Source organism: Streptomyces gelaticus (assembly GCF_014649535.1).
GTDB classification, from domain to species: domain Bacteria; phylum Actinomycetota; class Actinomycetes; order Streptomycetales; family Streptomycetaceae; genus Streptomyces; species Streptomyces gelaticus.
Window position 1 is genome coordinate 17,702 of the sequence record NZ_BMTF01000025.1, and the last position, 57,671, is coordinate 75,372.

Below are 57,671 nucleotides of genomic sequence, written 5' to 3' on the forward strand. Positions count from 1 at the left end.
CTGGTTCGTGCCCAGCGGTCTGACGGAGCGGCTGTCCGCTTTCAGGCTCAGGCTGGCCCTGCTGAAGTTCAGGGTGCCGGGCGCCACGGCGCGTACGTACCGGGCGAACCGGCCGGGTGCCACGCCGGGTGAGCTGCTCGGGGCGCTCGCCACCGATCTGCTGCTGCGGGTCCCGCTGAACCGGGTGGCCGACGCCCGCGCGGGCGCCCGGGGAAGCACCCATCTCTACGAGTTCGGCTGGCCGTCCCCGGTGCTGCGGCTGGGTGCCTGTCACGCGCTGGAGATCGGCTTCGTCTTCGACACGCTGGACAAGCCCGACGCGGTGGCGCTGGCCGGTGCGGACGCCCCGCAGGAGCTGGCCGACGCGATGCACGCGGCATGGGTGGCGTTCGCCGGGTCCGGCGACCCCGGCTGGCCGGCCTGGGACGCCTCGCGTCCGGTGATGGGCTTCGGCCCCGGGAAGCCGGCCGTGCTGCGGGCCCCGCGCGACGAGGAGCTGCGCGGCTGGGCTCCGTACCGCAAGAGCCCCTGACGGCGGCCCCCGGCCCGCGGGCCGGGGGTCCTCCGGGAGGTCAGTCCTTGTTCTGGGCCGCCCAGAACTCGTCGAACGTGAGCAGCCCGTCGCCGTTGCCGTCGTGCGAGTTGATGACGGCCTGGGCCACCGGCTCGGTGACGTAGGGGTCGCCGAGCTGAGCCATCACGCTCTTGTACTCGGCGGCCGAGATCAGCCCGTCGCCGTTCAGATCGAACCGCTCGAATGCCTTGCGCGCCGACTCCATGTCCGCCACGGTTCCGCCCTTCGTAAATACCTGATCACTGCCTGATCAATGCTTGATCAGCGCCTGGCCCATGCCTGACTGCCGGAGGTCAGATTAACGGGCGCGACCGATGGCGTTTGCGGCGGCCGGTAGTCGATCATGGCTGGGGGGTCGGCCGCCCGGCGGACCACGGACCGGATCGGGAGCGGAACGCCCATGGATGACGCGCTGGCACGGATTCTGACGGCTGCGGCGCACGGGCGGTTTCCCCCGCCCGACGGGTCGACGACGGTGGTGGGGCAGCCCGGTGCCCGGGACGCGGGAGTGCTGGCGTTCACCGCGCACTCGGTCGTCTTCACCGACGAGGACCCGGACTGGGTGCGGTCCGTGCTGGCCGGCACCCCCGGCGACGAGCTGGCCGCGACGATGAATCCGCACTTCCTGAGCGCGCTGACGGCCCGGAGCGGACGCCGGATGAACACCATCGATCTGCTGACGGTCGCAAGGGCCCTGCCGGGCGAACCGGAGATAGAACTGCGCGAGATCGAGGACCCGGAGCATCCCCGGGTGGCCCGTGCGCTGGAGTACCGCGACGAGGTGCGGGTCTGGTCCGCCGACGGCGGTGTGGTGATCCTCGGCCGGGGCGTCGCGGGGCGCTGGGAGACCGCGATCGAGGTAGCCGAGGAGGCGCGCGGCCAGGGACTCGGCGAGCGGCTGGCGCGGGCTGCCCGGCATCTGGTGCCGGACGCGGTGGTGTGGGCCCAGCAGTCGCCGGGGAACGCCCGCAGTGTGCGGACGTTCCAGGCGGCGGGCTACCGGCCGGTGGGCTCGGAGGCCCTGCTGATCGCGGGGTGAGCGGCCGGCAGGGCTGTGATCGGTGTGACCGGCCGGCCGGTCGGCGGAGGACGCCGGTATGACCGCGCGGTCAGCGGAAGACGCCGGTGTGGCCGAGCGAGTAGCGGCCCGGCTGTGGGTAGACGGCCAGCCCGTGCGGGCCGCTGCCCACCGGGATGCGGGCGAGCTGCTTGCCGGTGGCGGTGTCGATCGCGTACACCTCGGCGTTGTAACGTCCGCTCAGCCAGAGGACCTTGCCGTCCGCGGAGACCCCGCCCATGTCGGGGCTGCCGCCGCCGGGCAGTCGCCACTTCTTCGTCAGCTTGCGCTGCGCGAAGTCGAAGACGGAGATGGATCCCTCGCCGCGATTGGAGATGTACATCTCCTTGGAGTCGCGGCTGACGTAGAGGCCGTGGGCTCCCTCGCCGGTGCGCAGCAGCTTCGGCGTGGTGAACTTCTTCCCGTCCAGCACCCAGATCCCGTCGGCGACCATGTCCGCGATGTAGAACGTCCCGCCGTCCGGCGACAGTTTCACGTCCTGCGGCATCGCGCCGCCGAACGGCAGCTTCTGCTGGCCGACGACCTCCATCTTCGCCGTGTCGACCTTGAGGAGCTCGCCGGAGAACTCGCAGGAGACGATGAAGTACCGGCCGTCGGCGGAGAAGTCCGCGTGGTTGACGCCCGAGCAGTGGACCGGGACGGCCTTGGCCGTCTTCATGGTGTGGGCGTCGCGGAAGACCAGCTCGCGGTCCATCGAGGCCATCACCACGGCGTACTTGCCGTCCGGGGTGAAGTAGAGGTTGTACGGGTCGGAGACCGGCACCGTGGGGCCGGTCTTCCCGGTGGCCGGGTCGATGGCGGTGAGGCTGTCGCCGATGTCGTTGTTGACCCAGAGGGTCTTCAGGTCCCAGGAGGGGACGACGTGCTGCGGCTGGCGGCCGACCTTGATGGTCTTGATGACCTTGTACGTCGCGGGGTCGATCACGGTCACGGTGTCGGAGTTGGTGTTGGGGACGTACACCCGGGACGGGAAGTCCTTGACGACCGGGGAGAGTTTTCCCCGGTCGGCCGCGTAGACGTCCTTGGCGTCGAGCACCGGGGGCATCCCGGGGAGCCCCGGCGGTGCGACGCGGTCGGTCTCGGCCGGCCGGGCGGCCTCGCTGCCGACGGCCTGGACGTTCGCCTTCTCGGCGGAGGTGCCGCAGCCGGTGAGTACGGCCAGCAGGACGCCCCCGAGGAGGGCCGCGGTGTGCTTGGTGGAGGGAGACATCAGGTCAGCAGCTCCGTGGTCGTCACCGCGCGCAGTCGGCGGCGGTCGATTTCGGTGAGGAGGACGGGCAGCGCGGCGACCGTGTCCGCGTAGCCGAAGTGCAGGCTCACCACCGATCCGTTGCGGATCTCCCCGGCCACCTTGCGGGTCACGGCCGCGGCGCCGGGAGAGGTGAAGTCGAGGGAGTCCACGTCGTACGAGAGAACGTGCGGGTAGCCCGCCCTGGCGGCCAGCCGCTGGACGAGCGGGGTGGCGTCCCGGGTGCGCGAGGGCCGGAACCAGGCGCCGATGGAACCCGTGAGCCGGCGCAGCCGCCGGGCGCAGTCGTCGATCTCCGCGTACGCGCGGGCCTCGCCCATCGAGGAGATGTCGGCGTGGTGCTGGGTGTGGTTGCCGAGTTCGTGGCCGCCGTCGAGGATGCGCCGGGCCATCCCGGGGTGCTCGTCGAGCCAGCTGCCGACGGCGAGGACGGTGACCCGGACGTGGGCCCGTTCGGCCTCGGCGAGCACGGTACGGGCGATGCCGGGGTCGCCCTGGCCGTGGAAGGTGAGGGCGACGCGGGCGCGGTCGCGGGGGCCGTGGACGATCTGGACCGGCTGTCCGGGGAAACGGCGCGGTCCGGGCGCGGTCCGGGGGGACGGGGGCCGGGTGGCCGCGTCGACGGGGTTCTTCGGGCTCACCGCGTCCGTGACGGCCCCGGCCGGTGTACCGGCGGCGTCGCGGTCCGCGCATCCGGCGGCGAGGACACCGACGAGGGCGGCCCCTGCTCCCGCGCGCAGGGCGCCACGGCGGTGCACCGGAGTGTCGGAGGCGTTCATGCAAAGACACAGTAGGGGCGAAACTGAAAGAAAATAACAATTTGGACATATGGGCAACACGAATGAATCATTCACCGAATCCCATAAATATTCACACTTTTACAGGCAAGTGACCCATCACACCTGCGATTCACATGCGGAATGTCTCGTTATGTAAATGAATGCACCGATTGCGGCTTTGGCGGAGAGGTCGCCCGTCTGCCATAGTCGGTGACACGACCGCATGACCCGAGCCCGGTCGTCGCAAGCGGCCGTGAACACACCCCCCATTTCACGGCCCCCACACAGCAGCCCCCGAAGCGCCTCACCACGGCGGACGGGGGCTGCTGTGCGTCCGGGCACAGACACGGCCCCGGACATGGACCGGCCCGGCCCGCGCGCCGGAGGGTCAGCGGTCGGAGATCCGCATCTCGAACCAGGTGGTCTTGCCGCGCGGCAGCAGATCCACGCCCCAGCGGTCGGAGAGCTTGTCGACGAGGAAGAGGCCCCGCCCGCTGGTGTCCATCGGCTGAACGGGCATCAGGCAGGGCAGCCCGCGCGAGGGGTCGCGCACCTCGATCCTGATCCAGCCCCGACGGCGCAGCATCCGCAGCCCGAAAACCCGGGCGCCGGTGTGCCGCACCGCGTTGCCGACGAGCTCCGAGACGAGCAGCACGGCGTACTCGGCGGTCTGCGGGGAGAGCGCCCACTGACGGAGCACCACGCACGAGGTGAGCCCCCGGGCCGTGGCCGCGGACTCCGGACGGGAGGGCAACCGGACCTCGCCCTCCGCCGGATTGCCGAACAACTCCAGTACCTTGTGCGCCCGTTCATCCTCCACGGCCGATGTCCACCGCGCCGCTGTCGCTCCGTTGTACGGTCGCGGCTGCTCCACACCCTCCAGGCCCGCCATGCACACCATCATGGCCGCAAGACGGGCGCGCCGGGGTCGTTCCGAAGGAATACGCACCCCGGAACTCGCTGCCCCATGACGGCGATCAGGCATATGTCAGTGGAGAATGCGGACCGAAAAAGCCCCTCTGACCTGCACGGATACTCCCTCCGAGCCGGACGGGCGGGCGTGCCGGGGACCGGGCCTCAAGATTCCCTTGAAGCCCAGCCAATCCGCCCGCAGGGATGAACCCGCGTCAATCTGCGGCCAACTGTCCTTCGTTCAGAGGAACTTGGCCTTGCCCGGACCATCTTCCACAAAGCTGCGCATTCCGCGCTCCCGGTCCTCGGTGGCGAACAGTCCGGCGAACCAGTTCCGCTCGATCGTGAGCCCGGTGTCGATGTCGGTCTCCAGACCGGCGTCGATGGATTCCTTGGCGGCGCGCAGTGCCAGAGCCGGCCCCTTCGCCAGCGCTGCGGCCCAGGCGTGCGCCCGCTCGTACACCTCGTCGGCGGGCACCACACGGTCCACCAGACCGATCGTCAGTGCCTCCTCGGCCCTGACGTGACGCCCCGTGAAGATCAGGTCCTTGGCCTTGGAGGGGCCGATCAGCCGGGCCAGGCGCTGGGTGCCGCCCGCGCCCGGGATCAGCCCGAGCAGGATCTCGGGCTGGCCCAGCTTGGCGTTGTCGGCGGCGATCCGGAAGTCGGCGCAGAGCGCCAGCTCGCAGCCGCCGCCCAGTGCGTAGCCGGTGACGGCGGCGACGACCGGCTTGGGGATCCGGGCCACCGCGGTGAACGCGTCCTGCAGCGCCTTGGACCGTACGACCATCGCCGTGTGGTCCATCGCCTGCATCTCCTTGATGTCCGCGCCCGCCGCGAACACCTTCTCGCCGCCGTAGAGGACCACGGCCCGCACGTCGTCGCGCCTGGTTGCCTCCTCGGCGAGCTCGCGCAGCCGGTCCTGGGTGGCGACGTCCAGGGCGTTCATGGGCGGACGGTCCAGCCGGATCGTGCCGACGCCGTCGCGTACTTCGAGATTTGCGGTCATGGGAGGCAGGTTAACCGGCGCTAACGAGGACGGGCCCGGTGCTGTTGGTCACAGCGCCGGGCCCGTTCCGTGTTGCTCGTGCGGAGAACTACTTGGTCCACTCCGACCAGGACATGTTCCAGCCGTTGAGGCCGTTGTCCGGCTGGATCGTCTTGTCGTTCGAGTTCTTCACGACCACGACGTCACCGATGAGCGAGTTGTCGAAGAACCAGGCCGCCGAGGTCTTCTTGCTCCAGGCGCCGCGCACGTCCTGCAGACCGACGCAGCCGTGACTGGTGTTGGTCGAGCCGAAGATGCTGGAGGCGCCCCAGTAGTTGCCGTGGATGAAGGTGCCGGAGGTGGACAGGCGCATCGCGTGCGGCACGTCCTTGATGTCGTACTCGCCGCCGAAGCCGACGGTGTCACCGTTCATCCGGGTCACCTTGAGCTTCTCGCTGATGACCATCTGGCCGTTGTAGGTGGTGGTCGCCGGGGCGCCCGCCGAGATCGGGATGTCCTTGATCTGCTGATCGTCGCGGACGACCTTCATCCGGTGCGTGCTCGCGTCGACCGTGCTGACCTGCTTGCGGCCGATGGTGAAGGAGATCGTCTTGGCCTGCTTGCCGTAGACACCGGGGCGTCCCTCCACACCGTCGAGGTTGAGCTTCACGGTCACCTTGGTGCCCGCGGCCCAGTACTCCTCGGGGCGGAAGTCGAGGCGGTCGTTGCCGAACCAGTGGCCCTCGATCGGGACGGACGGCTCGGCCGTCACCTTGATCGCGTTCTCGACCGCGGCCGGGTCGGTGATGCCACGGGTGAAGTGGATCGAGACGGGCATCCCGACGCCGACCGTGGAACCGTCCTCCGGGGTGTACTGCCCGATGAAGGTGTTCTGCGGGACCAGCGTGGTGAAGGTGGTGTCCTTCGCCGACTCACGGCCCTTCGAGTCCTTGGCGATCGCGTGGACCTTGTACTTGGTCGCGGCGGCCAGGTGCTGTCCGGGCGTCCAGCTGGCGCCGTCCGCCGAGATCTTTCCCTCGACCTCGGCGCCCTTGGGGTCAAAGACCTTGACCGTGGTCAGCTTTCCCTGGTCGGCCGAGACCTTCAGCGCACCGCTGGTCGCGACGGAGTCGGCGCCGTCCTTCGGCGCGACGGTCACCACGGCCTGCGAGGCGGAGGTGTCCTCGGCCCTCCCGGCGCCGCCCTTGCCGCCCGCGTCGTCTCCCCCGCCGCACGCCGTCACCAGCAACAGCAGCGCACCCGTTACCAGAGCCAGCATTCCGGTGGAGCCTCGCCCGCCCCGTACGCCGTTCGCCCCGGCCGATGTCCCCGATATCGGCTGCCCGTTCAATGTGGTCGTCTCCCCTCGCACGGCCTGGCCCCGCCAAGACCCCCGGGAACCCTGAAGGCTCCCTCCCCCGCGCGCTGCATATGCACGCTCGGTGAAAGATAATCACACCGACCGTGGGGAATTGACCCCCTGGATGTCACCGTTCAGTCCCAAGTTGTCCCAGGGTTCCACCGGGTGGCGCGGGGAGTGGCCGGCCGGGGCGGCCGACGGGGGATCAGCGAAGGGCGGAGCCGGCCTTCCACCGGGTCCAGTCCAGATTCCAGCCGCCGAGCCCGTTGTCCGGCGCGACCTGTTTGTCCTTGGAGTTGACGACCTCGACCACGTCGCCGATGAGCGTCCGGTCGAAGAACTGGCCGGCCGGGGTGTCGCTGCTGCCACCCTGTACGTCGAGCAGTCCGACACAGCCGTGGCTGACGTTGTCCGAGCCGAAGACGTCCTCGTCCGACCAGTAGTTGCCGTGCAGGAAGGTGCCGGAGTCGGTGAGCCGGAGGGCGTGCGGGACATCCGCGATGTCGTACTCGCCGCCGAAGCCGACCGTGCGGCCGTCCATCCTGGTCACCTCGTGCATCTCGCTGACCACCATCTTCCCGTTGTACGTGGCCGTCTTCGCGGAGCCCGCCGTGATCGGGAAGGTCGTGACCAGCTCGCCGTCGCGGCGCACCTCCATGGTGTGCGCGGCCGCGTCCACCAGGGACGTCTGGGAGCGGCCCACCGTGAAGGCGATCTTCTTGTCCTGGGTGCCGTAGACGTGCGGCGCCCCCTCCACGTCGCGCAGTGCCATGTCGACGGTCACTTCGGTGCCGGGCTGCCAGTAGGCGGCGGGGCGGAAGTCGAGGCGGTCGCCGCCGAACCAGTGCCCCACCACCTCGACCTGCGGTACGGCCGTCACCCGGATGGCCTTCTGCACGGCCGCGCGGTGGGTGACCGGCCGGTTGAAGTGGAAGGAGACGATCATTCCGGTGCCGACCGTGGAGCGGTTCTCCGGTCTGAAATAGCCGATGAAGCGGTGTTCGGGCACGGCCGTGGTGAAGGTGGTGTGGCGGGCCGAGCGCTTCCCCGAGCCGTCCACGGCCACCACGTCCACGCTGTACTTGGCGGCGAGCCCGAGTCGGCCCGCCCCTCCCCGCGGCGTCCAGGACCGGCCGTCGTCCGCGATCCGGCCCGGCACCTTCTGGCGCTGCGCGTCCTCGATCCGCATCACCTCGACGCTCTCCAGCCGGCCGTCGGGGACCTTCACCGCGATCCGTTCGTCCGGGCCGACGTTCTTCGCCCCGTCCCGCGGGGTGACCTGGATCGCCTCCTGCGGCGGGCCCGCCTTCCCGCTGAAGATCGATCCGACGCCGGTGCAGCCGGTCAGTGCGGCCAGCACGACGAGCAGTCCTGCCCATGTCAGCACGGCGGCCGGATTCGCCACCGCCTTCTTCGCTACGTGGTTCACGTCCCCCCCAACGACGGGGGCCGGTCGGGGGAAACGTGAGTGCGGGCGCCGGGGTGGGCAGAAACAGGGTTCACCCGGGCGACGGGACGCTGACCGTGCCGGCCAGGTCGGTGCAGCTGCTGCGCGTCACGGAATGAGCGGAATGAGCAGGGCGGAGCGGAATGCGCGGAGTGAGCGGGGCGGCCGGGTCAGCCGAGGATGCCGCGGTCGTAGCCGATCGCGACGGCGGCGGCCCGGTCCTTGGCGCCCAGCTTGGCGAAGACATGGGTGAGATGGGTCTTCACCGTGGCCTCGCTGATGAACAGCTCGGCGGCGATCTCCCGGTTCGACGTGCCCTTCGCGACGAGTTCGAGCACCTCGCGCTCGCGGACCGACAGCGACTCGCTGCCCGTCGCCGGGGTGCGCACCCGCGAGATGAGCCGGGAGGCGACGGCGGGCGAGAGCACGGTGCGGCCGTCGGCGGCGGCGCGGACGGCGGTGAACAGCTCGTCGCGGGGCGCGTCCTTGAGCAGATAGCCGGTGGCGCCGGCCTCGATCGCGGGCAGGGTGTCGGAGTCGGTGTCGTACGTGGTGAGGACCAGCACCTTGGACCGGGCGCCGCGCCGGGCCAGTTCGGCGATGGCGGCGACTCCGCCGCCGCCCGGCATCCGCAGGTCCATCAGGACGACATCGGGGTCCAGCCGGACCGCCAGCTCGACCCCCTCCACCCCGTTCGACGCCTCCCCGAGGACCTCGAAGTCCGGGGCCGAATCGAACATGCCGCGCAGACCGTCCCGTACGACGGGGTGGTCGTCGACGACGACGAGTGTGATGACGCGTGCGGATTCCTGAGCCATGGCAGGCCAACCGTACTGGTCATCGGCTGTGCCGGACCAGCGGCACCCGGGCGCTGACCGCCGTGCCCCGGCCCGGCTCCGTCTCCACCTCGACGGTGCCCGCGATCCGTTCGGCGCGGGCCCGCATGCCACCGAGCCCGAAGCCGCCCGCACCACCGGCCGGCGGCAGGGCGGCCGGGTCGAAGCCACAGCCGTCGTCCCGTACGTCCAGGGTGAGTTCGTCCCCCATGAACGACAGCGTGACACCGGCCCGGCGGGCCCCGGCGTGACGGCCGACATTGGCGAGGGCCTCCTCGGCGATCCGCAGGAGGGTGGCGGCTATCTCGTCATGGACCGGCTCGACGGTGCCGGTGACGGTGAAATCGGCCCGGACTCCGTGGCGTTCCGCCCAGTCGGTGACCGTACGCTTCAGCGCGCCCGGCAGGTCGTCGTGTTCCAGTGCGGCGGGGACCAGGTCATGGACCGAGCGGCGGGCCTCGCCGAGGCTGTGCCGGGCGAGCGCCGCGGCCCGGTCCAGGTGCACCCGGGCCAGCTCCGGGTCGGTGTCGCCGATCGAGGTCACCACCTGGAGCTGGGCGATGATGCCGGCCAGGCCCTGGGCCAGGGTGTCGTGGATCTCTGCGGCGAGCCGGCGGCGCTCGTCGGCGACGCCCGCCTCGCGGGCCTGGACCAGGAGCTGGGCGTGCAGCCCGGCGTTCTCCGCCAGGGCCTGTTCGAGCCGGGCGTTGGCCGACTCCAGTTCGGTGATGGTGTCGACCTGCGTGCGGGCGTGGTCGGCCTCGCGGTCGCCGATCCTGGCGAAGACCATGGTGAGGGTTCCGTGCAGGCCGAACAGGGCGACGAAGGCGACCCAGTTCATCAGGGAGACCGGCGGCAGACCGCTGCCGCACTGCGCGCCCGCCATGATGGCGGCGGTGACCAGCAGCGCGGGACGGACGGCCCGGTGCGGGAGCAGCCGGCCGGTGTCGAAGTATCCGAGGATCGCGAACACCGAGTAGAAGGGGTTGCACCAGGTCAGCGCGAAGGCGAGCACGGTGCGGGCGACGAAGTAGCACTGCGGGGCCCGCGACCTGGGAGGAACGGTCGGCCCGACCCGCCCCCACCAGAGCTGAAGGACGAAGGCCACCGGCACCAGCACCACGACGGTGTACACGTCCGCGCGGTCCATGATGAGCGGGGAGGTCACGGCCGCGACGACGGTGCTCAGACCGAGAAAGCCGTAGGGCCCGTACCTGAAGAACCGTTCCCACCCCAGCTCGGCGCTCGTCGTGCCGTTCCGGTACGCCGTCGCCGTGTCCCACGCCTTCATGCGAGCAGTCTCCCCGTCCCCGGCGCGGCGGTCACTCCCACCGGAACAGACGGGCCGCGAGGAAGGTCACCAGCGCCGTCCACAGCACCATCACACCGAGCTGGGCCAGGCCGGGCCAGCTGCCGGACGCCGCCCGGTCCAGCGCCTCGGAGGCCGCGCCGAACGGGGTGAACCGGACGATGTTCCGCAGGGTGTCGGGCATGCTCTGCACCGGGATCCAGACACCGGCGGTGAACATCATCACGAGATTCACGACCGAACTGATGGCGGCGGACGCCTTGGTCGTACGGGTCAGGGCGCAGAGCAGTGCGCCGAGGGTCAGCACGCTCGCCGTCGACAGGAGCAGCGCGAGGGCGTAGCCGACGGGCTGTCCGGGCAGCTCGACGCCGAAGGCGACCCGGCCGACGGTCATCGCCAGTGCGGCGGAGCCGAGGGCGGCGGCGCCGTGCAGGGCGATCTGCGCGGTGAGCAGTGCGGAGGGGCGCACCGGGGTGGTGGACATCCGGCGCAGGATGCCGCGTTCGCGGTAGCCGGTGAGGATGGGCGGCATGGCCTGCAGCCCGGACATGATCATGGCGAGCAGGACCGCCACCGGTACGTACAGATCGATGACGCGCCGGCCGCCGAGTGCGTCGTCGGGGTCCCGGAAGGAGGGGATCAGGCCGAGGATCGTCATGAGCGCGGTCGGGAAGACCACGATCCAGAACAGGCCGGCGGGTTCGCGGAGGAAGAGCCGGGTCTCGGACCTGAGCACCGCCCTGCGCGCGGATGCCGGTGCGGGGGTCTTGACGGCCGTCGCCGTGGCCGGGTTCGCCGTGGTCATCTCAGGCCGCCTGTTCTGTGAGGTCGAGGTAGGCGTCGTCGAGTGTCGCCTCCGAGACGCGGAGCCGGTGTGCGGTGATGCTGTGCCGGGCCAGCAGGGAGATCACGGCGTTGACGGTCTCGTCGGTGCCGCTGATGACGATCCGGTCGTCCTTGCGCTCCACGGAGGCCGCGCCGGGCAGCTGCTCCAGCTCGCTGTCGGCGAGCGGCCGCGAGGGGGTGAAGGAGATGACCGTGGAGTTGTCCGCCCTGCCGATCAGGCCGGAGGGGGTGTCGAGGGCGACGACCTTCCCCTTGTCGATGACGGCGATCCGGTCGCAGAGCTGTCTGGCCTCCTCCATGAAGTGGGTGACCAGCAGGACGGTGACGCCGCTGTCGCGTACGTCCTCGATGAGCTTCCAGGTGTCCCGGCGGGCCCGTGGGTCCAGGCCGGTGGTCAGCTCGTCGAGCACCACCACCCGCGGGTTGCCGACCAGGGCGAGCGCGATGGACAGCCGCTGCTTCTGGCCGCCGGACAGCTTGGCGAAGCGGGTGCCGTACGCGGTGTGCAGGCCCAGCCGTTCGGCGAGCTCCCGCCAGTCGGCGGGGTCCGGGTAGAAGGCGCTGTACAGCTCCAGCGCCTCGGCCACGGTGAGTTTGGGCTGGAGCTCGCTCTCCTGGAGCTGGGCGCCGAGCAGCCGGGTGACCCGGTCGTGGTCGGCGACGGGGTCGAGTCCGGCGACGCGGACCGTGCCGGCGTCGGGGACCCGCAGCCCCCCGACGCACTCGACGGTGGTGGTCTTGCCCGCGCCGTTGGGGCCGAGGATTCCGAAGATCTCCCCCTCGTCGACGGCGAAGCTCACCCCGTCGACCACGGTGCGCCCGGCGTACGCCTTGTGCACCCCGTTCACTTCGATGATTGCCATGCCCACGAGCATCGTGTCGCGAGGGCCGGCGCACCATCGTCCATCGCGCTCGAAGGGGCATCAGCCGATCGGTTGATACGGGCTACGACCTGCGCTTCCCGGCCCGGCCGCCGCCCGTCGTCCCGGAAAACCACATGAGTGATGTCAGGGGTGAACCGTAGTCTCGACTGTGATGCCCGGAGAACATGTAGAGCCCAAGGACCGGTCCACCGTTCAGACCCTGTTGCGGTTGTGGCCTTATGTGAAGCCGGTACGCAAGCGGCTGTTCGGCGCCGCTCTGGTCGCGATCGTCGCGTCCAGTGTCGGCCTGGTGATCCCGCTCGTCCTGAAGTGGATCGTCGACGGCCCGGTGGCGGACCGCGACCCCGGCGGGGTCTGGCTCGGCGCGCTGTATCTGCTGCTGCTGGGCATTGGCGAGGCCGGACTGTTCGGGGTGCGGCGTTGGTTGGTGGCCCGCCCGCTGGCCGGGGTCGAGGCGGCGATGCGGGCCGACCTGTACCGGCATCTGCAACGGCTGCCGGTGGCCTTCCACGACCGCTGGGCATCGGGGCAGTTGCTCTCGCGCGCGACCACGGACCTGATGCTGCTGCGTCAGTTCCTCGCCTTTCCACTGACGTTCCTGCTGGTCAACGGGGCGACGATCCTGATCGGCTTCGTCATTTTGCTGATGCAGCAGTGGACGCTGGGGCTGGTGCTGCTCGCTCCGGCGGTACCCATGATGATCATCTGCTGGGTCTTCGAGACGAAGTTCTCGACGGTGGCACGCCGGGCCCAGGACCAGGTCGGCGATCTGACGACGGTCGTCGAGGAGAGCGTGCTCGGCATCCGCATCATCAAGGGCTTCGGCCGGCACCGCAGCCAGGCACTGGCCTTCCGTTCCCTCTCGGAGCGGCTGCGCACCACGGAGCTGGCCAAGGCACGCCTCCTGGCGGGCATCTGGTCCGCCATCACCCTCCTTCCGGAGCTGGCCATCGGTGCGGCGCTGGTACTCGGAACGGTCCAGGTCGCGAACGGCGATCTCTCCGCGGGCACCCTGGTCGCCTTTCTCTCCACCGCGCTCGCGCTGCGCTGGCCGGTGGAGTCGATCGGCTTCCTGCTGGCGATGAGCCAGGAGTCGGCGACGGCGACCGAACGGTTCTTCGAGGTGATGGACGTGGCCGAGGAGGTGGACGCGCCCACCGCCGACGGCCTGGCCCGGGAAGGCGGGTCGGCCCGCGGTGAAATGGTCTTCGAGGGCGTGGAGTTCCGCTACCCCGACGCGGATCCCGGCTCCGTGCCCGTGCTGTCCCGGATCGATCTGCGGATCCGGCCCGGCGAGACGATGGCCCTGGTCGGCGCCACGGGCTCCGGCAAGACGACGCTCACCGCTCTCGTGCCCCGGTTGCACGAGGCCACCGCGGGGCGGATCACACTGGACGGCACGGACATCACCACAATGTCCCGGGAGCGGCTGCGCGAGCTGGTGTCGGTGGCGTTCGAGGAGCCGACGCTCTTCTCGGCGAGCGTCGGGGAGAACGTACTGATGGGCGCCGAGGGCGCCGGGGACGACCAGTTGCACAGGGCGCTGGACATCGCCCAGGCCGACTTCGCGCACGATCTGCCCGAGGGCGTCGACACCCAGGTCGGCGAGCAGGGGCTCAGTCTCTCCGGCGGTCAGCGCCAACGGCTCGCGCTGGCCCGCGCCGTGGTCGGCCAACCGCGCTTCCTGGTCCTGGACGATCCGCTCTCCGCCCTGGACGTGCACACGGAGGCGCTGGTGGAGGCCGCGCTGCGGCAGGTCCTGGCTCGGACCACGGCGATCGTGGTCGCGCACCGGCCGTCCACGGTGATGCTCGCGGACCGGGTGGCGCTGCTCTCGGAGGGCCGGATCGCCGCCGTCGGCACCCATCAGGAACTGCTGCGCACCAGCGCCGAGTACGCCTGGCTGATGTCGGGCGCCGAGGGCGCGCCGGACGCACCTGCACAGGACACCGACGGCGCCTTCCCCGGCCGGTCCGCCGATGACCTCCTCGCCGAGAAGGGCACCCGATGACCAGTACGACGACGGACACCGCCTCCGCCGGGGACGCGCCGGACGCCCCGGGCTCCGAGGCCACCGCGGACCGCTTCGACCGGGACGACCTGCCCATCCCGCCCGGCGCGACCCGGGCGCTGCTGCGGTCGCTGCTGCGGCCGATGAAGGCCCGGGTGGCACTGATCGCGCTGCTGCTGGTGGTCCAGCAGGCCGCGCTCCAGGCCGGTCCGCTGCTCGTCGCCTACGCCATCGACAGCGCGGTGCCCGCGTTCCGGGACGCGGACTACGGGCCGCTGATCGCGGTGGCCGTCGGGTACGCGTTGTGCTCGGCCGCGGCCGGGGGCATGCAGTACGCGTTCGTACGGGTCTCCTCCCTGGTCAACCAGGGCGCTCTGCTCGATCTGCGCGGGCGGATCTTCCGTCATGCGCAGGCGCTGAGCGTGGACTTCCACGAGCGCTACACCTCGGGCCGGCTGATCTCCCGTTCCACCACGGACGTGGAGTCGCTGCGGGAGCTGCTCAGCGAGGGGCTCCAGGAGCTGATCGGCGTCGCGCTGTCCTTCGTCTCCATCTCGCTGATGCTGCTCTGGCTGGACTTCGGCCTGGGCTCGCTGGCCGTGCTCTCCTTCGTCCCGCTGTATCTGCTGGTGCGGCGCTTCCAGCGGCGGGCCGGGCTGCTGTACGCCGAGCGGTCCTCGGCGATCGCCGCGGTCATCGTGAAGTTCGCGGAGACGATGAACGGCATCCGCCCGGTCCAGGCCTTCCGCCGCGAGCCCGTCAACGACGCGCACTTCGAGGACCTCAACAACGCGCACCGGTGGACCAACGGCAGCGCGATGCTGGAGATGGCCCGCTATGTCGTCGGCTCCCGGCTGGTCGCCAACACGGCGGTCGCCGGAATCGTGCTGTGGGGTGCGTACCGGGTGGCCTCGGGAACCCTGGCGCTCGGGGTGCTGGCCGCTGCCGTGCTCTATCTGCGCCGGCTGTACGACCCGATCGACCGGCTCGGCATGTTCCTCAACTCCTACCAGTCGGCCGCGGCCTCGCTGGAGAAGATCGCGGGCCTGCTGGCCCGGACCCCGTCCGTCCCCGAGCCGTCGGACCCGCGGGAGCTGCCGGCCCGCACGGGCGAGCACCCGGGCCGCGAGGCCGTCTTCGACCAGGTGCGCTTCGCGTACCGCACGGGCGGCGAGGTGCTGCCCCGTTTCGATCTGACGATCCCGGCCGGGCAGACCGTCGCCGTGGTCGGGTCGACGGGCGCGGGCAAGTCGACGCTGGCCAAGCTGCTGGCCCGGTTCTACGACCCGACGGACGGCCGGGTGCTGCTCGACGGTACGGATCTGCGCGACCTGGCCGTGCCGGAGCTGCGGCGCGGTGTGGTGATGGTGACGCAGGAGGCGTTCCTGTTCTCCGGGACGGTCGCCGAGAACATCGCGATCGGCCGCCCGGACGCGACCCGCGCGGAGATCGAGCAGGCCGCCAAGGCGATCGGCGCGCACGATTTCATCAGCCAACTGCCCGACGGCTACGACACGGACGTACGCAAACGGGGCGGCCGGATCTCGGCCGGTCAGCGCCAGCTGGTCGGCTTCGCCCGCGCCCTGCTCGCCGACCCGGCGGTACTGATCCTCGACGAGGCGACCAGCTCGCTGGACATCCCCGGCGAACGGGCGGTGCAACGGGCCATGGACACGGTGCTGCACGGACGCACCGCGGTGGTGATCGCCCACCGCCTCTCCACGGTGGAGATCGCGGACCGGGTCCTGGTGATGGAGCACGGCCGCATCGTGGAGGACGGCACCCCGTCCGAACTCATCGCCGGCACCGGCCGCTTCGCGGGGCTGCACCGAGCGTGGCGGGAGAGCCTGACGTGAGTCCGGCCCGAACGGACCCCCACCGTGGCGTGCGCTCCTGGCCAAGTAGATTGCTCAGCAGGGCCATTCAGAATGCTCACCGAGCCCGTCGAAGAGCCCCTGGCAGGGTCCGCGAAGAGCATCCGCAACACGATGGAGATGTTTCATGAGGCTGCTCCCGCTGTTTCTCCGACGGCCGATCGAGGCCGTGTACGAGCGTCGGCTGGCCGCCACCCTGGCGGGGCTGCCACGCCCGCAGCACGTCGGAATCATGCTCGACGGCAATCGGCGCTGGGCCCGGCAGGCGGGTCACGCCGACGTCCGGGAGGGGTACCGGGCGGGCGGCGCCAAGACGATCGAGTTCCTGGACTGGTGCACTGCCGACGGGATCGAGCACGTGACCCTCTTCATGCTCTCCGACGACAACCTCGGGCGCCCCGCCGAGCAGCTCGGCCCGCTGATCGAGATCATCGAAGAGACGGTCCGGGGCATCGCGGCCGCGGGCCGTCCCTGGGAGGTCCAGGTGATCGGCTCGCTCGACATGCTGCCCGGCACCAGTGCCCAAGTACTCAAGGAGGCCGCCGCCGCGACCACGGGGCGCGGCGGGCTGAAGGTGGACGTCGCAGTCGGCTACGGCGGCCGACGGGAGATCGTCGATGCGGTGAAGAGCGCCTTCGAGGAACACATCGCTGCCGGTGGCGACCCCGCGGAACTGGTCGAACGGTTCGACATCGAGGACATCTCCCGGCATCTGTACTCGCCGACGGCCGACCACACCGACTTCATCATCCGAACCTCCGGAGAACAGCGGCTGTCCGGCTTCCTCCTCTGGCAGTCCGCGTACGCCGAGATGCACTGGGTGGACTGCTACTGGCCGGCGTTCCGTCACGTGGACTTCCTGCGCGCACTTCGCTCGTACGCGAGCCGTGAACGGCGATTCGGCAAATGACCCGTCTCCAGCGCCGGGGATCCGGGTCCAGTACGCGCGAAACCGTGCGGTCAGACGGTGCCGAACTCTCCGGTCTTCACGCCCGCCACGAACGAGGCGAACGAGGCGGCGGAGGTGTTCAGCACCGGACCGCTGGGGTTCTTGGAGTCGCGGACGGGCACCACGCCGAGCGAACCGACAAGGTTGGCGGCGACCTCGATGCACTGGCCGCCGTTGCTGCTGTAGGAGGACTTGAACCAACGGGGGAACTCGGTCGTCACGGGGTGCCCTTTCGTTGCCGCCAGAAGAGGGGAGCACGGAGGTCGCATCGCGTCCCAGATGCCCCCGAACCACCGCGGCAAGCCGGCAGCAGCCTGCACCATGACCAAAGCCCCGCCACGTTCCCCGGCGGTTTCCGTGGACGTGGCGGGGCTTGGGTCGCGTTCGGGATCAGTGCGCGCCGAACTCTCCGGCCTTGACACCCGCCACGAACGAGACGAACGAGGCGGCGGAGGTGTTCAGCACCGGACCGCTGGGGTTCTTGGAGTCGCGGAGGGGGACCACGCCGTGGAGGGCAGCCAGGTTTGCCGCGACCTCGATGCAATCGCCTCCGTTGGAGCTGTACGAGGACTTGTGCCAGCGAGGCTCGTTAGTCACGGGTCTTCCCTTTCATACCTGCTCGATCATCGCCACGGATGCCGCTTGGGACAGCGCTTCAGCCTGTAGTTGATGGTAGGCCGTCAGCAGGGGCAGAACGGAAGTGCTCTCGCGATCCACATGCCCCTGCGCGTGGGACTCGGCGTACGCGACCATGGACCGGTCCGGAAGCGTGAGCAAGTTGACCGGCAGATTGAAGGGTCGACGTTCTCCTATGCCGAAAGGGGCCACCTGGAGGACGGTGTGAGGGAGTGCGGCGAACTCGACCAGCTTTCGAATCTGGGAGTCCATGACCTTGGGGCCCCCGATCGGGCGACGGATGCAGCTCTCGTCCATCACCACGAGCATCATGGGCGGTCTGGCCCTCGCCAACACCTTTTGCCGCTGCGCCAGGAATGAGACTCGCTCATCCGCCTGCTCAGGCGTGATGGAGCCGCGCCATACGTCGGCGTCTGCCAACGCCCGTGCATATTCCGGAGTTTGCAACAGCCCGGGGACGATGCCGATCTGAAACAACCTGATCTCCACAGCCCGGCCCTCATACCCGACGTACTCCGGGAAACCCTCCAACAGCACGCCGAAGCGCATATCACGCCACTCACGCTCGAACGAATCGGCGGTACCAGCGGTACCAAAGGCCAGGTCGATCTTGCACGAGAAGGGAAGGGTTGGCGGCTTCCGGCCAGTTTCGACCGCCGAAATATGCTGACTGGAATATGCCAACATTCCGGCAAGATCTTCCTGGTTCCAGCCACGGCCCTCCCGCAACCTGCGCATACGGGCCCCGTAGGCAGCTTCGGCGCTACTCTCGGGGTCCAACTCCTTGCGGTTGACCATGCCATCACCCAACCCTTCCTTCAGTTCTGATTACTTGAAGGGTTCCCAACTCTAAGCCACGCTGATCCCCCTTTGTAGTGGAACCGTTACGGAGAGGAGTGGCCCATGTCTGTGGAGGACGGCCCACCGAACGAGCAGAAGCCCCCGCAAGTCCCCGCCACCGGAACGCTGTTGGTGGACACCGGCCGTCGTGACCAGGTCGGTGAGTTCCGGGGGACGGCCGGCCCGTACTGGTCGCTGCGGCCGGTCTGCGGCGGTACGGAGTGGGAGGCGGAACCCGCGAACGTACGGGCGCCGAGCCCCATGGAGCGGTTGCGGGCCGAGACCGCGCGGTGCAACGCCCGGAGCGAAGGGCGGATCCTGTGACGCGCCCCTCGTCCGCACCCCCGTCCGCGCCGCCCGGCGCGCGCGACCGGGCCTGAGCTGGTCTGCTGGTTCTGGGGGCCGTCCACCTCGTACCAGCGGAGAGATCCAGATGAGCGTCCCGAGCGTCTACCGAGCCGCGCAGACCACCGCCGCAGGCGGTCCCCTGGAGATCGTCGAGCGCGCGGTGGCGCGGCCGGGTCCGGGTCAGGTCCGGGTGGCCGTGGACGCCTGCGGGATCTGCCACAGCGACGCGCTCTTCGTGGAGGCCATGCTGCCGGGCGTACGGTTCCCGGTGGTCCCCGGGCACGAGATCGCGGGCCGGATCGCGGAGCTCGGCGACGGGACTCAGAGCGCCTGGCAGGTGGGTGACCGGGTGGCGGTGGGCTGGTTCGGCGGCAGCTGCGGCCACTGCACGCCGTGCAGGCGGGGCGACTTCATGGTCTGCGAGAACCTGAAGGTGCCCGGGTGGGCGTACGACGGGGGCTACGCCGAGAGCGTGACCGTCCCGGCGGACGCCCTGGCCCGGATCCCCGAGGCGCTGGCAACGGTCGACGCGGCGCCGATCGGCTGTGCGGGGGTGACCACGTACAACGGGCTGCGGCGCAGTGCCGCCCGGCCCGGGGACCTGGTCGCCGTGCTCGGCATCGGTGGCCTCGGGCATCTGGGCGTGCAGTACGCGGCGGCGATGGGCTTCGAGACGGTGGCGATCGCCCGCGGCGCGGCCAAGGCAGAGTTCGCGAAGGGGCTCGGCGCACACCACTACGTCGACAGCACCGCGGGCACCACCGTGGCGGACGCGTTGCAGTCCCTGGGAGGCGCCCGGGTGGTGCTGGCCACCGCCGCCAGCTCCGCGGCCATCACGGCGACCGTGGAGGGGCTGGCGCCGCGCGGCGAGCTGGTGGTCATCGGTGCGGACCCGGAGCCGCTGGGGATCAGCCCGAACCAGTTGCTGATGGCGGGCAAGGTCGTCCGGGGCCACCCGTCCGGCACCGCGCAGGACGTGCAGGACACCCTGGCGTTCAGCGCCCTGCACGGGATCCGCCCGATGACCGAGCCGGTGCCGCTGGACGACGCGGAGGCCGCGTACCAGAGGATGATGTCCGGCGCGGCCCGCTTCCGGATGGTGCTCACCACCGCCTGAGGCCCGGGAGAGCACCGATTCCCTCGGGTGGTACGGGAGTCGCGGGGCCACCGCGCGCACGGCCCGGTGCGGCGAGCCGACCGCTCCTCCTGGTGGCCATCGCGGGCCACCACGGGCGCACCGCCCGGTGCCTCCCGCGCGGTGTCCGCTACGACGGGTGCCGTAGGGTCCGCGCCCCTGCCGTGGACGGCGGGTCCGGTGTGTGTCGTCCGGATCGACGGGCCGCCCGGTACGGGTGAGCGAGAAAGAGCGCGCGGCGGGGACGACCGCCCTTCCCACCCCTGGCGTACTCCCGTTCGGACCGTGGGACGAACGCGGTGAAATCGGCCGCGGTCGCCACGGCCGGCCGCGCGGAGCCGTGGTCACTTCAGGACACCCGGCTCTCCACCGGGAAGTCGATGGTAAGAAATCAGCCACATTCCAACACCATCTCGGCCAGCGCCGAACACCCGCTCCCCCGATCGCTGTTCGAACACGAAGGTGTCGAGGCGGACCTCGGCTCTCTCTTCGAATCCCGGGCGCGCAGGACGTCCTACGACACCACGGTGATGATCCGCGAAACGTCCGCTTAACGAACATGACCTTTCCGGCAACGAACGACTTCCGGCCAAGTTGTTGACGCGCTCCTGACAGGAACCTCCTCCGGCTGACACTCTTCACCCCGTTCTGCGCACTTCTCGCTCACCCCGGACGGCTCACCGAGCCGCCGGTACCCCCCTCGCAGAAGGAGTCCGCGTGAGATCCACGCCCAGCCGTCGTGCCACCGCCACCGGCGCTCTGATAGCCGCAGCAGCCCTCATCGCAGTCGGAGTCCAGACCGGTACGGCCACCGCCACCCCCGGCAGCACGACCTCGGCGGTACCGGCGTCCGCCGGCGCCGACCAGGGTTCCCTCACCAAGCAGCTCTCCCCCTCCCAGCGCGCCGAGCTGATCCGCGAGGCCGACGCGAGCAAGGCGGCCACGGCCAAGGAGCTCGGTCTCGGCTCGCAGGAGAAGCTCGTCGTCAGGGACGTCGTCCAGGACAACGACGGCACCACGCACACGCGTTACGAGCGCACCTTCGCCGGACTCCCGGTGCTCGGCGGCGACCTGATCGTCAAGGAGACCAAGGCCGGCACCACCCAGAGCGTCACCAAGGCCTCCAAGGTGACCAGCGGTCAGCTGAAGGCCGTGGACCTGAAGGCGGACGTCGCACCCGCCAAGGCGGAGAAGCAGGCGCTCGGCCTCGCCAAGGCCGACGGATCCAAGAAGGCCGAGGCCGACCGGGCGCCCCGCAAGGTGGTCTGGATGGCGCAGGGCAAGCCGCAGCTCGCCTACGAGACCGTCGTCGGCGGCCTCCAGCACGACGGCACCCCCAACGAACTGCACGTCATCACGGACGCGGCCACCGGGGCGAAGCTGTACGAGTGGCAGGGTGTCGAGAACGGCACCGGCAACACCCAGTACAACGGCCAGGTCACCCTCGGCACCGCCCCGTCGTACACGCTGACCGACACGGGCCGCGGCAACCACAAGACCTACAACCTGAACCACGGGTCGTCCGGCACCGGGACGCTGTTCACCAACTCAACGGACGTGTGGGGCAACGGCAACCCGTCGAACGCCGAGACGGCCGCCGCGGACGCCCACTACGGCGCGGCCGAGACCTGGGACTACTACAAGAACGTGCACGGCCGCACCGGCATCCGCGGTGACGGTGTCGGCGCGTACTCCCGCGTCCACTACGGCAACGCCTACGTCAACGCCTTCTGGCAGGACAGCTGCTTCTGCATGACGTACGGCGACGGCGAGGGCAACGTCAAGCCGCTGACCTCGCTCGACGTGGCCGCGCACGAGATGTCGCACGGTGTCACCGCCGCCACCGCCAACCTGGTCTACAGCGGCGAGTCCGGTGGCCTCAACGAGGCGACCAGCGACATCTTCGCCGCGGGCGTGGAGTTCTACTCCAACACCACCCAGGACCCGGGCGACTACCTCGTCGGCGAGAAGATCGACATCAACGGCGACGGCACTCCGCTGCGCTACATGGACAAGCCGAGCAAGGACGGCGCGTCCAAGGACGCCTGGTACTCCGGCATCGGCAACATCGACGTCCACTACTCCTCGGGCCCGGCGAACCACTTCTTCTACCTGCTCTCCGAGGGCAGCGGCGCCAAGGTCATCAACGGGGTCTCCTACGACTCCCCGACCTCCGACGGCCTGCCGGTGACCGGCATCGGCCGCGACAAGGCCGAGAAGATCTGGTTCAAGGCGCTCACCACCAAGTTCACCTCCACCACCAACTACGCGGCGGCCCGCACGGGCACCCTCGCCGCGGCCGGTGAGCTGTACGGCACGACCAGCGCCGAGTACAAGGCCGTCGGCGACGCCTGGGCCGCCATCAACGTCGGCACCCGTGACGGCGGCAACCCGGACCCGGGCGGCAAGGTCTTCGAGAACAAGACCACGGTCGCCATCCCGGACCGCGGTGCGGCCGTCTACAGCTCGGTCAACGTCACCGGCATCACCGGCAACGCTCCCAGCACCCTCAAGGCCGACGTGGACATCACCCACACCTACCGCGGTGACCTGGTCATCGACCTCGTCGCCCCGGACGGCACCGCGTACCGCCTGAAGAACTCGGGCTTCGACTCCGCGGACGACGTCAAGGCCACGTACACGGTCAACGCCTCGTCCGAGGTCGCCAACGGCACCTGGAAGCTCAAGGTCCAGGACGTCTACTCGGGTGACACGGGCAAGATCAACAGCTTCAAGCTCACCTTCTGAGCCCTCCGCATCACCTGAACCATCAGCACCCTTGCACCGGGTCCTTCCCGGTGACCACCGCCCGGCAGGAGCTCACACCCCTGCCGGGCGGTTCCACGTCAGCGCAGCAGCACGCCCGCCCCGTCCCCGGCCGCCTTTGCGGGCAGCGCCACCAGGCCGAGTTCCGCCCCGGTCGCCAGCAGCGGATGGGCCGGAAGCACCCGCACCGTGTAGCCGTACGGCCCCGTGCGGTCGAGAACGAGCGGCCCCTCGTAGAGCCAGCGCCCCTCCAGGTCCCGGCCCGCGGCCGGCTTCAGCGGGAAGAGCTGGGCGTCGGAGATCCCGTCGGCGGCGTCCACCCGGCCTGCCACCGCCTGCACCTCCACGTCGTCCGGCTCCAGCGCTCCGAGGGCGACCCTGACCCGGAGCAGCAGCGTCGCCCCCAGCTCGGCCGAGCCGTCCACCGCGGTGGACGCCATGGCCTCCACATGGTCGACGGCCACGCGCGGCCAGGCGGCACGGACCCCGGCCTTCCAGCCGGCGAGCCGGCGCGCCGCCCCCGGGTCCAGCGCACGGCGGGCGTGAGCGGCGGGCGCGTAGAGCCGCTCCACGTACTCGCAGACCATCCGGTCGGCCAGCACCTTGGGACCGAGCGTGTCCAGCGTGCGGCGGACCATCTCGATCCAGCGCTCCGGGAGCCCCTCGCCGCTGCGGTCGTAGAAGCGCGGCGCGACCCGGTCCTCGATCAGCTCGTAGAGGGCGGCCGCTTCCAGGTCGTCCCGGCGGTCCTCGTCCAGCGCCAGACCGTCGGCGGTCGGGATCGCCCAGCCGAAGTCCGGCTCGAACCACTCGTCCCACCAGCCGTCGAGCACCGAGAGGTTGAGGCAGCCGTTGAGCGCCGCCTTCATCCCGCTCGTACCGCACGCCTCCAGCGGGCGCAGCGGATTGTTCAGCCATACGTCGCAGCCCGGGTACAGCTTCTGCGCCATGGCCATCCCGTAGTCCGGCAGGAACACGATGCGGTGGCGCACCCGGGGATCGTCGGAGAACCGCACCAGCTCCCGCACCAGCCGCTTCCCGCCGTCGTCGGCGGGGTGCGCCTTGCCCGCCACGACGATCTGGACCGGGCGGTCCGGGTGGAGCAGCAGCTCCGTCAGCCGCTCGCGGTCGCGCAGCATCAGCGTCAGCCGCTTGTACGAGGGAACGCGCCGGGCGAAACCGATCGTCAGCACGTCCGGGTCCAGCACGGAGTCGATCCAGCCGAGCTCGGCGGGCTCCGCGCCCCGGGCCCGCCATGAGGCGTACAGCCGCTCGCGGACCTCGGTGACCAGCTGTCCGCGCAGGGACTGCCGCAGCTCCCACAGCTCCCGGTCGGGGACCTCGGCGGCGGAGTCCCGGCGTCCGGTGCCGCCGTGGCGGTCGCGCAGCCGGAAGACCTCGGGCGCCACCCAGGTGGGTGCGTGGACCCCGTTGGTCACCGAGGTGACCGGCACTTCGGCGGGGTCGAAGTCCGGCCACAGCCCGGCGAACATCTCCCGGCTGACCGCGCCGTGGAGGGTGGAGACCCCGTTGGCGCGCTGGGCGAGCCGGAGCCCCATCACCGCCATGTTGAAGAGGCCGGGCTCGCCGCCGGGGTAGGTCTCCGTGCCCAGTTGCAGGATGCGTTCGGCGCAGACGCCCGGGAGTTCGCCGTCGTCGCCGAAGTGCCGGGCGACGAGTTCGCGGTCGAAGCGGTCGATCCCGGCGGGCACGGGCGTGTGGGTGGTGAAGACCGTGCCGGCCCGTACGGCCTCCATCGCGGAGTCGAAGTCGAGTCCGCTGACGGAGAGTTCACGGATGCGTTCGAGCCCGAGGAAGCCGGCGTGCCCCTCGTTGGTGTGGAACACCTCCGGTTCCGGGTGTCCGGTGAGACGGCAGTAGGTGCGCACGGCCCGTACGCCGCCGATGCCGAGGAGCATCTCCTGGAGGAACCGGTGCTCGCTGCCGCCGCCGTACAGCCGGTCGGTCACCTCGCGTTCGCCCGGCGCGTTCTCCTCCACGCCGGAGTCGAGCATCAGCAGGGGTACGCGTCCGACCCTGGCCTGCCAGATGTGGGCGTGCAGCGAACGGCCGCCGGGCAGGGCCAGCACCACCCGGCTCGGGGTGCCGTCGGCCTCGCGCAGCAGAGTGAGGGGGAGCTCGTCGGGATCGAGTACCGGGTAGTGCTCCTGCTGCCAGCCGTCGCGCGACAGGCTCTGGTGGAAGTAGCCGTGCCGGTAGAGCAGGCCGACCCCGATGAGGGGGACGCCGAGATCGCTGGCGGCCTTGAGGTGGTCGCCCGCGAGGATGCCGAGCCCGCCGGAGTACTGGGGCAGGGCCGCGGTCACTCCGAACTCGGGCGAGAAGTAGGCGACGGCGTCCGGGAGTTCGACTCCCAGCTCCAGCTGCTCCTGGTACCACCGCGGCCCGTCAAGATACTCCCGGAGGTCCTGGGACGCCTCGGTCAGCCGGTGCAGGAACTGCTCGTCGCGGGCCAGTTCGGCGAGCCGGCCGGCGGATACGGCACCGAGCAGCCGCACGGGGTCGCACTGCGCCGTCCGCCGGACCTCCGGGTCGACGGCCTGGAACAGCTCACGGGTCTCGGGGTGCCAGGACCAGCGCAGATTGCGGGCGAGGTCGCTGAGCGGTCGAAGGGGGTCGGGGAGGACGGGGCGCACGGTGAATCGACGAATGGCCTTCACGCATTCCACCTTTGCAGGGGACGTACGGATCCGAGCGGACGCACCACTGGGTGTGCCGCTCCGTCACCCTCGCCGGTGGCGGCGGCCCCTGCCCCACCCGCATCCCGATTCACTCACGGCCCGTCCGGCCACATCGGCCACATCGGCCACACAGTGAATGGCCGATTCCATTCCCCCATTCGGTCTTGTGGCCCTCCACGCCAAGGAGAAAGCTGCCCAGTGGCGTCCGTACGGCCACCGGCGGACCCGTGCGGACGGGGCACAGCCGGGTGCGAACCGGTCGCCATGGAAACTCCCGATCAATTGACAGAACCACCGGATCGGCCCACCGGGAATCAGGGGAAAGCTTCTCCGGTACACAGCCCGAGTGCGCCCCGGGCGGCAGATGAATGCCGCCCGAATGCAGCACGAATGCGAGGCATCAGCGGGCCCGGAGTTCATCCGGTTCACTTCCGCGAAACATACCCGTGCCCAGGTCATTCGACTGCCATTCGAGTGAATGCGGACAGGAGCCGCCATGCCCACACACCATCAGTCGTCGACGGAGCAGTTAGAAAGGACGGACCCGATCGGTCGCGGTGCGCGCATTTCGCCCTCCGCCACTGTGCCGCGCCCCGTTCAGCCCGAACCCCAGTCCCCAGGTGATTCCATGATCGGTCGCATTCCCGTCCTCGATGTTCGTCCCCTGGTCGACTGCGGCAGAAGGCCCGCCAAGGCCGTCGCCGGTGAGACTTTCCAGGTCACCGCGACGGTCTTCCGCGAGGGCCACGAGGCCGTCGCCGCCAATGTGGTGCTGACGGACCCGAACGGGCGCCCGGGTCCCTGGACACCGATGCGCGAGCTCGCTCCCGGCACCGACCGCTGGGGCGCCGATGTCACCCCGGACTCCGAGGGCCGCTGGACGTATACGGTCGAGTCCTGGAGCGATCCGGTCAGCACCTGGCGGCAGCACGCCCGGATCAAGATTCCGGCGGGGATCGACACCGCACTCGTCCTGGCGGAGGGTGCCGAGCTTTACGAGCGGGCCGCCGAGGGGGTGCCCAAGCGGGACGGCCGCGAGGCGGTGCTGGCCGCCGTCGACGCGCTGCGCGACGGGTCCCGCCCGGCCGCCGCCCGACTGGCCGCGGCGCTCACCCCTGAGGCGCAGGCGGCGCTCGCCCGTCATCCGCTGCGCGAACTGCTCAGCGCCTCCCCGCCGCTGCCGCTGGTGGTGGAGCGCCGGCGGGCCCTGTTCGGCTCCTGGTACGAGCTGTTCCCCCGCTCGGAGGGCGCCAGGGTCGAGAAGACCGGTTCGCCCGCGAAGCGGAAGGACAGGGCGGGGAAGGCGGCGAAGGCGGCGCCGAGGATCGTCAGCGGCACCTTCCGCACGGCCGCCGAGCGGCTTCCCGCGGTCGCGGCGATGGGCTTCGACGTGGTCTACCTCCCGCCCGTCCACCCCATCGGCACCACTCACCGCAAGGGCCCCAACAACTCGCTCTCCGCCGCTCCGCACGACGTGGGAGTGCCATGGGCGATCGGCTCGGCCGAGGGCGGTCACGACGCCGTCCATCCCGGACTCGGCACTCTCGACGACTTCGATCATTTCGTGGCGACCGCCCGCGATCTGCGCATGGAGATCGCGCTCGATTTCGCGCTCCAGTGTTCTCCCGACCACCCCTGGGTGGAGAAACATCCGGAGTGGTTCCATCACCGGGCGGACGGCACGATCGCCCATGCCGAGAATCCGCCGAAGAAATACCAGGACATCTATCCGATCGCCTTCGACAGAGATATGCATGGACTGGTCGCCGAGACCGTGCGCATTCTGCGCTTCTGGATGGATCACGGGGTACGGATCTTCCGCGTCGACAATCCGCACACCAAACCGGTGATCTTCTGGGAGAAAGTGATCGCGGACATCAACCGGACCGACCCCGATGTGATCTTCCTGGCCGAGGCATTCACCCGGCCGGCGATGATGAAGACACTCGCGGCCATCGGCTTTCAGCAGTCCTACACGTATTTCACCTGGCGCAACACCCGGCAGGAAATCACCGAATACGTCACGGAGTTGTCGGGCGAGACCGCTTCCTACATGCGCCCCAACTTCTTCGTGAACACCCCGGACATCCTGTCCGGCTATCTCCAGGACGGAGGCCGGCCGGCCTTCGAGGCGCGGGCCGTCCTCGCCGCGACGCTCTCCCCCTCCTGGGGTGTGTACGCGGGCTACGAGCTGTGCGAGAACACCCCGGTCGGGCCCGGCAGTGAGGAGTACCTCGATTCGGAGAAGTACCAGATCCGGCCCAGGGACTGGGAGTCGGCGGAGCGCGAGGGCCGTTCGCTGGCCCCGCTCATCACCACGCTCAACCGCGTCAGGCGCCGCAACCCGGCCCTGCAGCAGCTGCGCGACGTGCACTTCCACTCCACCGACAACGACGCGCTGATCGCGTACAGCAAGCGCTCGGGGGCGAACACCGTCCTGGTGGTCGCCAACCTCGACCCGCACCACACCCACGAGGCCACGGTCTCGTTGGACATGCCGCGACTCGGCCTTGAGGGGCACGAGCGCGTGCCGGTGCGCGACGAGCTCACCGGCGACACCTATCACTGGGGCAGGACCTTCTATGTGCGTCTGGAACCGGGCGTCACACCCGCGCACATCGTCGTCCTGCGACCGTCCCCGCCGACCGGAGGGTCACCCACACCATGATCGTCAATGAGCCCGTCCACGACCTGTTCGAGGACACCCCGGCCAAGGACCGCGATCCCGACTGGTTCAAGCGCGCCGTCTTCTACGAGGTCCTCGTCAGGTCCTTCCAGGACTCCAACGGCGACGGCATCGGCGACCTCAAGGGCATCACCGCCAAACTGGACTATCTGCAGTGGCTCGGCATCGACTGCCTCTGGCTGCCGCCGTTCTTCAAGTCGCCGCTGCGCGACGGTGGTTACGACGTGTCCGACTACACCGCCGTGCTGCCGGAGTTCGGTGACCTGGCCGACTTCGTGGAGTTCGTCGACGCCGCGCACCAGCGCGGGATGCGCGTGATCATCGACTTCGTCATGAACCACACGAGCGATCAGCACAACTGGTTCCAGCAGTCCCGCACCGACCCGGAGGGGCCGTACGGCGACTACTACGTCTGGGCCGACGACGACAAGCAGTTCCCGGACGCCCGGATCATCTTCGTGGACACGGAGACGTCCAACTGGACCTTCGACCCGGTGCGCAAGCAGTACTACTGGCACCGGTTCTTCTCCCACCAGCCCGATCTCAACTACGAGAACCCGGCGGTGCAGGAGGAGATCATCTCCGCGCTCCGCTTCTGGCTGGACCTCGGCATCGACGGCTTCCGGGTGGACGCCGTGCCGTACCTCTACCAGCGGGAGGGCACCAACTGCGAGAACCTCCCGGAGACACACGACTTCCTCAAGCGGGTCCGCAAGGAGATCGACGCGCACTACCCGGACACCGTGCTGCTCGCCGAGGCCAACCAGTGGCCGGAGGACGTCGTCGACTACTTCGGCGCGTACGAGGCCGGCGGCGACGAGTGCCACATGGCGTTCCACTTCCCCGTGATGCCCCGGATCTTCATGGCGGTGCGGCGCGAGAGCCGCCACCCCGTCTCCGAGATCCTGGCGAAGACACCGGCGATCCCGGAGAACTGCCAGTGGGGCATCTTCCTGCGCAACCACGACGAGCTCACCCTCGAAATGGTCACGGACGAAGAACGCGACTACATGTACGCGGAGTACGCCAAGGATCCGCGCATGCGGGCCAACATCGGCATCCGGCGGCGGCTCGCACCGCTGCTGGACAACGACCGCAACCAGATCGAGCTGTTCACCGCGCTGCTGCTGTCGCTGCCCGGCTCCCCGATCCTCTACTACGGGGACGAGATCGGGATGGGCGACAACATCTGGCTCGGCGACCGGGACGCCGTACGCACCCCGATGCAGTGGACGCCCGACCGCAACGCCGGTTTCTCCTCCAGCGACCCGGGGCGGCTCTACCTCCCCACGATCATGGATCCGGTCTACGGCTACCAAGTCACCAATGTCGAGGCCTCGATGGCGTCCCCGTCGTCGCTGCTGCACTGGACCCGGCGGATGATCGAGATCCGCAAGCAGAACCACGCCTTCGGTCTGGGCTCGTTCAGCGAACTGCCTTCGTCGAACCCGGCCGTGCTCGCCTTCACCCGTGAGCACGGGGACGATCTCGTGCTGTGCGTGCACAACTTCTCGCGGTTCGCGCAGCCCACGGAGCTGGATCTGCGGTCGTTCGACGGGCGTCATCCGGTGGAGCTGATCGGTGGGGTGCGCTTCCCCGCCATCGGCCACCGGCCCTACCTGCTGACGCTCGCGGGGCACGGTTTCTACTGGTTCCGGCTGCGCAAGGACGTGCCGTCGATCTGACCCGACACCACGACCGCGGGGCGGTTTCCGCCGCCCCGCACGGTGCGCCCGCCCCGCACCGCACACATACGGCCCCTTCCGGGTCCCCTCTGACGTTTCGATCGCAACGAGTCGAGTCCGTACGGACCATCCTGACCCGACACGTCCCGCACAGCCGGACAGCCATCGCCGCAATCCGGGACACTCTTCGCATCCTGTGGTGTGCCCGGGGAAAGGACGCGATGCCATGTCGGAGGCTGCATCCACTCGGGTCGCCCTGGCTGACAGCACAACACTGCTCCCGTCTCTCGTCCCCCTGCTGCACCAATGGCTGCCCCGGCAGCGGTGGTTCGCGGGCAAGGGGCGGCCGGTCACGGCGTTCTCGCTGGTGTCGGCCACCGAGATACTGCCGGTGGGCACCGAGTCCGTCGCCGCCGGAACCGGAACCGGGCTGCTCCATCTGCTGGTCCGGGTCCACCAGCCGTCCACGCCCCCGCAGTCGCCGGGCGACTGCTACCAACTGCTGCTCGGCGTACGGGCCACGCTGCCGCCCCGGCTGGCGCCCGCGCTCATCGGCCAGGTGACCGAGGGACCACTGACCGGCCGCACCGTGTACGAGGGACTGCACGACCCGCACCTGGCCGAACTCCTGCTGGAACGATTCCGTACCCCCGGCACCCTCGGCGCCCTGCGCTTCGACCGGAGCGGTCCGGCCATCGCCGCGGGGCTCGCACCACGGCTGCTCGACACCGAGCAGTCCAACACCTCGCTCGTCTACGGCGACGCCTACATCCTCAAGATCTTCCGCCGGGTCTTCCCGGGCACCAACCCCGATCTGGAGCTTCCGCTGGCACTCGCGCAGGAGGGCTGCGGACGGGTGCCCGCCCCCGTCGCCTGGTTCGAGGCCACCACTCCCCGGCCGCTCACCCTCGGTGTCCTGCAGCCGTTCCTGAGCGGCGCCGAGGACGGCTGGCAGCTCGCCCTGCGCGCCCTGGCCGAGGGCCGGGACTTCACCGACGAGGCCCACGCGCTGGGCCGGGCCACCGCCGAGGTGCACACCGCGCTCGCCGCCGCCCTGCCGACGCCCGCCCTGCACCGCGCCCAGACCGAGCGCCTCGCCGCCTCGATGGTGCGCCGGCTGGAGGCCGCCGCCCAGGCGGTACCGGAACTCGTGCCGTACGTCCCCGGGCTGCGCACCGCCTTCGACGCGGTGGCCGCGCTCGGGCACCGGGGACGCGACTGCGCGGCCCAGCGGGTGCACGGCGATCTCCATCTCGGCCAGACCCTGCGCGCGGCCGACGGCTTCTGGTCACTGATCGACTTCGAGGGCGAACCGGCCAGGCCGCTGCGCGAGCGCCGCCGGCCACAGCTCCCGGTACGCGACATCGCCGGGATGCTCCGCTCCTTCGACTACGCGGCCCGCTCGCACCGCCCGTGGAACGCCGACTGGGCGGCCCGTTGCCGGACCGCCTACTGCGAGGGGTACGCCCGCGCCGCGGGCCTCGACCCACGCGGCGAACCGGAGCTGCTGCGCGCCCATGAGACCGACAAGGCGGTCTACGAGGTGCTGTACGAGGCACGGCACCGGCCCGACTGGCTCCCGGTCCCGATGGCCGCGATCCACCGCCTGGCCACCGCCGACGACTGACGGCCCGGCGCACCCTCCCGCCCTCTCCTCTCGCCCTCAACCCCCTCCGAGGAGGCTGTCCCCGTGACCGCCCGCAAGCCGTCCCGCAGAACGCCCGTCCCCGCCGAGGCCCCCCGAGTCGAACCACCGGCACCCGAGCCGGCCCCGGCCCCCGCGACGCCGCCGCCGCACCCCCGCCGGAGCGCCGCCGGCCGGGGCGTGCGCCGGGCACGTCCCCTCGACGACGGCGACCGGGGCCGGCTGCTCGCCGGTGAGCACCACGCCCCGCACGACCTGCTCGGCGCCCACCCGGTCCGGGGTGGAGTGACCTTCCGGGTGCTGCGCCCGTACGCCCGGTCGGTGACCGTGCTCGCCAAGGGGCTCCGGGCACCGCTGCACGACGACGGCGACGGCTTCTTCTCCGGGCTGCTGCCGATGCCCACGCTGCCCGACTACCGGCTGCTGGTCGCCTACGCGGACACCGAAATCGAGATCCAGGACCCGTACCGCTTCCTGCCCGCGCTCGGCGATCTCGATCTGCATCTGATCGGCGAGGGACGGCACGAGGAACTGTGGACCGCGCTCGGTGCCCAGCCCATGGAGCACCAGAACGTGGCGGGCACCCGGTTCACGCTCTGGGCACCCAATGCCCGCGGTGTGCGGGTCGCCGGGGACTTCAACTACTGGGACGGCACCGGCTTCCCGATGCGTTCGCTCGGCTCCTCCGGGGTGTGGGAGCTGTTCCTGCCCGGGATCGGGGAGGGCGCACTGTACAAGTTCGACGTGTGCCGCCCGGACGGTTCGCACACGCTGCGCGCCGACCCGATGGCCCGGTACGCCGAGGTGCCGCCCGCCAACGCCTCGATCGTGACGGCCTCGCACCACGAGTGGCGGGACCAGGAGTGGATGGCGCACCGCGGGGACGTCCCGGTGCACGAGGCGCCGCTGTCGGTGTACGAGGTGCATCTGCCGTCCTGGCGGCCGGGTCTCGGCTACCGTCAGCTGGCCGGCCAACTCCCGGCGTACGTAAAGGATCTGGGGTTCACGCATGTGGAGCTGATGCCGGTCTCCGAGCACCCCTTCGGCGGCTCGTGGGGGTATCAGGTCACCGGCTTCTACGCCCCGACGTCACGCATGGGCACCCCCGACGACTTCCGCTTCCTCGTCGATTCCCTGCACCGCGCCGGGATCGGGGTGATCGTCGACTGGGTGCCTGCGCATTTCCCGCGCGACGACTGGGCGCTGGCCGAGTTCGACGGCCGGCCGCTGTACGAGCACTCCGATCCGTCACGGGCGGCGCATCCCGACTGGGGCACGCTGGAGTTCGACTTCGGCCGTACCGAGGTGCGCAACTTCCTGGTGGCCAACGCCACTTACTGGTGCGAGGAGTTCCACATCGACGGGCTGCGGGTCGACGCCGTGGCCTCGATGCTCTATCTCGACTACTCCCGCCAGGAGGGCGAGTGGTCCCCCAACGAGCGCGGCGGGCGGGAGAATCTGGACGCCGTGGCCTTCCTCCAGGAGATGAACGCCACGGTCTACCGCCGCAATCCGGGTGTGGTGACCATCGCGGAGGAGTCGACCGCCTGGGACGGCGTCACCCGCGCCACCCACCATGTCGGCCCCGGCGGCTTCGGCGGCCTCGGCTTCGGGCTGAAGTGGAACATGGGCTGGATGCACGACTCCCTGGAGTACATGTCGAAGGATCCGGTGCACCGCAAGTACCACCACAACGAGATGACCTTCTCGATGGTGTACGCGTACAGCGAGAACTACGTCCTGCCGATCTCGCACGACGAGGTGGTGCACGGCAAGCGGGCGCTGGTCTCCAAGATGCCCGGCGACTGGTGGCAGCAGCGCGCCAACCACCGGGCGTACCTCGGCTTCATGTGGGCCCACCCGGGCAAGCAACTCCTGTTCATGGGACAGGAGTTCGCCCAGGGCTCGGAGTGGTCGGAGGGGCACGGACCGGACTGGTGGCTGCTGGACCCCTCGTACGCGGCCGAGAGCGACCACCGGGGCGTACGCACGCTGGTGAGCGACCTGAACACGGTGTACGGCCGGACCCCCGCGCTCTGGCAGCGCGACACCGTTCCGGAGGGCTTCGACTGGGTGGACGGCGGCGCGGCCGAGGACAATGTCTTGGCCTTCCTGCGCTACGACGCGCACGGCTCGCCGCTCCTGGCCGTCAGCAACTTCTCCCCGGTGGTACGGCACGACTACCGGGTGGGGGTGCCGGACCTGCTCGGGGACCGGGTGGCATGGGCGGAGGTCCTCAACACCGACGCCGCGCGGTACGGCGGCAGCGATGTGGGCCATCCCGATCCGCTGAAGCCGCAGCCGGTGGCCGCGCACGGCAGGCCCGGCAGCCTGCTGCTGACGCTGCCGCCGCTGGCGACGGTCTGGTTCCGGCCGGTCTGAGGCGCGGCGCATGGCCCGCGACCGGTGGGCGGTCGCGGGCCGTCACGCCCCCGTGCCGCACGGCGCGCCGGGCATTGCCCCTCCGGGCCACCCCTGTCTGCCCTCATATAAAACCGTGTGATTCTCTGCTCTCAATCGCAGGTACATGGCCGCGTCGGGCCCCGGTGCACACGGTCAGGGACTCACGTTCAGGTGATTTCCCTTCGGGGCCCTCCTGAATGGATGAATCGCTTCGTAAGATGCTTGTTCAGCACCGATGCCCACGATGGCGAAGTGGGCTCTTGGTTCCGTATTCGATTCAAGGGGAAAATATGATCTCAAGAACGAGGAACGTTGTGCGCACCATGGCTGCGGCGCTTGCCGCAGCCGCCACGTTCACCCTGGCCGGGCCGGCCGGAACCGCTTCCGCCATCGATCACGTGACCTGCGACCCCGATGCGGATTTCCTGAAGATCTGGTCGCACAACGGCAGCGGACGTGACAGCGTGGACTGCTATGCGAACCGCGGGAAAATCGACTTCGGCGGGTGGTGGGTCGACCAGATCTCCACGGGGAACAATGACGTGAAGTACTACGACGCCAATGGCGATGTAGTGAAAATCGCCCGGTGGTCGAATATTAAATATTCGAACGTGCCGAAAGTGAATGCCATCGAAATCCTGTAAGGATTTCTTCCAGAGACGTGTCGAAGTCGCGGTGAGCATTTGAGTCCGCAGGCCGCAGCAGGGCATTGAGCCCGCGCCTGCCTGTCACGGACGCAGTGGGGCTCCGGCCGGACGGGGCGACCTTCCCGGGTCATCCTGAACCGCCGGAGCTCCTTTCGTTCCGGTCCGGGCAGACGTCCCGCCTCACACCGCCCCGAGGACGTCCTCCAGTTCCTGGAGCAGCCTGCGCCCGGGGCGGGCACCCACCATCGACTTCACGGGTTCGCCGCCCCGGAACACCATCAGGGTCGGCGCCGCGAGCACCGCGTACCGGCTCGCGATGCCGGGGCTGGTGTCGATGTCCAGCTGGACGACCTCCATGCGCCCGGCCAGCTCGGCGGCGACGGCGCTGAGCACGGGGGCGAGTTGGCGGCACGGGCCGCACCAGTCGGCGGTGAACTCGACCAGTACGGGGAGGTCCGCCCCGAGCACCGCCGTGTCGAAGGTGCTGTCGGTGACCTCGGCCACGCCCTCTGCCTGAATCATCTGTCATCCTCCCAGTTCACAACGTGGTTCCGGACCGCCGGGGAGCGCCGCCTGGGCCTCCAGCTCGGCCCTGGCGAGCTGGGCGCCCACCTGGGCGCGGACGGCCCGGAGCTGTTCGATGAGCGCGTCGAGCTCGCCGAGTTTGCGCCGGTAGACGGCGAGCGAGGCGGGGCAGGCGTCACCGGCCGGGTGGCCGGCGCGCAGGCACTCGACGAACGGCCGGGTCTCCTCCAGCTCGAACCCGAAGTCCTGGAGGGTCCGGATCTGCTGGACCAGCCGCAGGTCGTCCTCGTCGTACGCGCGGTAGCCGTTGTCGGCCCGCCGGGCCGGCAGCAGTCCGCGGGACTCGTAGTAGCGCAGAGTCCGCGTGGTCGTTCCGGCCCGTTCTGCCAGCTCCCCGATTCGCATGTCCTCGACGGTAGACCTTGACGCCGACGTCAAGGCAAGCGCGAAGGGGCCGCCGCGGGAGTTCCCGCGACGGCCCCTTTCCGGTGCCGTTTCCGGTGCCGGTGCGGTTACGCCTTCGCCACCGCGTGCTGCTCGTCGCTGTCGCGCGGCTCCGGGACGCCGTGCACGTCGTCGTCCTGGTTGAGCATCTGCTCGTTCCACGGGAGCGCGCCGGAGAGGACCTGGTCCACCCGCTCCTTGTCGATCTCCTTGGTCCAGGTGCCGACCAGGACGGTGGCCACGGCGTTGCCCGCGAAGTTCGTCATGGCGCGGGCCTCACTCATGAAGCGGTCGATGCCGACGATCAGGCCGACGCCGTCGACCAGTCCGGGGCGGTGCGACTGGAGTCCGCCCGCGAGGGTGGCCAGGCCCGCGCCGGTGACTCCGGCGGCGCCCTTCGAGGCGACGATCATGAAGAGCAGAAGCGAGACCTGCTCGCCGGCGCTCAGCGGGTCGCCCATCGCGTTGGCGATGAAGAGCGAGGACATCGTGAGGTAGATCGCGGTGCCGTCGAGGTTGAAGGAGTAGCCGGTCGGCACGGTGATGCCGACGACCGGGCGGCTGACCCCGAGGTGCTCCATCTTCGCGATGAGCCGCGGCAGGGCGGACTCGGAGGAGGAAGTGGAGAGGATCAGCAGGAACTCACGGCCCAGGTACTTCAGCAGGGAGATCAGGTTGACCCCGGCGACCAGCCGCAGGATCGTGCCGAGCACCACGAAGACGAAGATCGCGCAGGTCACGTAGAAGCCGACCATGATGATCGCGAGGGACTTCAGCGCGTCCACGCCGGTCTCACCGACCACCGCCGCCATCGCACCGAACGCGCCGACCGGGGCCGCCCACATGATCATGGCGAGGATCCGGAAGACGAGGCGCTGGATGTGGCCGATGCCGCGCAGCACCGGCTCGCCCGCCGAGCCCATGGCCTGGAGCGCGAAGCCTGCGAGCAGGGCGACGAGGAGGGTCTGGAGGACCTCGCCCTCGGTGAAGGCGGAGACGATCGTCGTCGGGATGATGCCGAGCAGGAAGTCGGTGGTGGACTCGCTCGCGCCGGCCGCCTGCTGCTCGCCCGCGGCGCGTGCCGCTTCGGTGAGGTGGAGGCCCTGGCCCGGCTCCAGGAGGTTGCCCACGAGCAGACCGATGGCCAGGGCGACGGTCGACATCACCAGGAAGTAGCCGAGGGCGAGGCCGCCGACCGCGCCGACCTTGGCGGCCTTGCGCACCGAGCCGACGCCCAGCACGATCGTGCAGAAGATGATGGGCGAGATCATCATCTTGATCAGGTTCACGAAGGCGGTGCCGATCGGCTTGAGCTCGACGGCGACGCCCGGGGCCGCGAAGCCCACCAGGATGCCGAGCACCACCGCCGCGATCACGGCCAGATACAGATAATGCGTGCGGTCCCGCTTGGCGGCTGCCACTCCCACGGGTTTCTCCTCGGCTCGTCCGGGTCGCTCCCCCGTCCCTGGGGGCGCAAGGGCTGTCCGGCGGATCACGGCCGGAAAAACCCTTGGCGAATATCTCGCTCTCTGTGACACCGGTCACCGTTGCGTGCATTTCGTTCATGCGTTTTCGGCCAGGCAGACTGGGGCCATGCGTCTCCCCCGTCCCCGTACCCGCCCGCGCAGCCTGGCCGGTCAGCTCTTCGCCATGCAGGTGGTGCTGGTGGCGGCCGTGGTGGCGGGGTGCGCGTTCTTCGCCTACGTCTCCGGCAGGGGACAGGCGAAGGAGACCGCGACCCGGCAGGTCACGGCGGCCGCGCTGGCCATCGCGGCCTCGCCGTCGGTACGGGAGGCGATCCGCACCCCGGACCCGTCCGCGGTGCTCCAGCCGTACGCGGAAAGGGTCCGCAAGGACACCGGGATCACCTTCGTCACGATCATGTCCCCGCAGCGGGTCCGCTGGACGCACCCCGACTCCCAGCAGATCGGGGAGGAGTTCCTCGGGCACACCGCGCGGGCGCTGCGCGGCGAGACGTTCTCGGAGACGTACACCGGCACGCTCGGCCCCTCGATCCGGGTGGTCACCCCGATCCGGGACGGCGGCAAGATCACCGGCCTGGTCAGTGCGGGCATCACGGTCGAGCGGGTCTCCTCGCAGGTCCGCGCGCAGCTCGGGGCGCTGGGGCTCGCGGCGGGCGGGGCGCTCGCGGTCGGCGGCATCGGCACGTATGTGATCAACGCCCGGCTGCGGCGGCACACGCACGGCATGAACGCCGCCGAGCTGAGCCGGATGCACGACTACCACCAGGCCACGCTGCACGCGGTACGCGAGGGGCTGCTGATGCTCGACGGGCGGCGCAGGATCGCACTGATCAACGACGCGGGCCGGGAGCTGCTGGGTCTGGAGCCGGGTGCGGTCGGGCGCCGGGTCGCCGAGCTGGACCTGCCGGCGCCGCTGACCGGTGCGCTGCTCGCCTCCGAGGCACGGGTCGACGAGCTGCATCTGACGGCGGACCGGGTGATCGTGGTCAACACCCGTCCAGTGGTGGGCGGGGAGCAGCGCGGCACGGTCGTGACCCTGCGCGATCACACCGAACTCCAGGCGCTGTCCGGCGAGTTGGATTCCGAGCGGGGGTTCACCCAGGCCCTGCGCTCGCAGGCGCACGAGGCGGCGAACCGGCTGCACACCGTCGTCTCGCTGATCGAACTGGGCCGGGCCGAGGAGGCGGTGGGCTTCGCCACCGCCGAGCTGGAGCTGGCCCAGGCCCTCACCGACCGGGTGGTGGACGCGGTCGCCGAACCGGTGCTGGCCGCGCTGCTGCTCGGCAAGGCGGCACAGGCGAACGAGCGGGGGGTGGAGCTGGTGCTCGCGGACGACAGCCTGATCGACGACGGCGCGCTGCCCGCGACACTGCGGCAGCGGGACCTGGTGACGATCCTCGGCAATCTGATCGACAACGCGGTGGACGCGGCGTCGGAGGCAGTGACCGGGGTGCCGGACCCCGGGTCCGTGCCCGCCCGGCGGGGCGCGGGGAGCGGCCGGGCCGCCCGCGCCCGGGTCACCGTCACCGCGCTCGCCGAGGAGGGCGAACTGCTGCTGCGGGTCGCCGACACGGGGGCCGGGATCGATCCGGCGGACGCCGCCGAGGTGTTCGAGCGGGGCTGGTCGACGCACGGAGCGGGCCGGGGCATCGGGCTCGCCCTCGTACAGCAGGCGGTGCACCGCAACGGCGGGCAGGTGGCGCTGGACCGCGGCCCGGACGGCGGTGCCGAGTTCACGGTGCGGCTGCCGCTGACCGTCGCCGACCGCACGACGTACACCACGAAGGAAACCACAACATGATCCAGGTGCTGGTCGTCGAGGACGATCCCGTCGCCGCGGACGCGCATCGGCTGTACGTGGGCCGCGTCCCCGGGTTCACGGTGGCGGCCGTCGCGCATTCGCGTGCGGAGGCGGTGCGGGCGCTGGAGCGCACCCCGGTCGATCTGCTGCTCCTGGACCTGTATCTGCCCGACGGGCACGGTCTGCAACTGCTGCGTTCGCTGCGGGCGGCCGGGAACTCGGCGGATGTCATCGCGGTGACGTCGGCACGCGATCTGGCGGTGGTCCGGGAGGGGGTGTCGCTCGGTGTCGTCCAGTACGTGCTGAAGCCGTTCACCTTCGCCACCCTGCGCGACCGGCTCGTGCGCTACGCGGAGTTCCGCGCGGCGGCGGGTGAGGCGAGCGGCCAGGACGAGGTGGACCGGGCGCTCGGCGCACTGCGCGCACCGCAGGCCCGGCTGCCGAAGGGGCTGAGCGGCCCGACGCTGGAGGCCGTCACCCGCGCCCTGCGGGCCGCCCCGGACGGGGTGACGGCGGCGGCGGCCGGCGAGGAACTGGGCATCTCACGGATCACCGCCCGCCGTTATCTGGAACATCTGGTGACGATGGGGCGTGCGGTGCGCAGTCCGCAGTACGGTCAGATCGGACGTCCGGAGCTGCACTACCGGTGGGTGACCCGCGACGGCTGACGGACCGACGGCACCCGGGCCCGCGTCCTCGTCGGCTCGGCGTGGACGCCGACGAGGACGCGGACGGCGGTCGTTCGCCGACCGGTTCAGTGCTCCTGGAACAGCGACCGGGCGTGCCTCAGGCCGTACCTGGCGACATCGGTACCCAGTGCGACCCCGGCCTCGTCCGCGAGTCGGGTGTGGATGCCCAGCCAGACCCGCGCGTCCATGTTCTCCAGCGTGAGCTGGTGCCATGCGGTGTAGGTACGGACGACGCCCGGTGCGGTGCCGCTGGTCAGGGTGAACGGGGCCGTACGCGGTCCTGCGAGGGCGGTGAGTACGGTTTCCGCCGCGCCTGCGTACGTGTTGTGGCCACTGGGGTAGTCCGGGTGCGCCGGGGTGGGGCGCAGTGGGGTCCATGACGGGTCGGCAGCGATCTCGCCGACGCCTGTTCGGATCGCGGTGACGGGGCGCCACAGCGGGTAGGTGTACTTGCTGTCGGAGGTGGCGATCTGGGTGTCCACCAGCGTGGCGTGGGTCAGGGCGACGAGTTCGGCCTGTTTGCGCAGCGGCTGGTGGGAGGTGGCTGCGAGCGCGACGCGAATCGGCTTGGTCCACAGGGCCGGCGAGGAGTCGAACCAGAAGTTGGCCGTGTCGGTCTGTCGCGCGGTGCGCACGGTGCTGTTCAGCTCACCGAAGTCCCGGACCTCCTTCAGGTCGGTCCGGTACCGCTCGGACGTCGGAGCGGGAGGCGCGGGCAGTCGGAACTGGCCGGCACTCTTCAGCAGGAAGGGCCGGGCGAACCGGCTGCCGTTCTGGATGGCGGGCGCGAACGCGGGCGGGGTGGGCTGCCAGACGCCCGGCGCGGCCGGTGGCACGGTGAAGGGGGCGTTCACGGAGGCCGCATCGAGGCCGTCTCCCTCGCGGTCGTGCAGTACCTCCATCGCCTGGCGTTCGCCGGCTGCGGCGCCCAAGGTCTCGGCCGGACCGTCGGGAGTCCGGTCCAGGGTCTGTTGCAGAGCGGCATCCAGCTCCGGGGCACGGGTGGGAACCAGCTCGACCAGGGCGCGGTGCACCGCGGCGGCCAGCGCCGCGTCCTGGTAGTCCCTGCGGTCGACCCCGGACGGCACATGCTGCAGGGCCCGCGCCGCCGCGGTCCAGCTGATCGCCCAGGTACGGCTGTTGGTCACCGGAGGCAGTGATGAGCCGGCCGTCGCGATCGTGTCGGCCGTGGTGTCGTACCAGTCGAGCGCCACGGAGCTGCGGCCGTGCCCGGGCACAGGTGCGGCGACGCTCGGCGCTGCGCCGGAGGCGACCAGCAGTGCCGTGGAGGCCACCAGGGCCGCACGGGTCTTCGGAAACTTCACGGGATTAGCTCCTCATGGTGGAGTGGGGGGCCGGATGCCGACCCGTCCGTCCGGCAGTCATGTGCGACGGGACGCAGAGAATTGAGGACCTCGCCCCGGCCCCCAGCAGGTTCCCGGACGAAGCCGAGGGCTTGGCCCGGGAGCCTGCGGGGCGCTGCCGTGCCGGACCGGACACCCTGCCCTCAGGGAAACCGCCGCAGGCAGGAGCGGTCTTTTCCGTCGCTCCGTCCCGCCCGCGCCGGCGCACACTGCGGCACACGCGCAGGTGTTCACGGGCCGGCAGCGGCACCCTGCCGACCCGGCGGGGTTCAGGCGGGGTCGGCGTTGATGTGGAAGGGGACGGTGACGATGTTGGAGGCGACGCCCATCAGGTCCAGGTCCTTGGCGCCGATCTTCCCGTCGCCGTCGAGGTCCTTCACGACACCGGGTGCGTCGTTGTAGATGCCGTCGTGGTCGAGGTCGTCGACGACGGCCACGGTCAGGGTGGTGTCGACGTTCTGCCCTGCGATGGGGGCGCCGACGATCCAGGTGTCCCACAGTTCGGTCCTGTGGGGACTGCGGTCCGTGACGCCGGAGAGGTTGAACAGGTTGGCCAGGTTGGTGCCGGGCCCGGAGAAGCCGGGCAAGGTGCTGTTGGTGGTGGATGACAGCACGACCAGTCCGGGGATCTTTTCGTCCTGGCCGGTGGAGAACGTGCCGGGGAAGGGGGCGATGTTGTTGTGCGCGGCCGGGCCGGTGAGCTGGAGCCCGTTGTAGCCGGTCTGGGCCAGGTTCTTGCCCCGGAAGGAGAGCTTCAGGTCCACCAGCCAGCCCTTGCCCTCCACGCCCGCGTTGTCCGCGCGTTCGGGCGCGACGACCTTCACCTTGACCGGGTGCGTTGCGGCGGAGGCGGACCTGTCCGGGCTCGACGCGTTCGCGCTGGACAGCCCGAAGGCCGTGGCACCCAGGCCGAGGATCGTGGCCGCACTCGCTCCGAGGGCCCAGCCGAGCTTCTTCTTCCTCATGACTTGTTCTCCTGAGTGTTGGGAGGCTTGCGGCCAGGTGTACGACCACCTGCGGCACCCGGTTCAATCCTCAGGTTGAACCGGGTGCCGCAGCTCGTCGTACACGTAGCCGCAAGGGCACTCGATCAGTGCCTCAGGACACGAGAAACCGCATGTCGCAGCCGTCCTCGAAGACGGCGCAACCGGTGCGGTCAGGTATGGAAGTGAGTCGGATGGATCGGATCCGGTTCCGCGCCTCCCCGGAGCGCGGACTGTCCACCGCCTGCAGTTCGGGCCCGGCGACGCTCCAAGCGGCCCCGGCCTGCGAGATGAGGACATCGAGCGTGACGCCGGACGAGCAGCTGATGACTGCGTTGTACACCGAGCACCACGATGTGCTGCTCTCCTTCGTGCGCAGGTACGTGCGCAGTCCCGAGCAGGCGGAGGACGTCGTGCAGGAGACACTGCTGCGGGCGTGGCGCAGCATCGACAGGATCGAGCCGCGCCACACCACCATCCGCTCCTATCTCTTCACGATCGCCCGCAATGTGCTCACCGACAGCTGGCGCGCCGAGCAGCGGCGTCCGGAACCGCTCTATGACGACGAGGCACTCGCGGCTGTACCTTCTGCCGATGACGTGGAGGCGGCGCTGGAGGGGCATGTGATCACCGCAGCGCTGGAACGCCTGTCCAGCGAGCATCGTGATGTGATCCAGGCGCTGTACTTCGAGGGGCTGACCGTCGCCGAGTCCGCGTCACGTCTCACGATCCCGGAGGGAACGGTCAAGTCCCGCGCCTACTACGCCGTACGCAACCTGCGCGCAGCCTTTGAAGAAATGGGAGTTCTGCGGTGAGCACCGACCACGACGACATGCGCATGCTGATCGGCGCATATGTGCTGGGCGGTCTCAGCGAGACCGACCGCCGCGACCTGGAGTCCCACCTGCCCATGTGCCAGGACTGCCGGGACGAGCTCTCGCGCTCGGCCCCGCTGGCGGGACTGCTCCGCCGTGCCCCGGGCATGTCCGCGCCCCGCCTCCGGGCCACGCGCGAGGCCGGCACCGATGCGGCGCCGCCGGCTTCGCCGACCGGGCTCGACCGCCTGCTGGAGCAGGTCCGCGCCGCTGATGCCGCACGCAGGCGCCGGGCTCGTCGGCAGTGGCTGGTACTGGCCGCGGCCCTGATCGTGGTTGCCGGGCTCGGACTGGGGTCGATGCTGCCGTTCCGGCACTCGACCGGCCCGGCCGCGACCTTCACCTCGGCCGCCGGATATTCCGTGTCCGGCCGGGCCACGCTCACGGCCAAGCCCTGGGGCACTGCGGTGAGCGTCACCCTGGCCGACCTGCCCGCGGGAGCACCAGGACCCTTCGTCCTCCAGGTCTCCTCGGTGGACGGCCGCAAGGAGCAGGCGGCCACCTGGGCGATCACTCCCAACGGCAGCGCCGCCGTGACGGGGGCGAGTGCCCTGCACCTTCCCGACATCCGGTCCATCTCCGTGATGGACCAGGCGGGCCACCTGGTCGCCACGACCCGCTCACTCTGACCCACCTCGACCGCCCTCCCGCGGACCGCTCCACTGCGGGCCCACGGGAGGGTCCCGTCCCTCGGCGGGCCGGTGCCACGGCGCGGGTGACTGCATGTCAGTCCTGGAGATCACCGAGCCACCGCAAGGCCTTCAGGCCCGGCAGGAAGCAGTACTCGCCGCCACGGGTGACGACGAACCGTGGCAATGGGGACAGACGTCGTCGCAGGGGCCTCCGGGGAACGGTGAAACCGGTGGCGCCGTCGTGGGATCCGGTGACGGGATCCCTGGAGCTGCCCCCGCCGAAGAAGACGCCGTCGTTCATCCACTCGGACTGAACGAATTCGAACTGCCGGCCCAGGTGGGCTCCGATGAACGCGAACATCAGACCGCGGTCGGCCCCGTCGTCCTCCAGGGCTCCTTCGGGCAGCGGCGGACCGTAGACGGCGCCGCGCCGGATCATGCGGTGCAGCCGCGCTTCACCCGCCACCGCCGCGTCGCGGGGATTGGCCCGCCGGATGTGGCAGCCGCAGGGCGTGATGAATCCCGCCGGATCGTCCCGTCCGTACAGGAAAGTGTTGCGGCGGTGCGGGTCGGCACCCAGATCGGGGTCGTCGTGCTGTGGGCTGAGTGCCAGCGGCGCCCCGCTGCGCCAACGTCCCATGATCTTGGCTGCGAGCAGTTCCTCGTCCTCGGGGCCGGTGGCGTTGTCCCGCAGATAGCGCCGGAACGCGGCGACCCGCTGGTGGAGTTTACGGAAGGCCGCGTAGCTGCCGTTGCGTCCCAGCACCTCCGGCTGCGGGGTCTGGACGCCCCCGATCTCGTCCTGGTATCCGAGCACGAACTCGCCCGCCTTCAACGGCACCTCCAACTGGTTCGACCCGGCGATGCCGCTACCCTCCACGGCCGGATGGCTGACGCCGTCGCGGTAGCCGAAATGCTCGGTCCCGGTGGGCAGCGCGTAGCAGTCCTGCCGCCAGATCGCGGTCACCCCGGTAAGCCGGTCGTAGGCGGGGCGGGCCCTGTCGAGGGCCGCTTCCAACCGCGTGGCATCAGGGGCGAGCGCCGCGAACACCACATGGACGTCCGACGTGCCCAGTGGCGCTTCCCAGTGCTCGGGGCCGCTCTCGCCGACATCACCCAGCGCCTCGGCCCGGGCCGCCATCCCCTGCCGGAACTCCCAGGCGAACGTGGACAGCGATGCCCGCGGCACGCCCAGAGCCTCCAGCCCGTGAAAGGTGACCGCGACACTCACCCACGTCTCCCCCAGGGCGCTGACCGAGTCGGTGGCAGGGGTCGCCACCGCGCTCGCACGCCGCATCAGCTCCCGCCCATGCGCCCGGTCATCCACACGGAACACCAGGTAGGTCGCCGCGTAGGGGGTCGGGCGGGGGCTGAGAACCCCGCTCTGAATGTCGTCGAACTCCAACGCGGCCGACGTGTGCATGCTCACGGCCTCGCCTCCTTGCGTCACTGCTGTGTGACGAGGTTTTGCGCGTCACTACTTCGTGACGAGGTTCCGCCAGAAATTCCGCAGGCTCTCGTCGCCGCCGAACAAGGAACTGAAGATCGTGGAGTCCGCCAGCAGCACATCGCCGGCCCGCTCGCCGCTCGGGGGCATCCACAGGAACATGTTGAACTCGGTGTTGCCGGCCTCGATGAACGGATGCGGCCTGGCGGTGTCGACCGGCTGCCGGGCCAGCACACGTATGGCATCCGGCTCGTCGCCCGTCACGGCGTAATGCGGAAGATGCTGGTGGAAGTTGAAGTTCGTCACCCCGTCCAGCCACCCTTTCGTATCCGCATCCCTGATCGCGGAGAACGGGGCGATCCGGTTCGGCGCCTGTACGGCCGGGCGCAGTCCGTAGCGGTTTTCGACGGGTACCCCGAGGCCCTGCATCAGGCCCCGGACATAGCGGGCGAACCGCTGCTGGCGGGGAACCAGGGGATCGCCGTGATGGCGGTACTCCACCTCCCGCACCGACAGATCGTCCGACGCCCCGACATCGTGGTGAGGCCCAAGGACCAGGCGGGCGTCCTCCCGCGCGAGGAAGGCCCGCAGTGCCTCGACCTCCCCGGGCCCGGCCTCCTGTCCTGTGATCATGTGATCCAGCCCGAACACGAACAAGGTGTCGGTGTCGGCCAGTACCCGCTCGTCGAGCGGGGCACGGAAGCCGGCCTGGTCGATGCGCTGGTACACGGGGACGGCGTGTCCGGTGGTCTCCTCGACGAGCTGCTGGAACGGCACCCAGGCCAGGAAGAACAACTCCAGCGAGCCGGCGATGCCCTGCTGGAACTGCAACGGGTCGGACCACTTCGGGTCCTCGTACGCGGGCCAGGCCACCCGGCGGACCTCGGTCATGGTGGAGAACCGGTTGTCCAGTTCGGCCGGGTTCCTGCCTGCCTCCGCCGGATAGCTCCACGCGACGTAGATACTCACCCGTCGCCGGCCGGGCGTGTATGCGCGCGGGACGTGGTTCTGGTTGTAGGTGCGTGCGGTCTGGACCTCGCTCATTTCGTCTCCGATCCACAACAGGGCAAACCCGGACCGGACAGTGGGACGAGCGTGTGGCATCGGTTCTCACTGCAGTTGGTCGAGCATCTCCGACAGGGCGCTCTTGATCCGCAGTGCCTTCTTGATCTCGTCAGCCGTGACGAACGGATACTCTCCGTACTCGATGAAGCTCGGACAGTGGTGCTCGCGCACGAACCTCTTGAATGCCTCGGGGTTGGTCTTCCAGTCCTCGGGGAACCCTTCGAGGTTCTCGAAAGCCGTACTCATCCGCGCCTTGCCGAAGAGGGCGATGGCGTCCTCGGTGTACTTGTCGAAATCGGTGTCGAAGATCCCCTGATACATGAAACGGGTGTCGTCGTCGAAGAGCACCCAGCGCAGATAGTGCAGCTTCAGCGGCGCCAGAAGATACGGATCCTCCTCCAGCGCCTCGGCCAGGGCATTGCCGTACTCGCGCATCGCCTCGGCCCGGCCCGGCTTGACCTTCGCGACGATGGTGAACCCGTAACAGGCCGGTGTCTTCGGGAAAACGGGGCCGTACTTGCCCTGTTCGAGGTCTGCTTCCTTGGGGACGACGGCCGCCTGCGGCTTGATCTCCATCTCTGCTCCTCCCGCCGCCCACTGGCCGGGAACCATCCCTTTCATCGTCCCACCCAGCCGCTCGATCCGCTCGTGATCAGCACCGTCGGCAGCGTTCAGCGTTCTTCTAGGACGTTCCTACGAGCCGTGGATATCGGCGGAACACACCGTGGTCATGCCATGTCTTGACTCCTACCGTGGGGCCGTGGACCCCACCCCGCCGTTCAACGCCCCCGCCGCACGCCGACTGCGTGAGGCCCTGGGGATGCTTCCCGGACATGTCGCCTACGGTCTCGCGGCCCAGTACGGGCTCCGGATCAGCACCGAGACGGTGGTCGCCTGGGAGCGCGGACTCGCCCGCCCGAGCGGGTACGAACTCACGGCACTGGCCGGGGTGTTGTGGTGTTCTCCGGGCGAACTGCTCACCGCCGCACGCACCCTGAAGGAGCACCGGGCGGCCAGGGAGCTGGCGGTGGAGGAGCTGGCGCGACTGCTGGGGCTGACTCCTTCCGCGTATCTGCGGATGGAGGAGTCGGGGCGCTGGCGCGGCAATGAACGCCGGTCCGCGGCGCTCACCGAGGTGCTGGGGCTCACGCCCGCCGGGTTCGTGACGGTCTGCGGGCGGGACGAGGAGCTGGCGGAGCTGCTGCGCGGCGCGGTGACGACGCGGTGGCAGGCCCAGTTGCGGGCGGTGGCGAAGCTGGTGCCGCTGGAGCGCGGCTTCCTCCAGGACGTACTGGAACAGCTGCACGCCGACTACCGGTCGCTGATGGTGTCGACGCCGATCTGGAGCCGTACGGGTACGGAGCGGGCCGGGTCGACGGGCGAGGCGGGGCGGGTGTTCCTGGCGGAGATCCTGGAGCGGTTCTGGCGGGCGGCGGGGGTGCCGGGGCCGGACGGATGAGCCGCCCGGCCTCCCTCGTACGCGCTCAGCCGCCGGCCGATGCGCCGGCCACCGGGTCGAAGGAGAACAGGTTCCCCCGGTCCGCGCCGTCGCAGCTCGTCTGCACCAGCTTGGCGCCGCGCTCCTTGCTGTTCCCCTGGGCGCCGACGCACAGACGGGTGTGGGCGGGGCGGATGCGGTACCCCTCGACGGGACGGCCCACGGGCTCGATCAGGAACTCCTCCGCGTCGCCGCGATCCCCGCATCCCTGGTCCTGCAACCCGGCTCCGGCGTCCCGCATCCCGTCCCAGACTCCGGTGCAGCCCAGGTCGTAGTCCGGGTGGTCGGTCACGATCCGCCAGACGCCGCCGTCCAGCGGCTTGAGGGAGAAACTCGGGATCGTCTCCTGCTCGCACGGCACCTGGTACAGCCGGCCGCTGTCGCTGCCCCGTTCCTCGGAGAGGCAGAGCCCGGAGTGCACGGACCGGATCTGCACCGTCCGTCCCGCCACGGGCCCGGTCGCCGGGCGGGATTCCGGCCGGTCCTCGTCGTCCGGTACGAGAAGGACGACGGCCGCCACGGCGGCGGCGAGCACCACCAGCGACCCGGCGGCCGCCAGAAGGGTCCGGGACCGGGGGCGCCGGGCCGTGGACGGGCCGGGAAACGGAACGGTGGGCGGCTCGGACGAGTTCTCCGGGGACTGCTCCGGGAAACGGCCGGCGGTCGCCTCCGCCGCCGGTGCGGACGCCTCCTGCGCCCCGGCCCGCTGCCCGTGCACGGCGAGATCCTTGCGTACGGCGAGCCAGGCGTCGACCTGAGCGGGGCCGCAGCCGCAGGCCCGTACGAAGGCGGCGAGGAGTTCCTCGCGCGGGACCGACGTGCGCGCCAGCATGTTGGCGATCGTGGAACGCGGCAGCACGTCCCCCACCTCGTCGGCCCGCTGGGCCAGCTCCCGGAAGGTCAGGCCCGAAGCGTCCTTGAGCACCCGCAACAGCGCGATGAACTCGGGCGCGCTGCGCGCCTCACAAGGATCCGGAGCTCTGCCCTCGACCACCATGTGCTGTGCCCCTCCCCTGGATTCCACGCCCGGACAAGGTTGGGACATGTCCGGGACAGGGGGCAAGCCTTGTTGATCGGGCCCGTCGGCTCAAGAGTGGTTTCCGGCACCGCGGCCCGTTCCGGATCCGACCATCCGGAACGGCTCCGGGCGCCGGGGGAACAGCAAGCGGACCTGACCGTCCACGGGGGGACGGTCAGGTCCGCAAGGGCATTTCCCGCCGGACGCCGGAGCGCGGACGGGGTCAGAAGACCGACTCGGCCTCGTCCATCCGTGCCTTGGGAACCGTCTTGAGCTGTGTGATCGCGTCGGCGAGCGGCACCATCACGATGTCCGTGCCGCGCAGCGCCGTCATCCGGCCGAAGTCGTGCCGGTGCGCCGCCTCGACCGCGTGCCAGCCGAAGCGGGTGGCGAGCACCCGGTCGTACGCGGTCGGTGTGCCGCCCCGCTGGACATGGCCGAGAATGACCGGCCGGGCCTCCTTGCCGAGCCGGGTCTCCAGCTCGATGGCCAGCCGGTTGCCGATGCCCTGGAAGCGCTCGTGGCCGTACTGGTCGATCTCGCCCTTGGCGTACGGCATGGAGCCCTCGGCCGGGTGCGCGCCCTCGGCCACGCAGATCACCGCGAACTTCTTGCCGCGCGCGAAGCGTTCCTCGACCATCTTCACCAGGTCCTCGACCTGGAAGCGGCGCTCGGGCAGGCAGATGCCGTGCGCGCCGCCCGCCATCCCGGACTCCAGCGCGATCCAACCCGCGTGGCGGCCCATCACCTCGACGACCATGACGCGCTGGTGCGACTCGGCGGTGGTCTTGAGGCGGTCTATGGCATCGGTGGCCACGCCCACCGCGGTGTCGAAGCCGAAGGTCCGGTCGGTGGCGGAGATGTCGTTGTCGATGGTCTTGGGGACGCCGACGACAGGCATCCCGGCGTCCGACAGCATCCGGGCCGCGGTGAGGGTGCCCTCGCCGCCGATCGGGATGAGTGCGTCCATACCGTAACGGCGGCTCAGCTCGGCGCAGTTCTCGGCGGCCTCGCGCAGCCGGTCGCGCTCCAGCCGGGCCGAGCCGAGAATGGTGCCGCCGCGGGCCAGGATGCCGCTGACCGCGTTGAGGTCGAGGGGGCGGAAGTGGCCGTCGAGGAGTCCCTTGAACCCGTCCTCGAAGCCGATGACTTCATCGCCGTGCCCCACCACGGCGCGGTGCACAACCGACCGGATCACTGCGTTCAGGCCCGGACAGTCGCCGCCTGCGGTGAGAATTCCGATGCGCATCGTGGTGTTTCTCCTGCTCGCTGGTGCCGTGCATTTCGGGGGATGTCCACTGATTCCCCCGTACTGTGAGCCACCACGATTGTGGCACGTATGGTCTGGACCTCACACTCCCCGTGGCCCCGGTACGGGGGCTTTTGCCCGGCGGGCGGCGTCTCGGCCCCCGCGGGTATCGTCAACATGGCAATACCATCCCAAACCGCAAGTGGACGGGAGAACGCGCGTGACGCGCAGCGTGTACGTGACCGGGATCGACCGGGGAGACGGCCGGCAGGTCGTCGATCTGGGAGTCATGGAGCTCCTGACGCGTCAGGTGGACCGGGTCGGGGTGTTCCGCCCGCTCGTCCACGACGGACCCGATCGCCTGTTCGAGCTGCTGCGGGCCCGCTACCGGCTCCCCCAGGACCCCGATTCGGCCTACGGGCTGGACTACCACGAGGCGTCCGCGCTCCAGGCGGAACAGGGCACGGACGAGCTGGTCTCCCGGCTCGTCGACGGCTTCCACCAGGTGGCCCGGAAGTACGAGGTGGTGCTGGTGCTCGGCACCGACTTCGCCGCCACCCAGCTGCCCGACGAGCTGGCGCTCAACGCGCGCCTGGCCAATGAGTTCGGCGCCTCGGTGATCGCGGTGGTCGGCGGGAAGGGCCAGACCGCGGAGTCGGTGCGTGCCGAGACCCGCAACGCCTATCGCGCGTACGCCGGACTGGGCTGCGACGTCGTCTCGGTGATCGTGAACCGGGTGGCGTCCGAGGACCGCGACATCATCGCGGAGCGGCTGGGCGCCACGCTCCCCGTTCCCTGCTCGGTCCTGCCCGACGACGCGGCGCTCTCCGCGCCGACCGTCGCCCAGATCACCGCGGCGCTCGACGGCACGGTCCTGCTCGGCGACGACTCCGGGCTGGCGCGGGACGCCCTGGACTTCGTCTTCGGCGGCGCGATGCTGCCGAACATGCTGAACGCGCTGACGCCGGGCTGCCTGGTGGTCACGCCCGGGGACCGGGCGGACCTGGTGGTCGGCTCGCTGGCCGCGCACAGCGCCGGCACCCCGCCCATCGCGGGGGTGCTGCTGACCCTGGACGAGCGCCCCGGCGAGGAGATACTCAGGCTGGCCGCGCGACTCGCACCGGGAACCCCGGTCGTGTCGGTGGCCGGCGGATCCTTCCCCACCGCGGCCCGGCTCTTCGCCCTGGAAGGCAAGTTGAACGCCGCGACGCCCCGCAAGGCGGAGACCGCGCTGGGCCTCTTCGAGCGCCATGTGGACACCGGCGTCCTGCTGGAGCGGATCTCGGTGGCCCGCAGCGGCCGGGTCACGCCCATGATGTTCGAGCACGAACTGCTGGAGCAGGCCCGCGCCGACCGGCGCCGGGTCGTCCTGCCCGAGGGCACCGAGGAGCGGGTGCTGCGCGCCGCCGACGTACTGCTGCGCCGCGACGTCTGCGACCTCACCCTGCTCGGCGACCCCGACGTCATCCGCAAGAAGGCAGCCGACCTCGGCATCGATCTCGCCGGCACCCAGCTCATCGACCCGCAGAACTCCGAGCTGCGCCAGACCTTCGCCGAGCGGTACGCGCAGCTGCGGGCGCACCGCGGGGTCACGATGGAGCTGGCGTACGACGTCGTCGCGGACGTCAACTACTTCGGCACCCTGATGGTCCAGGAGGGGCTCGCGGACGGCATGGTCTCCGGAGCCGTGCACTCCACCGCGGCGACGATCCGCCCGGCGTTCGAGATCATCAAGACCCGGGGGGACGCCGCGATCGTCTCCTCCGTCTTCTTCATGTGCCTCGCCGACAAGGTGCTGGTGTACGGCGACTGCGCGGTCAATCCGGACCCGGACGCGGAGCAGCTCGCGGACATCGCGGTGCAGTCGGCCGCGACCGCCGCCCGCTTCGGTGTGGAGCCGCGGATCGCGATGCTGTCGTACTCGACGGGCACCTCCGGCTCGGGCGCCGACGTCGACAAGGTGCGCGAGGCGACGGACCTGGTCCGGGCGAGCAGGCCGGACCTCAGGATCGAGGGCCCGATCCAGTACGACGCCGCGGTGGACCCGAGCGTCGCCGCGACGAAGCTGCCCGGCTCCGAGGTGGCGGGCCGGGCGACGGTACTGGTCTTCCCGGACCTGAACACCGGCAACAACACCTACAAGGCCGTGCAGCGCTCGGCGGGCGCGGTGGCCGTCGGGCCGGTGCTCCAGGGGCTGCGGAAGCCCGTCAACGACCTGTCCCGCGGCGCGCTCGTCCAGGACATCGTCAATACCGTGGCCATCACGGCGATCCAGGCGCAGGGCAAGGAGTGAACGGATGACCACCCCGACCACCGAGGGCTCCGCCGGGACGGGCGCGTACCGCGTGCTGGTCCTCAACTCCGGCTCCTCGTCGGTGAAGTACCAGCTGCTGGACATGAACGACCGCACCCGTCTCGCGGTGGGGCTGGTCGAGCGGATCGGCGAGGAGACCTCCCGGCTGGTGCACACCCCGCTGGTCGGCTCGGGCGCCGGGCGGCGCGAGCGCACCGGCCCGATCGCCGATCACAGGGCGGCGCTGAAGGCGGCGGAGGAGGAACTGGCGGCCGACGGGCTCGGCCTGGACTCCCCGCAGCTCGCGGCGATCGGCCACCGGGTGGTGCACGGCGGGCTGCGGTTCACCGAGCCCGTGGTGATCGACGACGAGGTGCTCAAGGAGATCGAGCGCCTGGTCCCGGTGGCCCCGCTGCACAATCCGGCGAACATCACCGGCATCCGCACCGCTCGGACGATGCGACCGGACCTTCCGCAGGTGGCGGTCTTCGACACGGCCTTCCACACGACGATGCCGGAGTACGCGGCGCGGTACGCGATCGACACGGAGACCGCCGACGCGCACCGCATCCGGCGCTACGGATTCCACGGCACCTCGCACGCGTACGTCTCCCGCAAGGCGGCCGAGCTGCTGGGGCGCACCCCCGAGGAGGTCAATGTCGTCGTGCTGCACCTGGGCAACGGCGCCTCGGCGTCGGCCGTGGCCGGTGGCCGGTGCGTGGAGACCTCGATGGGGCTGACACCTCTGGAGGGGCTGGTGATGGGCACCCGCTCCGGGGACGTCGATCCGGCCGTCACCTTCCACCTCATGCGGGTCGCGGGGATGTCGGCGGACGAGGTCGACGCGCTGCTCAACAAGAAGAGCGGCCTGGTCGGCCTCTGCGGCGACAACGACATGCGGGAGATCCGGCGCCGGATCGACGAGGGCGACGAACGCGCGGCGCTGGCGTTCGACATCTATGTGCACCGGCTGAAGAAGTACATCGGCGCCTATTCGGCGGTCCTCGGCCGGGTGGATGCCGTGGTGTTCACGGCGGGGGTCGGGGAGAACTCGGCCCCGGTGCGGGAGGCTGCCGTCGCCGGTCTCGAAGAGCTCGGCCTGACGGTCGACGCGGACCTGAACGGCGTACGGTCCGACGAGCCCCGGCTGATCTCGCCGAGCGGCGCGCGGGTCGCGGTCGCCGTGGTGCCGACGGACGAGGAGCTGGAGATCGCCGTCCAGACCTTCGCGCTCGTCGGACAGGCCCGCGGCCCGGTCGGACAAGCCCACAACTGAGCACCCCCGCGCCCCTTTGTACCTTCCACCAGACGGAATATTCCGTAGCGAAACAAACCGATAGGATCCGCCTCATGCGCCGTTCCAAAATCGTCTGCACACTCGGTCCCGCCGTCGACTCCCACGAGCAGCTCGTCGCTCTGATCGAGGCCGGCATGAGCGTGGCCCGCTTCAACTTCAGTCACGGCAGCCACGAGGAGCACCAGGCTCGCTACGACCGGGTCCGCAGGGCCGCCGCCGAGACCGGCCGTGCGATCGGCGTGCTCGCCGACCTCCAGGGTCCGAAGATCCGCCTGGCCAAGTTCGCCGAGGGCCCGGTCGAGCTGGTCCGCGGGGACGAGTTCACGATCACCGCGGAGGAGGTCCCCGGTGACAAGTCGATCTGCGGCACGACCTACAAGGGCCTGCCCGGCGACGTCGTCAAGGGCGACCCGATCCTGATCAACGACGGCAACGTCGAGCTGAAGGTCGTCGCGGTCGAGGGCCCCCGGGTGAAGACCATCGTCATCGAGGGCGGTGTCATCTCCGACCACAAGGGCATCAACCTGCCCGGCGCGGCGGTCAACGTCCCGGCCCTGTCCGAGAAGGACGTCGACGATCTGCGGTTCGCCCTGCGGATGGGCTGCGACCTGGTCGCGCTCTCCTTCGTGCGGGACGCCAACGACATCAAGGACGTCCACAAGGTGATGGACGAGGAGGGCCGCCGGGTCCCCGTCATCGCCAAGGTCGAGAAGCCGCAGGCCGTCGAGCACATGGAGGGCGTCGTCATGGCCTTCGACGGCGTGATGGTCGCCCGTGGCGACCTGGCCGTCGAGTACCCGCTGGAGAAGGTCCCGATGGTGCAGAAGCGCCTGGTGGAGCTCTGCCGGCGAAACGCCAAGCCGGTGATCGTGGCGACCCAGATGATGGAGTCGATGATCACCAACTCACGGCCGACGCGCGCCGAGGCGTCCGACGTCGCCAACGCGATCCTGGACGGCGCGGACGCGGTCATGCTGTCGGCCGAGTCCAGCGTGGGCGCGTACCCGATCGAGACGGTCAAGACGATGTCGAAGATCGTCGTCGCCGCCGAGGAGGAGCTGCTCTCCAAGGGCCTGCAGCCGCTGGTGCCGGGCAAGAAGCCGCGCACCCAGGGCGGTTCGGTGGCCCGCGCGGCCTGCGAGATCGCGGACTTCCTGAACGGCAGGGCGCTGGTCGCCTTCACCAAGTCCGGTGACACGGCCCGCCGGCTCTCCCGCTACCGCGCGGCGCAGCCCATCCTGGCCTTCACCACGGACGAGTCCACCCGCAATCAGCTCGCGCTGAGCTGGGGCGTCGAGGCCCACGTCGTGCCGCACGTGGACAACACCGACGCGATGGTCGACCTGGTCGACGGCGAACTGCTGAAGCTGGGCCGCTACAACGAGGGCGACACCATGGTCATCACGGCCGGCTCGCCCCCCGGCATCCCGGGCACCACCAACATGGTCCGGGTGCACCACGTCGGCGGCGGCGCGCGCGACTGACGCCTCCGGCACCCGCGCACACGACTGCGGGCCGCACTCCCGAAGGAGTGCGGCCCGCAGTGCTGTGCAGCTCCCGAACGGGTCGGTATCGGCCCTAGCTGTTGCCGCCGGTGAAGTAGTTGTGCAGCCCGGGGACCTTGAGCGTCCCGCCGAACTGCCCGGCCTGGGTCACCTTGACCTTGGTGAAGAAGGCGAAGGGGACGTTGAGCGGCGGCGGTGTCTGCGGGCTGAACGTCACCGGGATGAGGCCGAAGAGGTTGCCCTTCAGCTCCTCCGTGTACATCGTCACCGTGCCGTTGCGGATGGTGGACTTGGAACCCTTCCGCGCCTCGACATGGGCCGTCGTACCGGCCGGACCGACGGTCTTCTGGTGGAGATTGTCGATGTCGATGGAGCTCGCGGTGAACTTCAGCGCCTTCTTGACGGTGCCGTCGTACGTCTTCACCTCGACGATGCCCTTGTAGTCGAGCCCGCTGAGGGTGAGCATCGAGCTCTCCAGGATCCACGGGTCGTTCGGGAGCAGCGGGATGCCCGTCTCCAGATCGGCCGCGGCGAGCGCCTCGGGGTCGGCGGTCGGACACGGGAAGCGCTCCTTGGCGCCGTCCGGGATGTCCTCGTCCTTCTTGGCGTCGAGCCCCTTGGCGCTGTCGTCGAGCTCCTCGACCGTCCTGCCGGCCTTGTCCGCGGCCTCGCGGATCGCGGCGGCGGTCTTGTCGGCCGTCTCCTTCGCGGTGTCCGCGGCCTTCTCGGCAGGCTTCTCGGCGGGCTTCTCTGCGGCGTCGGTCCCCGACGGCTTCGGGGTCTCGGTGCTCGCGCTCGGGGACGGGCTGGCCGTGGCCTTGTCCGGTCCGTCGAAGAGGTCCTTGAGCGCGTCGCCGACGCCCAGCGGGTCGAGCGGGTTCGTCGACTTCGTGGGAGTGGGCGAGGCGCTCGGCGCGTTGGCGGCGGGCACCTCGGCCGCGGCGGCCTTCGGCTTCGTCTCCGCCGTGTCGCCCGCAGACGGGGTCGCCGTGGGCTCCGGGGTCGCCGCGTCGCCCTTGTCACCGGAGTCGGTGGCGGACGGGGACGGGCTCGGCGACTTCGACGTGGACGGCGAGGGCTCCTCGCTCGGCTCGTCGGAGCGGGTCACACAGGGGCCGGGCGCGAAGGGGATGTCCGAACTGTCGTCGGCCAGCGCCAGCTTGGGGGTGAGCCCCATGCCCACGAAGACGGCCGTCGGCATCGCGGCGAGCGCGAACGCCTTGCCCGCGGGAATGTGCAGCTTCGTCAGCAGCGACTTCCTGGGAGCCGCGTGGCGCGGCCCGCTTCTCGTACCGAGGTTCTCCCCGGTCGAGTTCAGCTCCGTCTCGTCACCCCGCACGATGCCTCCCGCCGTCGACCTCAACTGTCGTGTCGTACTGCTCCGGCTGCTGGGGCACCGCTGCAGTGCTGTGGAACTCGGGTCCGGACTTCTGCGTCCCGGGGCCACTCTCTCCGGACTTCTCCCCCGCCGCGCCGACCGGCACGAGCTCGGGCTCGGACGCCGGTTCGCCCGGGGCCCAGGAGACGGAGAGCGCTCCGCCCAGCAGGGCGAACAGGAAGCCGATCAGGAATCCGCCGATGTTGGCGACCGGTATCGAGATCAGCGCCAGCAGGATCGCGGCGACGCCGGCGAACACTCTCACGATGTGGTGGAACCACATGGTGAGGCCCAGCGTGATCAGCAGGATCCCGATGATCAGTGACCCCGCACCGGCGGTCGTGGACATCGCCAGCGTGACGTTGCCGAGGTGCATGTTGGCGTACGGGAAGTACGCGATGGGCAGACCACCCACCATGGTGAACAGGCCCGCCCAGAAAGGCCGGTTACCCCGCCAGGTGCGGAATCCCCGCCAGAAGACGCGGAGGTAGTGCTCGTTCTGCCCTGTGGACTCGGGGCTCATGGAAAACAGCTCCCTGGAACCGGTACTGCTGGAGAAGAGAAAGGGTGGGCAGCCGGAGGCCCGTCGAGGGCACCCCGGCCGCCCGGTCGAGCGCTTAGTAGCACTCCTTGACGCCCGACTTCAGCCGCAGGCTCAGGTCGCTGAGCTTGAAGGTGCCTGCGGTGGTCGCCCACGCCGTCTGCTTCACGCCGGTCAGCTTCGCCACCTCGGCGCGCTGCGCGAAACCGTTCGGGTTCGCCCGGGTCTTCGGCTGGATGCCGATCGAATCAGGGTTGTCCGGGTCCTTGAGGGAACCGGCGGCAACACCGATGTCGATGTTCGTGAACTCGGCGTCCGCGTCGAGCTCGGCGATATCCAGGTACAGATTGGTCGCCTCGACCGGCTTCTTCGGGTTCGTACCCGCGTGCAGCTGCAGCGTGACATTGCCGAGGCCGAACGGAAGGTTCGGAGTGACCACCGACTGGCACATGTTGGTGATCGTGGCGTCGCTGAAGCCCGACACGGCAACAGCGTGAGCCTCGTCCTTGCCCTCCAGGCTCTTACCGGTGGCCACCGAGCCGTACTGCACGAAGTTGTGGCCGACGAGACTGTCCGTACGCACCTTGAAGCTCTGGCCGGACACGCTGAAGGACGCCGCGAGGGCACCCTGCGCGAGACCGACACCCACCGCCGCGGTCGCGACGACGCTCGGCACCATGACTAGAGCGAAACGCTTCCATCTGGTGCCGCCACGAACCTGGGAACTCATAATTTTCCTCCTTCTCGGACGTACATCTCCGGTCCGGGCCTGGGCCCGTCCTGGGATGGGAGAAGTGCTACGTCCTCGGCAAGGAGAGCGCCTGTGGAGGGAGGCATGAACCGCGTCCGAATCACCGGCGATCACCCCCGAGCGACAACCACTGGCCACGCATGAGCGCAACCTGTTCGGACAGGCCCTGCCGGACGACAGGAACCCCCCTGCCCGGAGTCGGCGCCACTGTCGCCGGCCCACTCGGTGGGGACCCAACGGGGC

General features: G+C 70.2%; 49 protein-coding genes. 21 read left to right on the plus strand and 28 right to left on the minus strand.

Features of this window, described 5'->3' with window-relative positions:
• The coding region (locus tag IE107_RS35355) for a carboxylesterase family protein (RefSeq protein ID WP_229867294.1) at positions 1–532 on the plus strand (532 nt) is incomplete at its 5' end.
• Positions 533–572: 40 nt separating this feature from the next.
• Here the strand turns inward: IE107_RS35355 and IE107_RS27990 are convergent.
• Entirely contained in the window at positions 573–788 is a 216-nt protein-coding gene (locus tag IE107_RS27990) for an EF-hand domain-containing protein (protein WP_189547127.1), read from the minus strand.
• Positions 789–974: 186 nt separating this feature from the next.
• Between IE107_RS27990 and IE107_RS27995 the strand changes: the two genes are divergently transcribed.
• Positions 975–1,613 carry a GNAT family N-acetyltransferase gene (locus tag IE107_RS27995; RefSeq protein ID WP_189547128.1) on the plus strand — a complete coding sequence of 213 codons (639 nt, stop codon included), beginning with the start codon at positions 975–977 and terminating at the stop codon, positions 1,611–1,613.
• 70 nt (positions 1,614–1,683) lie between these two features.
• On the opposite strand, the gene IE107_RS28000 is transcribed toward IE107_RS27995, so the two are convergent.
• From IE107_RS28000 to IE107_RS28045, 10 genes are all read right to left on the minus strand, one after another.
• Positions 1,684–2,862, minus strand: coding sequence for a YncE family protein (locus IE107_RS28000; protein ID WP_189547129.1), 1,179 nt, complete (start codon positions 2,860–2,862; stop codon positions 1,684–1,686).
• Complete coding sequence (locus IE107_RS28005; RefSeq protein ID WP_189547130.1) at positions 2,862–3,680, minus strand: polysaccharide deacetylase family protein; 819 nt, start codon at positions 3,678–3,680, stop codon at positions 2,862–2,864. Before IE107_RS28005 ends, IE107_RS28000 begins: the two co-directional genes overlap by 1 nt.
• Before the next feature lie 388 nt (positions 3,681–4,068).
• On the minus strand, positions 4,069–4,584 hold the full coding sequence (locus IE107_RS28010; RefSeq protein ID WP_189547131.1) for an ATP-binding protein: 516 nt from the start codon (positions 4,582–4,584) through the stop codon (positions 4,069–4,071).
• Positions 4,585–4,833: 249 nt separating this feature from the next.
• Positions 4,834–5,601 (minus strand): enoyl-CoA hydratase/isomerase family protein, encoded by a 768-nt coding sequence (locus IE107_RS28015; RefSeq protein WP_189547132.1) that lies wholly within the window; start codon positions 5,599–5,601, stop codon positions 4,834–4,836.
• An 88-nt stretch (positions 5,602–5,689) separates the two neighbouring features.
• Entirely contained in the window at positions 5,690–6,931 is a 1,242-nt protein-coding gene (locus IE107_RS28020; protein WP_189547133.1) for a L,D-transpeptidase, read from the minus strand.
• Between the two features lie 214 nt (positions 6,932–7,145).
• A complete protein-coding gene (locus IE107_RS28025) occupies positions 7,146–8,369 on the minus strand; it encodes a L,D-transpeptidase (RefSeq protein ID WP_189547134.1) in 1,224 nt (407 codons plus the stop codon).
• Between the two features lie 188 nt (positions 8,370–8,557).
• Positions 8,558–9,205 carry a response regulator gene (locus IE107_RS28030; protein WP_189547135.1) on the minus strand — a complete coding sequence of 216 codons (648 nt, stop codon included), beginning with the start codon at positions 9,203–9,205 and terminating at the stop codon, positions 8,558–8,560.
• A 19-nt stretch (positions 9,206–9,224) separates the two neighbouring features.
• Entirely contained in the window at positions 9,225–10,514 is a 1,290-nt protein-coding gene (locus IE107_RS28035) for a sensor histidine kinase (protein WP_189547136.1), read from the minus strand.
• A 31-nt stretch (positions 10,515–10,545) separates the two neighbouring features.
• Positions 10,546–11,337 (minus strand): ABC transporter permease, encoded by a 792-nt coding sequence (locus IE107_RS28040; RefSeq protein ID WP_189547137.1) that lies wholly within the window; start codon positions 11,335–11,337, stop codon positions 10,546–10,548.
• A 1-nt stretch (position 11,338) separates the two neighbouring features.
• Complete coding sequence (locus tag IE107_RS28045) at positions 11,339–12,241, minus strand: ABC transporter ATP-binding protein (protein WP_189547138.1); 903 nt, start codon at positions 12,239–12,241, stop codon at positions 11,339–11,341.
• Between the two features lie 172 nt (positions 12,242–12,413).
• On the opposite strand from IE107_RS28045, the gene IE107_RS28050 reads away from it, so the two are divergent.
• The 3 genes from IE107_RS28050 to IE107_RS28060 all read left to right on the plus strand — a co-directional run bounded on the left by IE107_RS28050 (position 12,414) and on the right by IE107_RS28060 (position 17,057).
• The gene (locus tag IE107_RS28050) at positions 12,414–14,273 is read left to right on the plus strand and encodes an ABC transporter ATP-binding protein (RefSeq protein WP_189547139.1); all 1,860 of its coding nucleotides are present in this window, start codon (positions 12,414–12,416) and stop codon (positions 14,271–14,273) included.
• Positions 14,270–16,129 (plus strand): ABC transporter ATP-binding protein, encoded by a 1,860-nt coding sequence (locus IE107_RS28055; protein ID WP_189547140.1) that lies wholly within the window; start codon positions 14,270–14,272, stop codon positions 16,127–16,129. The genes IE107_RS28050 and IE107_RS28055 overlap by 4 nt, the downstream gene beginning before the upstream one ends.
• A gap of 145 nt (positions 16,130–16,274) precedes the next feature.
• On the plus strand, positions 16,275–17,057 hold the full coding sequence (locus IE107_RS28060) for an isoprenyl transferase (RefSeq protein WP_189547141.1): 783 nt from the start codon (positions 16,275–16,277) through the stop codon (positions 17,055–17,057).
• Positions 17,058–17,107: 50 nt separating this feature from the next.
• Here IE107_RS28060 and IE107_RS28065 read toward each other — a convergent pair whose 3' ends face one another.
• From IE107_RS28065 to IE107_RS28075, 3 genes are all read right to left on the minus strand, one after another.
• Entirely contained in the window at positions 17,108–17,317 is a 210-nt protein-coding gene (locus IE107_RS28065) for a DUF397 domain-containing protein (RefSeq protein ID WP_189547142.1), read from the minus strand.
• A 169-nt stretch (positions 17,318–17,486) separates the two neighbouring features.
• Positions 17,487–17,693: a DUF397 domain-containing protein gene (locus IE107_RS28070; protein ID WP_189547143.1), complete on the minus strand. Its 207-nt coding sequence runs from the start codon at positions 17,691–17,693 to the stop codon at positions 17,487–17,489.
• Between the two features lie 12 nt (positions 17,694–17,705).
• Positions 17,706–18,530 (minus strand): helix-turn-helix domain-containing protein, encoded by an 825-nt coding sequence (locus IE107_RS28075; protein WP_189547144.1) that lies wholly within the window; start codon positions 18,528–18,530, stop codon positions 17,706–17,708.
• A gap of 105 nt (positions 18,531–18,635) precedes the next feature.
• Between IE107_RS28075 and IE107_RS28080 the strand changes: the two genes are divergently transcribed.
• The 3 genes from IE107_RS28080 to IE107_RS28090 all read left to right on the plus strand — a co-directional run bounded on the left by IE107_RS28080 (position 18,636) and on the right by IE107_RS28090 (position 22,803).
• Entirely contained in the window at positions 18,636–18,896 is a 261-nt protein-coding gene (locus IE107_RS28080; RefSeq protein ID WP_189547145.1) for a hypothetical protein, read from the plus strand.
• A 109-nt stretch (positions 18,897–19,005) separates the two neighbouring features.
• Positions 19,006–20,037 carry an alcohol dehydrogenase gene (locus IE107_RS28085; protein WP_189547146.1) on the plus strand — a complete coding sequence of 344 codons (1,032 nt, stop codon included), beginning with the start codon at positions 19,006–19,008 and terminating at the stop codon, positions 20,035–20,037.
• Between the two features lie 735 nt (positions 20,038–20,772).
• Positions 20,773–22,803 carry a M4 family metallopeptidase gene (locus IE107_RS28090; protein ID WP_189547147.1) on the plus strand — a complete coding sequence of 677 codons (2,031 nt, stop codon included), beginning with the start codon at positions 20,773–20,775 and terminating at the stop codon, positions 22,801–22,803.
• 98 nt (positions 22,804–22,901) lie between these two features.
• On the opposite strand, the gene glgP is transcribed toward IE107_RS28090, so the two are convergent.
• The gene (gene glgP / locus IE107_RS28095) at positions 22,902–25,502 is read right to left on the minus strand and encodes an alpha-glucan family phosphorylase (protein ID WP_189547148.1); all 2,601 of its coding nucleotides are present in this window, start codon (positions 25,500–25,502) and stop codon (positions 22,902–22,904) included.
• 649 nt (positions 25,503–26,151) lie between these two features.
• On the opposite strand from glgP, the gene IE107_RS28100 reads away from it, so the two are divergent.
• The 5 genes from IE107_RS28100 to IE107_RS28120 all read left to right on the plus strand — a co-directional run bounded on the left by IE107_RS28100 (position 26,152) and on the right by IE107_RS28120 (position 34,586).
• Positions 26,152–28,191, plus strand: coding sequence for an alpha-1,4-glucan--maltose-1-phosphate maltosyltransferase (locus IE107_RS28100; protein ID WP_189547149.1), 2,040 nt, complete (start codon positions 26,152–26,154; stop codon positions 28,189–28,191).
• Complete coding sequence (treS, locus tag IE107_RS28105; RefSeq protein WP_189547150.1) at positions 28,188–29,894, plus strand: maltose alpha-D-glucosyltransferase; 1,707 nt, start codon at positions 28,188–28,190, stop codon at positions 29,892–29,894. The genes IE107_RS28100 and treS overlap by 4 nt, the downstream gene beginning before the upstream one ends.
• Positions 29,895–30,120: 226 nt before the next feature.
• On the plus strand, positions 30,121–31,521 hold the full coding sequence (locus tag IE107_RS28110; RefSeq protein WP_189547151.1) for a maltokinase N-terminal cap-like domain-containing protein: 1,401 nt from the start codon (positions 30,121–30,123) through the stop codon (positions 31,519–31,521).
• Between the two features lie 63 nt (positions 31,522–31,584).
• A complete protein-coding gene (glgB, locus tag IE107_RS28115; RefSeq protein WP_189547152.1) occupies positions 31,585–33,921 on the plus strand; it encodes a 1,4-alpha-glucan branching enzyme in 2,337 nt (778 codons plus the stop codon).
• Between the two features lie 311 nt (positions 33,922–34,232).
• Positions 34,233–34,586, plus strand: coding sequence for a beta/gamma crystallin domain-containing protein (locus tag IE107_RS28120; RefSeq protein WP_189547153.1), 354 nt, complete (start codon positions 34,233–34,235; stop codon positions 34,584–34,586).
• Between the two features lie 183 nt (positions 34,587–34,769).
• Here IE107_RS28120 and IE107_RS28125 read toward each other — a convergent pair whose 3' ends face one another.
• The 3 genes from IE107_RS28125 to IE107_RS28135 all read right to left on the minus strand — a co-directional run bounded on the left by IE107_RS28125 (position 34,770) and on the right by IE107_RS28135 (position 36,985).
• Positions 34,770–35,111, minus strand: coding sequence for a thioredoxin family protein (locus IE107_RS28125; RefSeq protein WP_308434260.1), 342 nt, complete (start codon positions 35,109–35,111; stop codon positions 34,770–34,772).
• Positions 35,112–35,114: 3 nt separating this feature from the next.
• Entirely contained in the window at positions 35,115–35,519 is a 405-nt protein-coding gene (locus IE107_RS28130; protein WP_189547154.1) for a MerR family transcriptional regulator, read from the minus strand.
• A 107-nt stretch (positions 35,520–35,626) separates the two neighbouring features.
• Positions 35,627–36,985 (minus strand): cation:dicarboxylate symporter family transporter, encoded by a 1,359-nt coding sequence (locus tag IE107_RS28135; protein ID WP_189547155.1) that lies wholly within the window; start codon positions 36,983–36,985, stop codon positions 35,627–35,629.
• A 166-nt stretch (positions 36,986–37,151) separates the two neighbouring features.
• Between IE107_RS28135 and IE107_RS28140 the strand changes: the two genes are divergently transcribed.
• Together IE107_RS28140 and IE107_RS28145 are read left to right on the plus strand one after the other, a co-directional pair.
• Positions 37,152–38,843 carry a sensor histidine kinase gene (locus tag IE107_RS28140; protein ID WP_189547156.1) on the plus strand — a complete coding sequence of 564 codons (1,692 nt, stop codon included), beginning with the start codon at positions 37,152–37,154 and terminating at the stop codon, positions 38,841–38,843.
• Positions 38,840–39,511, plus strand: a complete 672-nt coding sequence (locus IE107_RS28145; RefSeq protein ID WP_189547157.1) for a response regulator — start codon at positions 38,840–38,842, stop codon at positions 39,509–39,511. Before IE107_RS28140 ends, IE107_RS28145 begins: the two co-directional genes overlap by 4 nt.
• Before the next feature lie 86 nt (positions 39,512–39,597).
• On the opposite strand, the gene IE107_RS28150 is transcribed toward IE107_RS28145, so the two are convergent.
• Together IE107_RS28150 and IE107_RS28155 are read right to left on the minus strand one after the other, a co-directional pair.
• Positions 39,598–40,857: a vanadium-dependent haloperoxidase gene (locus IE107_RS28150; protein ID WP_189547158.1), complete on the minus strand. Its 1,260-nt coding sequence runs from the start codon at positions 40,855–40,857 to the stop codon at positions 39,598–39,600.
• 308 nt (positions 40,858–41,165) lie between these two features.
• A complete protein-coding gene (locus IE107_RS28155; protein ID WP_189547159.1) occupies positions 41,166–41,861 on the minus strand; it encodes a hypothetical protein in 696 nt (231 codons plus the stop codon).
• 212 nt (positions 41,862–42,073) lie between these two features.
• Between IE107_RS28155 and IE107_RS28160 the strand changes: the two genes are divergently transcribed.
• On the plus strand, positions 42,074–42,694 hold the full coding sequence (locus tag IE107_RS28160) for a sigma-70 family RNA polymerase sigma factor (protein WP_229867295.1): 621 nt from the start codon (positions 42,074–42,076) through the stop codon (positions 42,692–42,694).
• Complete coding sequence (locus IE107_RS28165; protein ID WP_189547160.1) at positions 42,691–43,383, plus strand: zf-HC2 domain-containing protein; 693 nt, start codon at positions 42,691–42,693, stop codon at positions 43,381–43,383. Before IE107_RS28160 ends, IE107_RS28165 begins: the two co-directional genes overlap by 4 nt.
• 97 nt (positions 43,384–43,480) lie before the next feature.
• Here the strand turns inward: IE107_RS28165 and IE107_RS28170 are convergent, their stop codons facing one another.
• The 3 genes from IE107_RS28170 to IE107_RS28180 form a co-directional block, all read right to left on the minus strand.
• Positions 43,481–44,809 carry a Dyp-type peroxidase gene (locus IE107_RS28170; protein ID WP_189547209.1) on the minus strand — a complete coding sequence of 443 codons (1,329 nt, stop codon included), beginning with the start codon at positions 44,807–44,809 and terminating at the stop codon, positions 43,481–43,483.
• 54 nt (positions 44,810–44,863) lie between these two features.
• Complete coding sequence (locus tag IE107_RS28175; protein ID WP_189547161.1) at positions 44,864–45,877, minus strand: hypothetical protein; 1,014 nt, start codon at positions 45,875–45,877, stop codon at positions 44,864–44,866.
• Between the two features lie 66 nt (positions 45,878–45,943).
• Positions 45,944–46,474, minus strand: coding sequence for a hypothetical protein (locus IE107_RS28180; protein ID WP_189547162.1), 531 nt, complete (start codon positions 46,472–46,474; stop codon positions 45,944–45,946).
• A 244-nt stretch (positions 46,475–46,718) separates the two neighbouring features.
• Here IE107_RS28180 and IE107_RS28185 point away from each other — a divergent pair, with 244 nt between their 5' ends.
• A complete protein-coding gene (locus tag IE107_RS28185) occupies positions 46,719–47,357 on the plus strand; it encodes a helix-turn-helix domain-containing protein (RefSeq protein WP_189547210.1) in 639 nt (212 codons plus the stop codon).
• A 25-nt stretch (positions 47,358–47,382) separates the two neighbouring features.
• Here IE107_RS28185 and IE107_RS28190 read toward each other — a convergent pair whose 3' ends face one another.
• Positions 47,383–48,393, minus strand: a complete 1,011-nt coding sequence (locus IE107_RS28190; protein ID WP_229867296.1) for a helix-turn-helix domain-containing protein — start codon at positions 48,391–48,393, stop codon at positions 47,383–47,385.
• A 244-nt stretch (positions 48,394–48,637) separates the two neighbouring features.
• The gene (locus IE107_RS28195; RefSeq protein ID WP_189547164.1) at positions 48,638–49,663 is read right to left on the minus strand and encodes an ATP-dependent 6-phosphofructokinase; all 1,026 of its coding nucleotides are present in this window, start codon (positions 49,661–49,663) and stop codon (positions 48,638–48,640) included.
• 220 nt (positions 49,664–49,883) lie between these two features.
• On the opposite strand from IE107_RS28195, the gene pta reads away from it, so the two are divergent.
• From pta to pyk, 3 genes are all read left to right on the plus strand, one after another.
• Positions 49,884–51,956, plus strand: a complete 2,073-nt coding sequence (gene pta / locus IE107_RS28200) for a phosphate acetyltransferase (RefSeq protein ID WP_189547165.1) — start codon at positions 49,884–49,886, stop codon at positions 51,954–51,956.
• Positions 51,957–51,960: 4 nt separating this feature from the next.
• On the plus strand, positions 51,961–53,232 hold the full coding sequence (locus tag IE107_RS28205) for an acetate kinase (RefSeq protein ID WP_189547166.1): 1,272 nt from the start codon (positions 51,961–51,963) through the stop codon (positions 53,230–53,232).
• Positions 53,233–53,306: 74 nt separating this feature from the next.
• The gene (gene pyk / locus IE107_RS28210; protein WP_189547167.1) at positions 53,307–54,737 is read left to right on the plus strand and encodes a pyruvate kinase; all 1,431 of its coding nucleotides are present in this window, start codon (positions 53,307–53,309) and stop codon (positions 54,735–54,737) included.
• Between the two features lie 94 nt (positions 54,738–54,831).
• On the opposite strand, the gene IE107_RS28215 is transcribed toward pyk, so the two are convergent.
• The 3 genes from IE107_RS28215 to IE107_RS28225 all read right to left on the minus strand — a co-directional run bounded on the left by IE107_RS28215 (position 54,832) and on the right by IE107_RS28225 (position 57,407).
• Positions 54,832–56,097: a prolipoprotein diacylglyceryl transferase gene (locus IE107_RS28215; RefSeq protein ID WP_189547168.1), complete on the minus strand. Its 1,266-nt coding sequence runs from the start codon at positions 56,095–56,097 to the stop codon at positions 54,832–54,834.
• The gene (locus tag IE107_RS28220; RefSeq protein WP_189547169.1) at positions 56,087–56,659 is read right to left on the minus strand and encodes a DUF6114 domain-containing protein; all 573 of its coding nucleotides are present in this window, start codon (positions 56,657–56,659) and stop codon (positions 56,087–56,089) included. The genes IE107_RS28215 and IE107_RS28220 overlap by 11 nt, the downstream gene beginning before the upstream one ends.
• Positions 56,660–56,753: 94 nt before the next feature.
• The gene (locus IE107_RS28225) at positions 56,754–57,407 is read right to left on the minus strand and encodes a DUF6230 family protein (RefSeq protein ID WP_189547170.1); all 654 of its coding nucleotides are present in this window, start codon (positions 57,405–57,407) and stop codon (positions 56,754–56,756) included.
• Positions 57,408–57,671 lie beyond the last annotated feature (264 nt).

Bases quoted from the DNA above. Each gene is read 5' to 3' on its own strand.
- IE107_RS27995 (WP_189547128.1), top strand. From the start codon at position 975: ATGGATGACGCGCTGGCACGGATTCTGACGGCTGCGGCGCACGGGCGG.
- IE107_RS28000 (WP_189547129.1), bottom strand. From the start codon at position 2,862: ATGTCTCCCTCCACCAAGCACACCGCGGCCCTCCTCGGGGGCGTCCTG.
- IE107_RS28005 (WP_189547130.1), bottom strand. From the start codon at position 3,680: ATGAACGCCTCCGACACTCCGGTGCACCGCCGTGGCGCCCTGCGCGCG.
- IE107_RS28010 (WP_189547131.1), bottom strand. From the start codon at position 4,584: ATGATGGTGTGCATGGCGGGCCTGGAGGGTGTGGAGCAGCCGCGACCG.
- IE107_RS28015 (WP_189547132.1), bottom strand. From the start codon at position 5,601: ATGACCGCAAATCTCGAAGTACGCGACGGCGTCGGCACGATCCGGCTG.
- IE107_RS28030 (WP_189547135.1), bottom strand. From the start codon at position 9,205: ATGGCTCAGGAATCCGCACGCGTCATCACACTCGTCGTCGTCGACGAC.
- IE107_RS28035 (WP_189547136.1), bottom strand. From the start codon at position 10,514: ATGAAGGCGTGGGACACGGCGACGGCGTACCGGAACGGCACGACGAGC.
- IE107_RS28040 (WP_189547137.1), bottom strand. From the start codon at position 11,337: ATGACCACGGCGAACCCGGCCACGGCGACGGCCGTCAAGACCCCCGCA.
- IE107_RS28045 (WP_189547138.1), bottom strand. From the start codon at position 12,241: ATGGCAATCATCGAAGTGAACGGGGTGCACAAGGCGTACGCCGGGCGC.
- IE107_RS28050 (WP_189547139.1), top strand. From the start codon at position 12,414: ATGCCCGGAGAACATGTAGAGCCCAAGGACCGGTCCACCGTTCAGACC.
- IE107_RS28055 (WP_189547140.1), top strand. From the start codon at position 14,270: ATGACCAGTACGACGACGGACACCGCCTCCGCCGGGGACGCGCCGGAC.
- IE107_RS28060 (WP_189547141.1), top strand. From the start codon at position 16,275: ATGAGGCTGCTCCCGCTGTTTCTCCGACGGCCGATCGAGGCCGTGTAC.
- IE107_RS28075 (WP_189547144.1), bottom strand. From the start codon at position 18,530: ATGGTCAACCGCAAGGAGTTGGACCCCGAGAGTAGCGCCGAAGCTGCC.
- IE107_RS28080 (WP_189547145.1), top strand. From the start codon at position 18,636: ATGTCTGTGGAGGACGGCCCACCGAACGAGCAGAAGCCCCCGCAAGTC.
- IE107_RS28085 (WP_189547146.1), top strand. From the start codon at position 19,006: ATGAGCGTCCCGAGCGTCTACCGAGCCGCGCAGACCACCGCCGCAGGC.
- IE107_RS28100 (WP_189547149.1), top strand. From the start codon at position 26,152: ATGATCGGTCGCATTCCCGTCCTCGATGTTCGTCCCCTGGTCGACTGC.
- treS (WP_189547150.1), top strand. From the start codon at position 28,188: ATGATCGTCAATGAGCCCGTCCACGACCTGTTCGAGGACACCCCGGCC.
- IE107_RS28110 (WP_189547151.1), top strand. From the start codon at position 30,121: ATGTCGGAGGCTGCATCCACTCGGGTCGCCCTGGCTGACAGCACAACA.
- IE107_RS28120 (WP_189547153.1), top strand. From the start codon at position 34,233: ATGATCTCAAGAACGAGGAACGTTGTGCGCACCATGGCTGCGGCGCTT.
- IE107_RS28125 (WP_308434260.1), bottom strand. From the start codon at position 35,111: ATGATTCAGGCAGAGGGCGTGGCCGAGGTCACCGACAGCACCTTCGAC.
- IE107_RS28130 (WP_189547154.1), bottom strand. From the start codon at position 35,519: ATGCGAATCGGGGAGCTGGCAGAACGGGCCGGAACGACCACGCGGACT.
- IE107_RS28140 (WP_189547156.1), top strand. From the start codon at position 37,152: ATGCGTCTCCCCCGTCCCCGTACCCGCCCGCGCAGCCTGGCCGGTCAG.
- IE107_RS28145 (WP_189547157.1), top strand. From the start codon at position 38,840: ATGATCCAGGTGCTGGTCGTCGAGGACGATCCCGTCGCCGCGGACGCG.
- IE107_RS28155 (WP_189547159.1), bottom strand. From the start codon at position 41,861: ATGAGGAAGAAGAAGCTCGGCTGGGCCCTCGGAGCGAGTGCGGCCACG.
- IE107_RS28160 (WP_229867295.1), top strand. From the start codon at position 42,074: ATGGATCGGATCCGGTTCCGCGCCTCCCCGGAGCGCGGACTGTCCACC.
- IE107_RS28170 (WP_189547209.1), bottom strand. From the start codon at position 44,809: ATGCACACGTCGGCCGCGTTGGAGTTCGACGACATTCAGAGCGGGGTT.
- IE107_RS28175 (WP_189547161.1), bottom strand. From the start codon at position 45,877: ATGAGCGAGGTCCAGACCGCACGCACCTACAACCAGAACCACGTCCCG.
- IE107_RS28180 (WP_189547162.1), bottom strand. From the start codon at position 46,474: ATGGAGATCAAGCCGCAGGCGGCCGTCGTCCCCAAGGAAGCAGACCTC.
- IE107_RS28185 (WP_189547210.1), top strand. From the start codon at position 46,719: ATGCTTCCCGGACATGTCGCCTACGGTCTCGCGGCCCAGTACGGGCTC.
- IE107_RS28190 (WP_229867296.1), bottom strand. From the start codon at position 48,393: ATGGTGGTCGAGGGCAGAGCTCCGGATCCTTGTGAGGCGCGCAGCGCG.
- IE107_RS28195 (WP_189547164.1), bottom strand. From the start codon at position 49,663: ATGCGCATCGGAATTCTCACCGCAGGCGGCGACTGTCCGGGCCTGAAC.
- IE107_RS28205 (WP_189547166.1), top strand. From the start codon at position 51,961: ATGACCACCCCGACCACCGAGGGCTCCGCCGGGACGGGCGCGTACCGC.
- pyk (WP_189547167.1), top strand. From the start codon at position 53,307: ATGCGCCGTTCCAAAATCGTCTGCACACTCGGTCCCGCCGTCGACTCC.
- IE107_RS28220 (WP_189547169.1), bottom strand. From the start codon at position 56,659: ATGAGCCCCGAGTCCACAGGGCAGAACGAGCACTACCTCCGCGTCTTC.
- IE107_RS28225 (WP_189547170.1), bottom strand. From the start codon at position 57,407: ATGAGTTCCCAGGTTCGTGGCGGCACCAGATGGAAGCGTTTCGCTCTA.